Below are 54,791 nucleotides of genomic sequence, written 5' to 3' on the forward strand. Positions count from 1 at the left end.
CTTCCTCGGCCAGGCGCACGCCGAGGCCGGCAACTGGGACGCGGCGATCGACGCCTTCCAGCAGGCCCTCAAGGGCAAGGACCTGGACGACCCCGCCGGCATCCGCATGCAGCTGGGCACCGCGCAATTCAACGCCGGGCGCCTGAGCGAAGCCAGAAGGACCTTCATCGCCGCGTCCGAATCCGACCAGCACGGCGAGATCGCATCGAACTGGATCAAATTCGTCGGCGCCGAGATCGAGCGCAAGCGGGTCCTCGAGCAGGACCCGGCCACCGGACCGCAGGCCGCGCCCGTCGCAGACGATCCGGCCGACGTCGAGTCTGATAACGAATCGGCTGCACAGCCGGCAGAGATCGAGCAGGCCACGCCCGTGACCGAAGGGCGCGCGGCCGAGACGGCTCACGCATAGCTCGCCTACCGACTCTCCCCCGCGTCCAATGCCGATCCCAACCGGCTCGTGGCGCGTCCCTGGCGGGATGCCCCTGTTGCGGGCATCTCGCTTTTTTTCTGAAAACTGCGGATCGCTCGACAGACCCGAGCGGCAGCTGGGGACACGACGCGTGTCGACCGCACCCTCTCCTCAATTCCTGCTTGCTCCCATGCGCAAAGCAGAACGTACCGTGTCGAGGACTGCCTCCGGTCGCTCCATAGGCAAGAAATGCGTCGCTCCGGCGATGGTGTTGACTTCAGCAAGAGGCAGCAAAGCACTCAGGCGCTGGCGTGCCGCTGGCGAGAAGGTGGACGCACGCTCCGCGGCCAAGGCGATCACCGGACACTGCAAGCGACGGATACCGGGCCACGGGTTGTGTTCGGTGTGGGCAAAGGTGGTGCTCTCCCATTCCGGCGAACAGGCCAGGCGAACCTGATTCTCATGCGGCACCAGGCCATGGCGGACATAGGCCTCAAGCCACTCGTCCGGCCAGGTCCGGAATCCCCCGCGGCCGCGATAATTGCTGAGCGCCGTGGCCTGTGAGTCGAACACCCGGCGGCGGCGTGCCGCGCCCGCGGCCAGTGAGAACCGCTGCGACTGGCCCAGCCGCTTGGCCAGCCACAGCCGCCAGCCCTGCCAGCGATCCATGATCACGGGCTCCACCAAGATCAGGCCCAGCACCTTGTCGGGTCGTCGGGCCGCGGCCATGAGGCTGGTGGTGGCGCCGATGGAATGCCCGGCCAGCCAAACCGGCGCCTCTTGGGCCGCCAACCAGGCGGTGAGGTCCTGGTAGTAGGTTTCCCAGCCGCGGAAGGTCGCCATATCCGCGGCCCCGGCGCTGGCCCCATGGCCACGCATGTCCCAGGCCAGTACATTGCAATCGCTTGCCAGGGCGTCCAGCAAGGGCGCGTACAGCCGGCCATGGAAACCCGTCGCATGGGCCCAGTGCAGGGTGGGGCGCACCTCCGATCGCGGCCAGCGCCACAGGACGATCTCCCGGCCGTCGGGGGCCGTGAACCCGTCTTGCGCGATGGCGACGCGCGTGTCAATAGGATTTGGGCAGGCCAAGGACATGTTCGCCGATGTAGTTGAGCAGCATTTCGTTGTTGATGGGTGCGATCTCCATCAGCCGTACCGAAGGCCACAGGGTGATGATGTCGTAGTCCCGGTCGAAGCCGTAGCCGCCGTGGGTTTGCAGGGCGGCCTCGACGGCTTTGACCGCCGCGCGCGAGCCCAGCAGCTTCGCCATGTTGGCGTGCGCGCCGGCATTGCCGCCGGCGTCGAAGGTTGCGGCGGCCTGGATCATCATCAGTCGCGCCGCCTCCAGTTCGGCCTTGGCCTCGGCCAGCCGGTGCTGCAGGGCCTGGTAGCCGCCGATGGGGACGCCGAAGGGTTTGCGTTCGTTGGCGTAGGCCACGGCCTTCTTGAGCGCGTAGTTGCCCAAGCCCACGGACATGGCGGTCACCAGCAGGCGTTCCGAGTTCAGCGCCTCGAACATGCCGGCCAGTCCCTGGCCCGGCAGGCCGATGAGGCGATCCGCATCGAGCCGGACCTCGTCGAAGAACACGAGGTACTGCCGCTCGGGCCAACCGACATCGATGTTCAGCGGCTGCAGCTGCACGCCGGGCGCATCGGTATCCACCACGAACAGCGACATGCCCTCGGTGCGGCGCCCGACCTCGCCGACCTTCTGGGTGCGGGCCACGACCAGCATGCGGTCGGCGTCCGCCGCGCCGGAGATAAACACCTTGCGCCCGGTCAGCCGGTAGCCATCGCCCTCCCGTGTCGCCAGCGAGGACATCGCGAAGCTGTTGGTACCGGCATCCGGTTCGGTGATGGCAAAGCACAGTTTCTCGGTGCCGCTGATCGTCGGTTTGACGAAACGCTCGATCTGCTCGGGCGTGCCATGGCGGATGATCGGCACCCGCGCAAAGCCGGTGAGCAGCAACATCGGCAGCACCAGTCCTGCTTCGGCCAGTGCTTCCATCAGCGCCACCAGCTCCACCTGGCCGCCGCCGGAGCCGCCCAGATCCTCCGGGATGGAGATGCCGAGCAGTCCGTATTCGCCCAGCGTCTCCCAGATCTCCTGCGGGAAGCGGTGCTGGTCGATGCATTCGCGCATGTATGCACGGGAAAAGCCCTCGCTCACGACGCGGGCGGCCTCACGGATATCGTGCATGCGCTCGGCCACGCTGCCCGGGCCAAACGGCATATCGGATGCGTTGCTGATCATCGTCTTCTCCTCCCCGTCATCGTTGCGGGGTAAACCGATTGCGTCGGCCGTCGTGATGCACGCGGCCCGGCTGATCGAGAAACTCCTCGGTGGTCATGGCAGCCAGCAGGTCCTGATCGGCGGGTGTGTTGGCGACAAAGCGCCGACCGTCGCGCAGGCGGCCGAGGACGATGCCCTGAACCGGGCGGTCGGTGCGGTCGTGCATGACGGTATAGGTCTCGATGCGGCCCGTGCCTTCGGCCTGCTCCACGACGTCCACGCCAGGGCCGGCGTCGATTTCAGCCTGCAGCCCGGCCGTATCGACTGGCTGCCATCCGCCGCTGGGCGGGTGCCCGCCGTAGAGCCCCAGCGAGTGCTTGCTCATGTACCAGCCGACACCGCTGACCAGGCCGGTGGCGCTGCGGTCGGCGCGGATGCGGGCCATGACCTCGGCGATGGCGTGGGTGCAATATTTGTTGCCGGGCCCGCCGTGAAATGCCAGCCCGCCCGTGACGGTCAGCGGCCGGGGATCGTGTGCGGCAATGCCCAGTGCGTCGCGCGCGATCTGCACCGCGCTGGGGAAACAGCTGTACAGGTCAAGGTGATCGATCTCGTCGATGGCAAGTCCGGCGGCGGCGAGCAGCCGCCGGCCGCAGGCCGTGATCGCCGGGGAGCGGGACAGATCGGCCCGCTCGGAGACGAACCAGCGCTCGTGGGCGCTTGCCGCAGCCAGGGGGTATACCCAGCGCTCGGGGTCGATGCCCAGCTGCCGGGCCTTGGCCGCCGACATCATCACCAGTGCGGCGGCCTGATCCACCGCGATGAGAGCGTTCAGATGCTTGGTGTATGGCGCGCCGACCATGCGGTTCTTGGGCGTACGCTCGGCGATGTCGGCCGCCGACAGCGATTCGCGGCGCCAGGCCTGTGGATTGCTGGCAGCGACGGCGCTGAACCGCGCATACAGCTCGCCCAGCATCTGCCGGTGTGCAACCGGGTCGTGGCCGTAGCGGGCGCGCAAAGCCTGCTCGAACAGGGGATAGATCTGAATGGGCAGATCCAGTCCGTGGCCTTGTTCGGTCCTGTTCGTCGGCGCGCGCTCGTCCCCGAGCAAGCGCGGGCCTTCGCCGCTCGCGGTATCGATCACGCCGGACAGACCGGCACTCCGGCCGCGCATCTGCGTGGCCAGCGCCTCGCCGCCCGCGATCAAGGCGCAGTCGAGTTCGCCGCCGGCGATGCGCCCGGCGTAGTACCCGACCAGCCATTGGCCCATGTTCCCGCCGATGGGGGTGTAGAAGCGCTCGCCGGGATCGATACCCAGGCGTTGCGCCAGGCTGGCCGGGGCATCGGGATAGGCCGGTGCCAGGATGTTGAGACAGGTCAGTGACCGGACCTGTCCCAGCACGCCGGCCACGCCGCAGTCCGCAGCCGCAGCGCGGGCCGCCTCGGCGATCAGGTCGATCGGCGTGCGGGCATCATCCGGCTCGCGCGCGGTGATCTGACCGGCGCCGACCAGCACCGGTGTGCGTGCTTCCCCTGGAGTCATCTTGGCCCTCGTGTTGGCCCGGCAGCGCCGGGAAACAGCAGTTGCACCCGCCCGACGGCGATGGGCCTGCGGGGATCGTCCTGCCGGCAGATGACCCGGACCAGACCACTGCGGCGACCCAGGCGGATCATCTCGGCGCGGGCAAACGTGGATTGCGCCCGCGCGGAGCGCAGGTAGTCGATGTCACAGTTCAGCAGCTGCGGCCGCCGCCCGTCTGCGTCCGCGCTCTGCGCGGCCACCCGGGCGGTGATCTCGACCAGCGCCCCGAGCACGCCGCCGTGCAGGGCGGGCAGGAGGATGTTGCCGATCAGGGGCTCGCGATAGGGCAGGTGGAGTTCCCTGCCGCTGTCGTGCCGTCGGACCTCGAGCCCGAGATGGCGGGCGTAGGGGATGCGCGCCAGCAGGATCTGCCAGGCGGCCTCGGCATCGGCGCCAGGGATTCGCATCGGTGGCCCCGGGCGGACGTCGGTCATGCGCGCTGATCCCCTTCGTCGGCGGCCTGAAAGAGTTGGCCCGGGGTATTGCGCATGAAGGTGACCGTCCCCGTGGCCACCGGCTGCGTCTGGCCTTCGGACCGGATTTCACAGTGGACGAGCGCGACGTCCTCCGTGAAGCGAAGACAGCGGGCGAGGGCCACCACCGCGCGGTCGCCGGCGGCCGGTCGCAGATAATCCATGCGCAGGTCCAGGGTGGCGATGGGTGTCAGCGTCCGCGTCGCGGCGTACACCGCAAGCCCGGCGGCCGAGTCGGCCAGCGAATACAGAACGCTGCTGCAGAGGTCCGCCGCGTCATCGTCGTCGAGCAGCCAGGGTTGCGGGACCAGGCGCATGCGAACCTGGTCGTCTTCCATTGCAAGTACCTGCATGCCCAGGTCCCGGCTGTGCGGTACCTGCTCGCCGAACTGCCGGACCACCGCCACCGGATCGCCGCCCGGCAAGCCGCCTTCCCCTACCATCAGCGCGTCCTTTCCTGCTCGATCTCCATCCCCAGCTCGCCGCCGGCGGGGTGGTTTGCTGCCAGCAGGCGCGGGTAATGCTGGCGATAAACGGCTTCCAACTCCGCCAAAGGCAGGTCGGCGCGCGGGCCGTGATCGGCCAGGTACTGCATGTGGCGGCGCCCCGCCGCATCGAACTCATGCATCAGTGCGTGCGCGCGGCCGTCGAAGTCCAGCGCCTTGACGCCGAAACGTTCGCATAGCTCGATGTTGAATGCCGGGGTGGCCTTGATCCAGCGGCCGTCCAGCCACAGCTCGGTATAGCCGTGGCAGTAGAAAATATCGGTTTGCATCAAAGCCAGCAGGCGTTGACTGGCCAGGTGGTTTTTGACGTCCGCCAGGCCGATGCGCGCGGGAATGCCGGCGGCGCGGGCGCAGGCGGTGAGGAGACCGGCCTTGGGCACGCAATAGCCGCTGCCCGCGGCGAGGATGGCGCTGGCGCGCAGATGCACCGGATCCAGCGAGAACCGGTAGGGGTCGTACCGGATTTCGTCGCGCACCGCGTAGTAGAGCCGCACGGCACGTTGGCGGTCGTCGCCGGTCCCGGCGCGGCTGCGGGCAAAGGCCTGGATGTCGGGGTGATCGCTGTCGATGAACGCGCCGGGCGCGAGGGCGTCGTGGGGGGCAGCAGTCATCAGGGTCGTCGGTCGGTGGGGAGGGCGCCGGCGGTCAGGCGCGAACAACGCCTGCACGACTCGTTACGCCAACTCAGCGTCGCGCGGAGGTTGGAAGGCGCACAAGGTCATTTTGTGCCAGTACGGGGTCATTTGAAGACTGCGGGGGCGGCCCTCAGTGCGAGGCTGAAGGGCTCTAAGGGGATGGCGCGGGGGATGGCGCGCGCAAACCGCCGAGCTGCCGATAGCGCTCCGGGGGCTGGCCGAACCAGCGCTTGAAAGCGCGCCTGAAGTTGGCGGCGTCGTGGTAGTTCATCAGCGCCGCGATCGCCTCGACCGACAGCTGGCTGTCGCACAGGTAGCTCGTCGCCTGTTCAGACAGGATCTCGTCGCGAACGGCCCGGAAGCCACACCGTTCCTGCTTGAGTTTTCGCGCCAGCGTGCGTTTGCTCATGAACAGGGAGGCTGCGGCCTCGTCCTCGCCGAGGGTTCCGGGAGGATGCGACAGCAGCAGCTTCTTGAGTCGGTTCCGATAGCTCGGTCGCTGCGGCTGCAGCCGGGCCAACATCGATTCACACTGCTGCAGGGCCAGGCCATAGAACTCATGATTGGCGGAGGCATTCGGTTTACGGCACAACGCGATCGGAAACTTGAGGGTCAGTGCCTTGCAGCCAAAGCGAATCTGCCCGGTCAGGTAGTCTGAATAGACCGCCGCGTAGTCGGGCGCCGGGTGGGGAAAGCCGATCTCGGCTTCGTCGAGCGGGTGGCCGACGACGAACTCGCCAAAGTCCACCAGCACTTTCACCAACGTGTCGGCGAGGCAACGCTGGATGTCGTCGTCCAGCGATACATGGAAACTCAGTCCGCATTCCAGATAGCCCTTGGTTCGACGCAACTGCAGTTGGACGAAATTGGCGCGCGTGGGCAGGAAAGTGTGGATCGCCCGCAAGGCGCTCTGCAGATCCGGGCTGCTCAAGGCGGCGAAGCCCATCGCCCCGTGGGTCGCGGGGGTCAGGCGCTTGCCCAGCCGCAGGCCGAAGTCCGGCTGGCCGGACAGCATCATCGCGTTGCGCAGGATGCGCACCTGCTGGGGCGTGGTGAGCAGGCAGTCCTCGCTGAGGAACTTCGCAACGCTCAACCCCGTGCCTTTCAGCAAGCGGGGCAGTTGTCGTGCCGCCAGACCGAGCTCACGTGCAATCAGCCAGGAGTAGTTGACGGGGAGGTCGGCTTCCCGATGGGGTCGACCGTTCAGCTGCTGCATCGTCTTCATGAGGGTTTCGCTGGCCGCAACAGAGTGTCTTCAAATGACCCCAATATGTCAACAAATGACCTCGCTGGCGCCCTGCGGTTCACGGAACATCCTGAGACAAGGCCATCCGAAGGAGAGAGACATTGGGCAAGATCAGGTTTGTCACGCACGACCAAACGGAACACGTCGTCGAGTTCGATACCGGCACCTCGCTGATGCAGATCGCCGTAGACAACGCGATTCCCGGCGTCGATGGCGACTGCGGTGGAGAATGCGCCTGCGGGACCTGTCACCTCATCGTCGCTCCGGAGTGGTTTGAGATCACCGGCACGCCCGGCGATCACGAGGAGCAGATGCTCTCGATGACGCCGGAACGCGCACCCACCTCGCGTCTGGGCTGCCAGGTTCGAGCCACCGAGGCGATGGACGGCATGACCGTTCGGCTGCCCGAGTTCCAGATGTAAGCGTGGAGAACGCCATGTCAACACAATTGCAGGCAATCGATATTGCCCAGACGAAGCTGGTCAACGCCACGGCCAGAGTGGTGCCGATGCATTTGCAGATCCAGGCACTGAAGTTGTTGGTGAGGGCGAAGAAGAAGATCTTCGGCCCGCGCAGGCCCCCGCTCCAGTTCGTTGAAACGCCCGTTCCCGATGTCGACACGCTGGCGCTCGAGGACATCGACCTCAGCAACCCGTTCCTGTACCGGCAAGACCAGTGGCGCGCCTATTTCAAGCGGCTGCGTGATGAGGCGCCTGTGCACTACCAGAAGAACAGCCCCTTTGGGCCGTTCTGGTCGGTCACGCGCTACGAGGAAATCCTGCTCGTGGACAAGAACCACGAACTGTTTTCCTCCGAGCCGATGATCGTGCTGGGGGACTTCCCGGAAGGGATGCCCGTGGAGATGTTCATCGCCATGGACCCGCCCAAGCATGATGTGCAGCGGCGCTCGGTCCAGAATGTGGTGGCGCCGCAGAATCTCAAGGAAATGGAAGGTCTGATCCGTTCGCGCACCGCCGAGGTGCTCGACAGCCTGCCGCTGAACCAAGCCTTCAACTGGGTGCCGACGGTATCCAAGGAGCTGACAGGCCGCATGCTGGCGACCTTGCTGGACTTCCCCTACGAGGAACGGCACAAGCTGATCGACTGGTCCGATCGAATGGCCGGCACGACAGCGGCGTCGGGCGGCGAATTTGACGATGAAGAGAACATGTTCGAAGCCGCCGCCGACATGGCCTGGTCCTTCTCGAAGCTGTGGCGTGACAAGCAGGCGCGTCACCGGGCGGGCGAGGCCCGCAGTTTCGACCTGATCAGCCTGCTGCAGAGCAGCGACGACACGAAGGACATGATCAATCGACCGATGGAGTTCATCGGCAATCTGGCCCTGCTCATCGTCGGTGGCAATGACACCACGCGCAATTCCATGAGCGGCGGTGTGCTGGCTCTGAACCAGTTCCCGGAAGAGTTCGCCAAGCTGAAGGGGAACCCGTCGCTGATTCCGAACATGGTCTCGGAAATCATCCGCTGGCAGACGCCGCTGGCGCACATGCGCCGGGTCGCCACGCAGGATGTGACGCTCTGCGGCCAGACCATCAAGAAGGGCGACAAGGTCGTGATGTGGTTCGCATCCGGCAATCGCGACGAACGCAAGTTCGATGATCCTGATCGATTGATTATCGACCGCAAGGACGCGCGCAACCACCTGTCGTTTGGCTACGGCATCCACCGCTGCATGGGCAACCGACTGGCCGAGTTGCAGCTGCGCATCCTGTGGGAGGAGCTGCTCAAGCGTTTCGACCGTATCGACGTCGTCGGCGAGCCCGAACGGGTGCAGTCCAACTTCGTGCGCGGCTATGAAACGCTGATGGTCAAACTGACGGCGAAAGGCTGAGGCGCTATCGGGTCGATATGTCTGCGGAACCTTACGATTACGTGGTGGTTGGCGCCGGTCGGGCGGATGTGCTGTCGCCAACCGCCTGTCTGCAAGCGGCCGCCATTCGGCGCTGCTGCTTGAAGCCGGTCCCGAGAGCCGCCGTAACCCGTTTGTGACCATGCCGCTGGGCTTCCTGCAACTGATGTTCAGCCATCGCTACAACTGGCAGTCCACGACCGAACCGCAGCGCCTCATCCACGACCGTTTGCTGTTCCAGCGTAAGCGTCTACCCACGGCACTTGCACACGCGACGTGATCAGCTGGCGGTATTCTTCCAGCGATGCGGTAGCAGTCCGCCGATCTGCGAGTTGAGCGTGGTGGGCAGGCGCGTGAGCACCTCGAGCAGCCACGCATGCGGATCGTGGCCGTTGGCCTTGGCGGTGGCGAGCAGACTCATGACGGCGGCCGCGCGACGACCGGCACCTTCCGAGCCGACGAAGAGCCAGTTCTTGCGGTTGTGAGACACTTCTTATAGCCGCAAGAATTATCTGTTTGCCGGCGCTGACAGCGTCGGCGAACGCGCCGCCGCGATCTACAGCCTGATCGGCACGGCTACACTCAACGGCCTCAATCCCGAAGCCTATCTGCGCCATGTCCTCGAGCGCATCGCCGAGCATCCGATCAACCAGATCGACGCCCTGCTGCCGTGGCATGTCGCCGAGGCGCTGACCCCGTGTCCGCAGGAAAGCGCCGTCTGAAATCAGCACTGGCTCTTCCCGATCTCCAGTACATCGAGCATCTGCGGACGACGGGCTACGGCGACATCACGCTCGGTCGAGTCGAGGACCATCCGTGTGTCGCCACCGCCGCCGCCGAAGACCAGCATCTGGCAACGCTGGTCCGGCGCAAGGGTGAATCGCTCGCGCAGCTCTTGGTCCGCCTCGATCGCGCCATCGAGCGCGCGTACGAGCATCAGATCTACACCAACGAGGTCTACGACAAGCCTACGTGAGTCAAGCCGGTAGCGACCGGACGTTTACCCAACGCCTGTGGCGTCACCCGGCACGCGTGATCGGCGTCCGGCATGTCGACGCGATTCGTCAGCGTGTCGATGTTGCCGGGCAGCACGGCGTTTACCGTGATCTCACGCGCCTTGAGTTTGTCCGCCAGCGCCTCGGAGAGCCGCGCGACGCCTGCCTTGGATGCAGAGTAGGCGCCCATGCCTGCCGCAGCCTTCACCGCGCCGGCGGCGCCGATGTTCACGATGCGTCCGCCGGCTGCCAGATGCGGTAGAGATGCGCGAGGAGTAGCGGACCGGTTCCGAATGGAACAGGCGGCAAGAGCAACCGTCACTACGGTTTGGATCGTCGATGCAGCGTTGACGCCTTGCTCTTGAGCACATCGCCAACCTCCGAGTATCGAATCACACTCTTCACAAGGCGGTGCCCGGTCAGCGCCATCGTCTCGGCCAGCGGCACATCGTGCATGCTCGCCTCGGTGACGAACCCGCGGCGCAGGCTGTGGCCCGCGAAATTCCCCGGCAGTCCAGCGAGTAGGGCGCGCCGCTGCACAATCGCCGCAATGGCATGCGGGGAGAGCGCTTCGCCGACTTTCGTGGATCGCCAAAGCCGGCGAAACACCGCGCCCTCGGTGATCTCAGCTGCCTTCAGCCAGGACGTCAATGCGGCTGCCGTCTCATCGACGACGGGCTTTGGCGTGTGATCACCGGTCTTCGACTGCCGCATCCGGAAGACTGCTTGGCTAGGGCCAATCCACTCGAAGTCCCGTACCTCCGCCTTGGCAATCTCAGAACGGCGCCGGCCGCCGCTGGCCCAGCCAAAGAGGAGCAGGGCGCGATCGCGCAAACCCTCCAGCGACTCATCGCAGGTCGCCAGCATGAGATCCAGGGCGTCCAGCGTCGCGGCCGTCTTCGACTTGGGGCCTTCGCCGTATTCTAGTGCGAGCTTGCGGCAGGCCGACAACAGCCGGCGCACCGTGGGATCCTGGACCGGACTGTCGAGCTGCTTCTGCTGATGCGCCCAGGACAGGACCGCCAGACGCTGATCCACCGTCGTCATTCGATGACGACCGAGCTCGGTCTTGTAGCCGGCGGCCACCAGCGCCGCATCGACGTCCGACGGCATCGCATCGTGGATCACCAGCCGCAGGGTCCCGTCGACTTGGACACGTTCTGGGCGTCCAAAATGATCGATCACGAACGTCTGGACGCGCGCAATCGAGACTGGCAGCGTCAACTGCTCGCCGAAGCGCACCAGGCACCAAGCGCCGATATACCGGAGCGCTTTCTCATAGGCTTTCCAAGTGTTCGTCGGCTTCGCGATGAAGTGAATCGCGCGCACAGCGTCCTCGACGCCGCGCTGAATCTCCGCGGGATCGGCGGGGATGCGGGCTAGCTGGTCGGGAACGCTGCCAGTGTCGAAAAGGTCTAGGTCGTTGTTCATAAATTATGTATTCTGTATTATTCAATACGATATAAGTGCTATACCTACGTTAACGAACACTTAACGTAGGTATAGCAGATTCATCGGCATTTTGAAAATCGGGAGACGGAAACATGCGCACCGGAGTCACTTTGGCCGATATCACCCGGGCCGCCGACGAGCTGCTTGCCGGCGGCGAACGGCCGACCGTCGACGGCGTGCGCAAGATCCTCGGCACGGGTTCGCCGAACACGGTCAACACGCTGCTCAAGCAGTACTACCAGACACTGCCGGCGCGACTCCATTTGCCGGCGCCGATCGCAACCGCCGCTGCGGAGCTCTACGAGAAGGTCCGCGCAACCGCGGTTGAGGAGCTGACAGCAGAGCGTGCCTCGGCGCAGCAGCAGCTCACCGAGGACCGCGACAAGCTGGCCCAGGAGCGCCGGGATTTCGAGGCTGAACGATCGGCGATGCAGCAACGCGTCGCAGATCTGAACGGCGATCTGGATCGCCTTCGCGACCAGCACAAGGCCGCGTCCACAAAGCTGGCGGTTGCAGAGAAAGAATTGGCCAGCCAAACCACCCGCGCAACGGCCGCTGAAGCGCAACTCCGCGCGGCCGAAGAAGAGCGCGAACGCGCCTCACAGAAACAGACCGCCGAACTCAAGCGCCTGCGCGAACAAGCCGAAGGCAACGAACGGCATTTCCTCGGTCGACTCGAGGAACAGAAAACGCAGTTCCAGCGCTTGGTTCAGGACCGTGAGCGCGAAGCTGCAGCAGCCGAGAAGCATGCGGCGACGCTGGAGGCCAACCTCTCAGAGGCCCTGAAGCTCAACGCGTCCCTGCGCGCCGAGCTGACGTCGACGCAGCGCGATCTGGCCAAGGTCAAGGACAGCCTGACGGCCGCCGAGACCGCCACCGCCAGGGCGCAGGAGCTTGCCGCCAAGGACCTCGCCTCGCGCCAGGCGGATCTTGATCGCGCCCGGTCGGAGGTTGAGGCCCTGATCGCCTCGGCGGACCAGCACCGCCGCGACCGCGATGAGGCCATGCGCGAAGCGGCAAAGCTCGAAGGTCGCCTGTCAGCGCTGCAAAGCCAGCTCGATGAGGCCAAGACAGAAATCCGCCGGCTGCAGAAGGCGAAATAGCCACCAGAGACGGCGCTGCCCGAAGGATAGGGCGACGGCACCGCCGCCCTCGATCCCGATCCTCAGCTGATGTGCTTGCTGACCAGCTTGGTCATCTCGAACATGCTGACGCTCGACTTGCCGCCGAAGATGGCCTTCAGCTTGTCGTCGGCGTTGATCTGGCGCCTGTTGGTCTTGTCCTGGAGGCCGTTCTTCTTGATATACGCCCACAGGTTCTTCGTGATCTGGCCACGCGGAATCGGCTTGCTGCCGACCACCGCGGCCAACGTCGCGCTGGGCGTCATCGGTTTCATCAGCGCAGGGCTGGCCTTGCGCTTGGTCTTCCTTACGGACTTCTTCGCAGCTTTCTTCGGGGCTGCCTTCTTCACCGCCTTCTTGACCGGCGCCTTCTTCGCAGCTGCCTTCTTGGCCTTTACAAGCGCCTCTGAAATCAGTGACAACGCAAGTGCTCACGTGAATTCGTGACCACCTTCATCGTCGCCCTGCCTGCACAGAACGACCGCCGGCTAGCGAGCTGGCCGCAGCGCAACGTAACCGATCAGATCCGCCGCAGCAGCGTGCCGAAGCTCGCGGCGCTCATGACCAGTTTGGAACCGACGCGCCGGCGGCCGCGACCTTCCCTGCGAGGCGTTGCGTGACATTAGCCACTCGAACGGCTCAACGGCGGTCAAGTCACGCACCGAACTCGTCGTCTCCGTCCGGCTCATTCTGAGCGCCGTGCGAGACAGTCCAGCTTGTTCTCGGGCTTGGCTCCGAAGGCAGACAGGAAAGGTCAGTGGCCGCGAGGTGCCGCGTCAACGGCGAAGAGGTCCGCAGATGTGGGGGGGGCACCATAAGTTATTGTTATTTCTAATCTTTCGTGAATGCGCGATCTGCAAGCTATTGTTCTAAAAGAGAATATTTAACGTCACTTATGTCTCTTCGGCAAGCGGCCTTCCAGACCGAGACAATCTAAATGCCCCTTGCCGACCCATACCATAACTTATTGTTATTACTGACTATTTTGTCTTTTATCGGCGTATGTCGCTGTTTTTAAAAGAAAAAGAAAACGTCACTTTTTCCGCCGCTAACAAGGTAACCCCTGCTCAAGGGCATCGAAAGCGGTCACGCCGACGATGACGCCAGGATCGCGCTTTCTTCGCAGTGCTTCGATGCCATCTACTCGGCGTCTCGCAGCAGCGGCTGACGGTTATCCGGGACGACGCACGCTGGCTACGCCGACGGGCGGTTTGCACTCGCAGAGTAATTTCCTAGCCGTAGGTATCCCGCATCAGTTCTCTGAACGCGATCAGATCACTGCCTTCGGGGACACCGCCCCAGATCTGCCAGTGAATCAGATCGTCAAAGACCGCAAGGGCATCGTCGCTCAGCTTCCAGCCGCAGGTCTTGTATGAGTGATAGTGACGACCGATGGGCTGGATCTGGTCGAGCCTGAGAATCGAGGCTTGCGGGCCGCCTTCGAGCGGCAGCTGATCCCACATGAACTGTGGATACTCGCAACGTCGAATCCGATCGACGAAGCCGTCGTTGAATCCGGCACGCGAGCCGTCCTTGTCCGCGCCGTAGAACGGGGCCACGAGCATCGTCGGCGCCGTCGTCGCGTTGGGCATGCCCTTGGTGAGTCCGCGATCCACGGTCGGGCATTCATCCGAGATCACGATGCACGGCCGGCGCTTGGCGCGGTACGCCGCCCACACCTCGCCGGGGTTCAGCGGTAACGCGGCGACCGGTAGCGCCGTCACGCGCCTGAGCGGTTCGCCCACCTTCAGCGGAGTCACCTTGACGGTCGCGCTGTCGTGCTCGGTCGGCACCGTTCGGCCAACAGGTTCGAACTGATAGGGGATCTGATCCGTGTGCGCGACGAAGCAGTACAGCAAGGCCCCGCGGCACAGCGTATGGGCCTCATCCGGAACCCACCACCGCGACGGGTCCTGGATGATGGCCTGGACGCAGTCGTCAGGATAAGTCCGAACCCTTGCGGGTCGATGAGGTCCAGACGTCATCGGAGAACTCAGCCATCAGATTGCCTTCAGGAAGCACCGGCCCCGCCAGACCTTCCAGCCACGCCACGCCCTGGTCAAACACCTCGTCGTATCGAGGTTGATCCAGCTTCACGATCTTCTGGCGACCCGCCGAGCGGGCGCTCGACTGCTCGCGAAGCGTCTTGAGCCGTTCCCGCAGCTTCTTTTGCCTGTTCGCTGAAAGCGTCGACGCGGTGTCGGCGACGTCGGCCTTCCTGACCGGACGCGCGCGCGCCTCCAGGGCGAAATCAAGCGTTTGGCCGGGCGCGGCCTCAAGCATTGGCGCGGTCCGGTAGACAAAATCGAGCAGTGCTGGCGTGTCTTTGCCGAAGCGATGGACGAGCGGACGCAGTTCCCGTCGGATGCAGGACGGCAATGCGTTCTCCCTGGCCTCGAGAAGATGGTCATCCGTCTTCCACCACCGAACCCAGTCCTGACGGTCGCCATAGTCGCTGGCCATGACCTTCTCGTCGGCCTGCACCATTCTCAAGGCGGGCGCGATACGTGCGTGTACGTCCTGCGCCCAAGGCCCGAACTTGTAGAACGTCCAACTCGCCCCGGTAAACGTCCGACCGTCCTCGTAGCGCGCGTGGATCAGGTCCGCGAGATAGCAGTACTTCAGCAGATGGATGGGGCCCAGCTGCCGATCGAAGAAATCATCCTCCTGCCCGGCGAGCAGCAAGGCATATTGGAGGATCAGATCCGCTCTGGCGGAATCAAGTGGCATGCGGGGCTGCGCTGCGGGCACGGGCAAAGACGGCGCGCATTATTGTGATGTCCGCGGCAGACGCAAGTCGTGTGCGCTCACTCTGGCTCGTCTCCGACGTCATGGCCCGCAGCCGTGTTGCTCGATGCATCGTATCGCGATGAGCCGCTGCGGTGGCGTCCGTGAACCAGCAGTTTCGCCACCTTTCGTCCGACCATCGAGCCCGAGTCTGAGTATCGAACCAGGCTCTTTACGGTGCGATGTCCCGTCATCGCCATGGTATCGGACAGGGGCATGTCATTCATACCCGCCTCTGTCGCGAAGCCGCGTCGCAAGCTGTGCCCCGCGAAATCGCCACTGAGCCCCGCCAGAGACGCGCGTCGCTTGACGATCTGGCCGACCGAATGCGGCGTCAGCCCGGCGCCGAGCGACGCGCCGCCGCGATACAGTCGACGAAAGATCGGACCGGTCCGAATCTGGGCGCGGTCAAGCCATGCGCGCAGCGCGACCGCCGCCTCATCGACCACCGGCTTGGGCCCGACGTCACCGGTCTTGGACCGACGCATCCGGAACACGGCGCTCCGACCGTTCAGCCATTCGAGATCCTCGACCAGCGCGGCCGCGATCTCCGAGCGCCGGCGCCCCCCGCTGGCCCATCCGAAAAGCAGCAGGGCTCGATCCCGCAGACCCTCCAGTGAGTCATCACAGGTGGCCAGCATCGCGTCGAGCGCCTCCTGCGTGGCCGCCGCTTTGGGCTTTGGCGCTTGGCCGAGCTCGAGCGCCAGCTTGCGACAGTCGGTGAGCAGCCGTCGTACGGAAGCGTCCTCGGTCGGGCTGATCAACTGCTTTTCGTGATGCGCCCAGGACAGGATTGCCAGGCGGTGGTCGATCGTCGACATCTTCAGAGGGCCGAGGCGTGACTTGAAGCGTGCGTCGACGAGCGCCCGGTCGGCGGCGGGTGGCATCACCGTTTCGAGCGAGAGTCGGCCGGCCGCGTCGCGGTGTGGCAGCCCGAAATGATCGAGCACAAACTGGATCGCCACGGCGGGCGGTGTCGGCACTGGCAGCGGATGTCCGAAACGGGCCTGCGCCCACGCGCAGACGTAGCGCAGCGCCCTGGCATAGGTCTCCCATGTACCCGACGGCGTCGCTGCAAGCCGGAACGCCTTCAGGGCGACTTCAGCACCGGCTTCGAGATGACCCCGGTCGGTGACGATGGGCGACGCCGGCAACAGGGCGCTCGCGGATCGCGCCGCGGCGAGCAGTGTCTCGTCGGCAGTTGAATCTGTGTTTATCATACGTAGTACGTTATATTTATAACGATACTGGGGAATAGGTTTCGATAAATATCCATTATCGAAACTTATCCGAGTTTTCGGTGTTTTGAAAGTTGGGAGATCTATATGCGTCCTGGCGTCACCTTGGAAGATGTCACCCGAGCGGCCGACCTGCTGCTCGAAAAGGGCGATCGGCCGACCGTCGAAGGGGTGCGCAGCGTCCTCGGCACCGGATCGCCGGCCACCGTCAATGCCCATCTCCGGGCGTACTACCAGGCGCTGCCGGCGCGCCTCAACCTGCCGGCGCCGATCGCCACGGCCGCCGCCCAGCTCTACCAGAGCATCCGGGATGCGGCACAGGTCGAGGTCGACCAGATCGAGCACGAGCGGCGCGCCACCCTGGACGCCGATCGCGCCGCCCTCGAGGCTGAGCGCAGCGCCTTCGAGTCCGAGAAGAGCCGGTTGCAGGCGCAGGCCACTGCCCTGGCCACCGACCTGGCGGCAACACGCGAACAGCTTGCGGCCAGTCAACGGCAGCTGGCCGCGCTGCAGGTGCAGCTCGCCGACGCCTTGGGCGCCGTCAGCGCCGCCGAGGCGCGCGCGCAGGCGGCGACGGAGGAGCGCGACCGCGCAGCGCGCAAGCATCAGGAGGAGGTCGAGCAGTTGCGCGCCCGCGCCGACGGCAACGAGCGACACCTCCTCGGCCAGATCGAGGAGCAGCGGGCCCAGAATCGCCGCCTGATCGCCGAGCGCGAAAAAGAGCAGGCGGCAGCCGCGAAGCGGATCGCCGATCTGGATGCGGCGATCGCACAGCTGTCCAAGGATCTTGCGGAGCAGCGCAAGGACGCGATCCGCCTCTCGGCGGAGCTGTCACGAGAACTGCGCGCACGATCGGTGGCAGAAGCCTCTCTGGCCGCGGCGACGGACGCGCACGGGCGCGAGCTGGCGTCGCTTCAGCGGCAGCGGGACCAAGTCCAGGCCGACCGCGATCGCGAGCGCGCCAGAGCCGATCAGCTGGCGCAGGAGCGCGACACTGCTGCCCGCGATGCCGCCGGGCTGCGCGGGAAGCTCGAAGGCCTCGAAGCGCAGCTGGACCGCCTCGCCCAGGCATCCACCCAGCGCAAGCCGGACCGTCGTGAGGGTCGGTCCTGAACAAGGCCGCGTACGACCGCCGAGAGAGCGGCCGCGGCCCCCGTCACCGCTACAAATTCCTCGAACATTCACGGACGCCGGCACTGCGGCACGCGGGCATGTTATCGCGCAGATCGGTTTCAATGCGTTGATTGTCAAGGACTTTAGTGAGGGTTCTGGACGGCTGCCTGGGCGCGTCACCGCAACAAACTCCTCGAACATACAGCGCCGATCGTCGGCCGGCTGATGCCCGGTGCGGTTTGGCGACCGTCGCCTCTTGCAGGTAGGCTCGCCCGCGGCAGGCCGGTCGCGCGCCCAAGACATTCGAGCACCGCTCGGTCGTTGCCCTTTCGGACGGAGAGCAGGGATGACACGCCTTCGCGACGACTACCTGGGTTGGCAAGCCCTGCCGCGCGAGTTGCTGGATCGCGAGATCGAGTTCTTCCGTCTGTCGCCCGCCGATGTTGCTGCCATCAAGGCCGCCCCTTTCAACGAACGGTTCCACATCGCCATCGGCCTGCAGCTGGCGTTTACCCGGCTGACGGGGTGCAAGCTCGAGCGCCTGGACCCCGTTCCCAAAGCTGTCCTGGAGCTGCTCGCGGGGCAGTTCGGTGTGCGGCCGCCGCGCATCGCCTCACTCAGGTCCCTCTACCGACGTCGTCAAACCCAGTGGACCCACCAAGTCTGGACGATGAACCGGTTGGGGATCCGGCCCCACGAGCGACGAGAGGAACTTCTGCTGATGGAGTTCCTGCGGGAGGCCTGCCGCGGCACCTCGTCGATCGATCGTCTGCTGCATTCCGCGTTTGTCTGGTTCTACGACCGCAAGCTTCTCATCCCGGCCGAGAGCACCGTGCGCGACATCGCCGTGCGGGCGATGAAGGACATGGACCATTGGATCTACCTGGAGATCCACAAGGCTGTCCCCGAGAAAATGATCAAGGAGTGGTGTCGCCTTGTGATGGCGCCGCGGGACGGCGGGGAGACGACTCTTGGGTGGCTGCAGGAGCCCCCTGGCCGGAAGATCCAGGGGACTTTCATCGAGATCAACAACAAGATCGCCTACCTCAAGTCGATCGGGGTTGCCGATGTGGACCTCTCGCAAGTTCCACAAGAGCGCCAGGAGATCTGCTACCGGACCCTGCTGAACTATCGGCCGTCACAGGTTCGCGCGATGTCGGAGACCAACCGCGCGGTCCACGTCGTGTGTTTCCTGCGCACCGTCCTGGGCCGGTTGACCGACGTCGTCATCAAGCAGGTCGCGGACACGACGACCAGCATCTACTCCCAGGCCCTGAGTCATGTCCGCAAAAGCCAGCCCAGAACCATCGCCGAGTACCGGCACGTCATCAAGTCCTTCGTCGATCTGATCAAGCACGGCGACATCGCCGACCCGCGCGTGCAAATCCAGCTCAAGGAACTCGCCGACGCGCAGGACACGGGCGGCCCCAGGACGCGGGCCGAAGAGGTGCGCGTACAAATCACCTCGGGCAACGACCCGCGCCCCAGGAACCTTCTCCGCAAGCTGCTGGACCTCGATATCCGCGCCGCCCCCGGTGATCAGACCCTCGCTCATCTGCGCAAGCTCGGCGAGCTTTATGAGAAGAGCAAATACGATCTTCCAAAGCGGAAGTTGACGGTCCCCGGCGTCTGGGACAAGCACATCAACCAGGAGCCGGATCGCGAGAAGGCCCTGAAGGCCTTCGAGTTCCACACCCTCTCGGAGGTCAGACGAAAGCTACGGGCGGGCGCATGTTGGATCGACACGAGCAACGATCACCGCAATCCCGACCAGATGCTGATTTCGCCGGAACTGTGGGCCAAGACCAAGCGCGGTCACTACGATCGGTTGCGTTTGCCAGAAGATCCCGCAGCCTATCTGGAACCGATCCGCAAGCTCGCGGAGGAGCGCGTGTCGGAGGTCGCCGAGAAAGTCAGAAGCGGTGAAATTCAGATCAAGAACGGCAAGCTGGTGTATCCGCAGGTCAAGGCCGAGAATCTGATCGGCGGCAAGCACAAGATCGCACGGGATCATGTCATCAAGGCGCTTCCGGAAGCCGAGCTTCCCGAAGTGCTCCTCTTCGTCGACTCGCACACCCACTTCAGCGCCAAACTGCTTGGACGACCGGCGCGTTCAGAGCACGAACTCAAACTTTGCTACGCGGGGCTGCTTGCGCTCGGAACCGACATGGGGGCTGCTGGCGTCGCGAAAATGATTCCCGGCTTGACCGAGGAGCAGGTCGGGACGGTCATGCGCACGCTTCAGCGTGAAGCGGTGCTGGCCAAGGCGAACCAGTCAGTGCTCGCGCACTACAAGAAACTGCCGTTTGCAGCAGCCAGCGGAGACGGCTCGACGGCGGCGGCGGACATGATGTCGCTGCAGTCGTCCTGGACCCTGTGGAATTCGCGGGTCGACTACAAACGCCGCACGCCGTCGATCGGGATTTACGATCACGTTCTGGACAACCGCGCCTATGCCTACAGCCAGCCGCACGTGGTCAACAACCGCCAGGCTGGCGCTGCCATTCAGGGTGTCGTGATGCAGACCGACATCCAGATTCTTCGCCTTGCGGTCGACACGCACGGGTACACGGACGTCGGACTGGGGTTTGCGAAGGCTTTGGGATTCGACCTGTGCTCGCGCATTCGCGACATGAAGGACCTCGATCTGACGATGCCTCGCGGTTACGAGGTCCCTGAGGTGTTGAAGGGCGTCGTGAGTTGCGGCGTCAATGAAAGCGTCATCCACGAGCAGTGGGACGAGTTTGTTCGCGTGGTCGCCTCGATCGGCAACGCGACGTGTTCGGCGGTTACCGTGCTCGAACGATTTGGCAGCGCAGCCAAGGGCAATCGCACTTACCTGGCCGCCAAGCACCTTGGGAGGCTGCAACGCACGATCTTCCTGTGCGACTACCTGTTGAACGAGGAGTTCCGCAAGGAGATCAACCGGCTGCTGACGCAGGTCGAGAACTCCCACCGGCTCAAGCGCGCGATCTTCTATGGGCCGCTTGCTCACGACAAGGGCCGTGACAAGGACGAGATGATTGCGATCTCGAGTGCGCTGAACCTCATCGCCAATGTCGTCCAGTATTGGAACGCGCACTTCCTTCAAGAGGCGGTCGCCAACGTTGAGAAGCAAGGAATTGAGGTGAGCAGCGAGGCGCGCGCGTCGATCAGCCCATCGCGATACCGACACCTGAATCTCCGCGGGCGTTTTGAGTTCCCGATCTCCAAGTACGTGGGGCTGCTGAGGGAGGACACCGGCCGTGCCCGGGCATTTCGGTAGGGTCGAGATCGCGAAGCTCCGCTAGCGGATGAGGCCCACGACATCGACACTCACGCGACCTGTATCCGAGGAGACCGCAACAAATTCCGCCTCGTTATCGATCAGCCTGAGGGCGGCGAGGGCAGCAACCAGTGGTACCGCGTGCGTCTGCGCGAGGGGCGCAACCGCGTGGTGCGGCGCCTGTTCGAATCGCAAGGCCTTAAAGTCAGCCGTCTGATCCGGGTGTCCTACGGTCCGATCGAGCTCGGTCGCGGCATCAAGTCGGCCGGTTACCGAGAGGCCACGCCGGCCGAGGTCGAGGCTCTGATGGAGGCGGTGGGGCTGGAACCGGAGCGGCCGTCGGCGCGCAAGCGCCCTGCTGCCGCCCCCACCGGCAGAGGCGCGCCCCGGGGCAAGCCGACGCCGCGCAAGACGGCGCGCCGAGCGGCCAAACCTACAGCGCGCAGCCGCTGACGCCGCGGCTGTCGGCGCCGAGCAACCACAGCAGCCGGGGCACGACGCGCTCGGGCGGCGGCACCGATTCCGCCCGCTCGCCGGGGTAACCGCGCAGGCGTACGCCGCTGCGCATCGGGCCGGGGTCGAAGCTGTTGATGCGCAGCGACGAGCGCGTGCCGAGCTCGGCGGCCCAGATCCGCATCATCTGTTCGATCGCCGCCTTGGTGATGCCGTAGATGCCGTCAAAGGCATGGACCTCGCGACCGTGGCGATCGGAGACGAAGACCACCGAGGCGTCGGGCGAGGCCTTGAGCAGCGGCAGCAGGTTGCGCGTCAGTGCGTAGGCGGCGCTGAGGTTGACTTGCAGGCCCTCGACCCAGTCCTTGGGCTCGATGTCGCTCATCGGTGTGAAGGCCTTGAAGTGCGAGGCGCAGTGCACCAGGCCGTCGAGGCCGCCGATCTCGCGCTCGACGGTGCCGGCGAGATCGGCGTAGTCCTTCCAGCTCGCTCCGGCGAGGTGCATCGGGTAGATCGCCGGTTGCGGCGCGCCGCTCGCCTCGATCGCGTCGTAGACCGCTTCGAGCTTCTTGACCGTGCGCCCGAGCAGGATCACGGTGGCACCGTGCGCGGCACAGCCGATCGCCGCGGCGCGGCCGAGGCCATCGCCGGCGCCGGTGATCAGGATGCGGCGGCCGGCGAGCAGATCGACAGGCGGCACGTAGTCGGCGGGAATCGAAACGGACATTGACGGCGGGCAGGCCAGCGGCGCAGCTAGGGGCGCGTAGTGTAGCGGCCTTGCCCTTCGCTGCAGGGCCGTTCGGCGAGCCAGCGCTGCAACTCGCCGGGCGTGGCCGCCACCAGGTCGGCGCCCCAGCGTTCCAGTGGTGCTTCGCCGATGTAGCCCCAGGCGGCGGCGACGCTGAACATGCCGGCGGCGCGTGCGGCGTCGATGTCTCGCAGGTCATCGCCGACGTAGATGCAGTCGGACGTCGCGACGCCGGCGAGTGCGGCGGCGCGCAAAAGGCCGTCGGGTGCTGGCTTGGCGCGGGGCACTTCGTCGGCGCTGACGACGCAGCGCGCGCGTGCGGCCAGGCCCAAGGCTTCGAGCAGCGGCGCGGTGAGCCATGCCGGCTTGTTGGTCATCACACCCCAACTGCGGCCGGCGGCCTCGATCGCGGTCAGCAGATCGTTAACACCAGCGAACGGTCGCGACGCATCAGCCAGATGCGCGCGGTAATGGTCCAGGAACACCCGGCGATGCACATCGAAGTCCGCGTGCTCGGGGGTGATGCCCAGCGCCTTGCCGAGCAGGCCGCGCGCGCCGGCCGAGGCCACCACGCGGTAGTCGGCCAGCGGTAGCGGCGCAAGGCCCAGCGTGGCGCGGACGTGGTTGGCCGCACGACCGAGATCCGGCGCGGTGTCGACCAGCGTGCCGTCGAGATCGAACAGCACGCAGCGAATCGGCGCGTCGCTCACAGGTCCGGCCGCCGGCAGTGCATGAAGTAGTTGACGTCGACGTCGTCGGACAGCGTCGCCGCGCGCAGCAGCGGGTTGTAGCGCAGCCCCTGCATGCCCTGCAGTTCGAGCCCGGCCGCACGCGCCCAGGTCTCCAGTTCGGATGGTCGGATGAACTTCTCGTACTGATGCGTGCCGCGCGGCACCAGATTCAGCAGGTACTCGGCACCGATGATCATCAGCGCAAAGGACTTGGGGTTGCGGTGGATGGTCGAGAACACGACATCGCCACCGGGCCGCACCAGACGTGCGCAGGCCGCGACCACGGACGCCGGGTCGGGCACGTGTTCGAGCATCTCCAGGCAGCAGACCAGATCGAAGCGGCCGGGCTCGTCGTCGGCGAGTCGTTCGGCGGACGTCTGCCGGTACTCGAGCGCGACACCGGCCTGCCGCGCGTGCGCGCGCGCGACCTCGAGCACTTCGGCGGCCATGTCGATGCCGAGCACCTGAGCGCCTTCACGTGCCAGCGCTTCGGCGAGCAGGCCGCCGCCGCAGCCGACATCGACGGCCCGTTTGCCTTTCAGGCCCTCGGCACAACGTGCGATATAGCGGACCCGTGGCGGGTTGATGACGTGCAGCGCCTGCATCTCCCCATCGGGATCCCACCAGCGCGCGGCGAGGGCATCGAAATTGGCGATCTCGTTTTGATCGACATTGGCGCTGCGGGCGCCATCCGTGGAGTCCGCCCCGACCGAACCGCGCCCTGTTCCAGACGACTTGGTCACGGCCTGATCCTCGCACGCCACCGCGCCGCCTTGGCGAGGATCTCGGTTTCGTCGAGCGTGGTCAGCGCACCGTCACGCAGCAGCGCGCGGCCGGCGACGAAGCTGTGCGTGACCTGATCACGGCTGGACGCGTAGACGAGCTGCGACAGCACGTTGTAGACGGGCTGCGTGGCGAGACCGCCGAGATCCACGGCGATGAAGTCGGCCGACTTGCCGGCGGCGAGCGTACCGATCTCGCCGTCGAGACCGAGCGCCTGTGCGCCGGCGAGGGTGGCTGCGCGCAGGGCCTCGTGCGCCGGCAGCGCGCGTGCATCGCCGGATACGCCCTTGGCGAGTAGCGCGGCGCTGCGCATCTCGCCGAACAGGTCGAGATCGTTGTTGCTGGCGGCGCCGTCGGTGCCGAGCGCCACGTTCACGCCGGCGGTGCGCAGCTTGTGCACCGGACAGAAGCCGCTGGCGAGCTTGAGATTCGATTCCGGGCAGTGGGCGATGTGCACGCCCAGACCGGCGAGCAGCGTGATCTCCTCGTCGGTGAGCTGGGTCATGTGCACGGCGATGAAGTCCGGACCGAGCAGCGACAGCTCATCGAGACGCTGCAACGGACGCACGCCGCCGGCCCGCACCGCCGTGTCGACTTCGCCGGCGGTCTCGTGTACGTGCATGTGGATGCCGATGCCGAGCTCATCGGCGTACTGGCGCAGCTTGCGCAGCGGCTCGTCGGAGACGGTGTACGGTGCATGCGGCGCGAAGATCGTGCGCATCAGCGTTTCGCCCTTGAGCTCGTCGTGCAGGGCCAGGCCCTTGTGCAGATACTCGTCGGCGTTCTGCGCCCAGGCGCTCGGAAAGTCGAGCACGATCAGCCCCACGACCAGGCGCAGGCCCGCTTCGCGCGCGGCGCGGACCGTCGCCTCGGGGAAGAAGTACATGTCGTTCACGCAGGTGATGCCGCCGCGGATCATCTCGGCGAAGGCCAGCCGCGCGCCATCCTCGCAGAAGGCCGGCCCCGCGTGCATGGCTTCCGTGGGCCAGATGTGGTTCTGCAACCAGTCCATCAGCGGCAGGTCGTCGGCGATGCCGCGCAACAGGCTCATCGCCGCGTGCGAGTGCGTGTTCACGAGCCCCGGCAGGACGGCGTGGCGGCCGAGCGTCAAGGTCTCGCGGGCCTGGTAGCGCGCGGCAGCCTGATCGGCCGGCAGCAGCTCGACGATGCGGCCGCGATCGACCACCAGTGCATGGTCTTCGAGCACGACGCCGGCTGGTTCGATCGGCACGAGCCAGCGCGGCGCGACCAAGAGGTCGACGGTCATCATGGGATTTCCAGGGGCCGGTAGAATCAGCGCCGCATTCTATCCGAGCGATGCCGATGACCTGTGCCGTGCAGCCGATCCTGTGGACCCGCAAGCAACTGCGCCTGCTCGATCAGCGTGAGCTGCCGCACGAGGTGCGCTGGCTGGACTGCCGCAGCGCCGCCGACGTTGCCTCGGCGATCCACGAGATGGCCGTGCGCGGCGCGCCGGCGATCGGCATCGCCGCGGCCTATGGCCTGGTGCTCGCGCTGCGTGCGGACGCCGACGCCTTCGATCGCGCGTTCGCCGTGCTCGCCGCATCGCGGCCGACCGCGGTCAATCTGCGCTGGGCCTTAGAGCGCATGCGCGGTGTGTGGCTGGCGTCGCGCGACGTCGATGCGCTGGAGGCCGAGGCGGTACGCATCCACGACGAGGATCTGGCACAAAACCTCAAGATCGGTGACCACGGCGCGGCGCTGCTGGATTCCGGCGCACGCGTCATCACCCACTGCAACACCGGGGCGCTGGCCACCGGCGGTCACGGTACCGCGCTGGGCGTGATCCGCAGCGCCTGGGCGCTGAACCGCCTGGCGATGGTCTACCACACCGAGACGCGGCCGTGGCTGCAGGGCGCGCGTCTGACCGCCTGGGAACTACAGCAGGAAGGCATTCCGTCCAAGCTGATCGCCGATGGCGCGGCCGCGTACCTGATGGCGAGCGAAACCATCGACTGGGTCATCGTCGGCGCCGATCGCATCGCCGCCAACGGCGACACGGCGAACAAGATCGGCACCTATGCGCTCGCCGTCGCGGCTCGGCGCCATGGCGTGAAGTTCATGGTCGCGGCGCCCAGCGGCACCTTCGATCTGCGCTGTTCCTCGGGTCGGGAGATCCCCATCGAACAGCGTCCGGCGACGGAGTTGACCGAGTTTCGCGGCCGAGCGGTCGCCCCGGCCGGTGTCGATGCCTTCAATCCGGTGTTCGACGTGACACCGGCAGAGTTGATCGACGCCATCGTCTGCGAACACGGTGTCGTGGAAAAGCCGGATGCGACGCGAATCGCGCGAGTGCTCGGCCGGCCGGTGTCGCCGGGGCGGGATTGATCGAGGACTTGCCGGGGCTCGCGTGAGCACTCGGCGCGATGTGCCGCGGCGGCGATTGCCGCATAGAGGGCCGTCGATCTCAAGCGCCGGTCAAATCCCACGCGTAGCGCAGGATCAGCAGCACCACGACGGCGATGAACAGGCGCCGCACGAAGACACTGCCTTTGCGGATCGCCAGATGCGAACCGGCCAGGCTGCCGGCGACGTTGAACAGCGCCATCGGCAGCGCGATGTCGTAGCGAACGTGTCCGGCACCGACGAAGAACGCCAGCGCCGCGGCATTGGTGACGACATTGACCAGCTTGGCGGACGCCGAGGCCACGAGAAAGCTAAAGCCGAACAGGCCGACGAAGGCGATCACCAGAATGCTGCCGGTGCCGGGGCCGAAAATGCCATCGTAGAAGCCGATCGCCGCGCCGGTGAGCAGCGCCGTGCCGAAGGTGCGACGTGGCGACAGGCGCGGCGCATGCAGGGCGCCGATGTCCTTCTTCGTCAGCGTGTAGGCCAGAACGCCGATCGACAGCAGCAGGATCAGCGGGCGAAACGCATCGGCCGGAATCGACGCGGCGACGCCGGCACCCAGATAGCCGAACAGCAGTGCGGTGGCCGTCGTCGGCAAAATCGCGCGCCGCTCGACGGGCACGCGGCGCAGGTACTGGATCGCGGCGGACAAGGTGCCCCAGATGCTCGCGAACTTGTTGGTGCCGAGCAGGGTCGCCGGCTGCACGCCCGGTAGCAGCACGAACAGCGCCGGGATCTGGATCAGCCCACCGCCGCCGACCACGGCATCGATGAAGCCGGCGAGAAAGGCAAACCCGCACAGCAGCGCCAGCAGTTCGCCCGAGAGTTCCAATCAGAGGATCTTGCCGACGCTCGCCGGTAGCGCGAAGCGGCGCCCGTCGAGCAGGCGATTGAGCAGCCTGGTGATCCACTCGCGCGAGGTGGTCAGCTTGTCGATTCTCAGGTACAGCTTGCCGCCGTCCTCGATCAGCGCGTAGCGGTCGATCGTGACCGCGATCACCTCGCGTTCGCCGCGCATCATCACCTTGATGACGATGCGTGCCGCCTGGGTGTCGACTTCGACCTCGCGGATTTCGCCGTAGTCACCGTAGCGCTCGTTGGCCCAGGTCTTGATCGCGACACCGAGCGCTCCGTCCTTCATCGCCTTGCCGATTCGTCCCAGCACGGATTGCGGTCTCCTGTTCAGAGGATCTCGGAAGCGTACGCCGCCAGACGTGAACGCTCGCCGCGCGCGAGCGTCACGTGACCGCCGTGCGGCCAGCCCTGGAAGCGGTCGACGACATAGGTCAGGCCCGAGGTGGTCTCGGTCAGATACGGCGTGTCGATCTGGCCCAGATTGCCCAGGCAGACCATCTTCGAGCCGGGTCCGACGCGCGTGATCAGCGTTTTCATCTGCTTGGCGGTGAGGTTCTGCGCTTCGTCGATGATGATGAAGCGGTTGAGGAAGGTGCGGCCGCGCATGAAATTGAGCGAACGGATCTTGATGCGCTTGGCGAGCAGGTCGTTGGTCGCGGCGCGTTCCCAGTCGCCGGCGTTGCCGTTTTGTGTCAGCACTTCGAGATTGTCCATCAGCGCGCCCATCCACGGCGTCATCTTCTCCTCCTCGGTGCCCGGCAGAAAACCGATGTCCTCACCGACCGGCACGGTCACGCGCGTCATGATGATCTCGCGGTAGCGCTGCTCGTCCATGGTCTGCGCGAGCCCTGCGGCCAGCGTCAGCAGGGTCTTGCCGGTGCCGGCGGTGCCGAGAATGGTCACGAAGTCGATGTCCGGATCGAGCAGCAGGTTGAGGGCAAAGTTTTGCTCGCGATTCTTCGCGTGGATGCCCCAGACGCTGCTCTTGCCGTGACGGTAGTCGCGGATCACGCGCAGCTCGGCCGTGTTGCCGTCGATACGGCTGACGATTAGTTCGAGGCCGCCCTGGTCGTCGTCGGGAATGAACAGGAACTGATTGACGTGCCAGCCCTTGACCAAAGGCCCCTTGATCCGATAGGTCGCGCGACCATGCGCGTCCTGCCAGCTCTCCATCTTTTCGCCGTGCGTGGTCCAGAAGTCGGCCGGCAGTTCCTTGTAACCGGTGTAGAGCAGATCCAGATCGTCGAGGACCTGGTCGTTGTGATAGTCCTCGGTATGCACGCCGATGACGGCGGCCTTGATACGCAGATTGATGTCCTTGCTGACCAGCGTGACCTTGCGCGTCGGATGCTGGGTCTGCAGTTCGAGTGCGTTGACCAGGATGCTGTTGTCCGGCTTGTTGCCGGGGATCAGGCCGGGCAGCGAGGTGTCGGACGGCCGCGTCTGGAAGAACAGCCTACCGCTCGCCGGCTTGCCGTTGTGGCCGCGGCCGTGGCCGTTGCCACCGCGCAGCGTCGGCAAGGCCAGACCTTTCTCGATCTGCGTGTGGTCGCGGCCGCTCATCAGCTCGTCGAAGAAGCGGCTGACCTGGCGCGCATTGCGCGCGGTTTCGCTGGTGCCCTTCTTCGAACTGTCGAGCTCTTCGAGCACGACCATCGGCACGTAAAGATCGTGCTCTTCGAAGCGGAACAGGCTGGTGGGGTCGTGCAAAAGCACGTTAGTGTCGAGAACGAAGATCTTGCGCTTGCTCATGAGTGCCGGACGAGAGCGGGACCGCGCCGCCGGGGAGCGGATCTCGGGTGAAAAAAAGCCGCGACGCGTAACCTGGTTCTGCGCCGTGGTCGGAACTGCGCGATGGCGTGGTGTCTTGATTGCAGGTCTGTGAACGAAAGCGGACGGCGCCGTGCCCGGGCACGGCGCTTCGAGCGCAATCTAGCCCAGGCCGTGTGGCATCGAAAAGAGAGGTTCGCGCCGGCGCGAATGGCGCTCTCGTGATGCTTCTGCGCTCGTCATAGATCGGTGAGGGCGTCGAGCACCGCTTGCGCGTGATTCTTGACCTTCACCCCGCGCCAGACCCGACGCAGCACGCCCTTGGCATCGAACAGGAAGGTGCTGCGGTCCACGCCCAGATACTTGCGGCCGTACAGGGTTTTCTCGCGGATCACGTCAAACGCCCGGCACGCCGCCTCGTCGGGATCCGACAGCAGCGCGAACGGAAAGCCGAACTTGGCCGCGAAGTTCTCGTGCGAGCGCACGCTGTCGCGCGAGATGCCGACGATGTCGGCACCGGCCTGCTGGAACCGGGGGTACAGATCGCGGAAGTCCTGGCCTTGCTGGGTGCAGCCGGGTGTGTTGTCCTTGGGGTAGAAGTACACGACAAGCACCTTGCCCTTGAACGAGCGCAGGGCGATGTCGCGGCCGCCGGTCGCGGGCAGGGTGAGGTCAGGAATCTTGTCGCCGATGTCGAGGGCCATGGGGGTCTGCGCAAAGCGGCGTGAGCGGCGCTGCCTGCGCCTCGTGTCGCGCGGATGCGGGCGCGGTGCCGGCCACGTTCAGGTCTTGATCGGGTCGAGCATGCCGTCGGCGTTGAGGTCGTCGCACAAATCCATGAACGACTCGCGCAGTGCCTGCGGATGCTGGTTGACCGGCACGTGCAGCACCATCTGCACATTGGCCATTTCCGCGCCGGTGTAGGTGGACTGATACTTCTGCGTGGAGATCTCGACGACGACCACGTCCTGGTGCTGGAAGAACTCGAGGATGTTCACCAGCAGGTTGGGGTCCTGGGGCGCCACGACTTCGGCAGCGTAGGGCCGGTATTCCGGGTTCACCGAACGTGGCTCGCAGCGTTCGAAGCGCACCTGCAGTTCGAGCTTCTCGGCGATGCCCGGCAGCGCGGTTTCGAGCCGCCCCAGCGTGCTCCAGTTGCCGGAAACGAGCAGATTCGCGGTCAGCCGGTCACCGATCTGGGCGATGCGGCAGTCTTCGACCTCGCCGCCACGCTCGCGGATGGCCTTGAACAGCTCCAGGGGTACGTTGCCCTTGGGCTTGCCGATGGCGGAGACGGTGAGCAGATTATCGGTCTGGGACATGATGTAGCCGTGAAGGCGGGGCGCGAAGTTTAATCGATTCCGGCCGAGTCTCGCGGAGGGGTGCGAGCCGTGGCTATACTTGCCGCCCTTTTTCGGCCGTTCGCCGTATCGTCGACCCATGATCAAGGGCAGCATCGTCGCCATCGTCACGCCCATGCACGAGGATGGCGCTCTGGACTGGGCGCGGCTCGATGCACTCGTCGACTGGCACGTCGAAGAAGGCACGGACGCCGTCGTCGCGGTCGGCACCACCGGTGAGTCGGCGACACTCGACGTCGAGGAGCACGTCGCCGTCATCCGCCGCGTGGTCGAGCGCGCTGCCGGCCGCATCCCCGTGATCGCGGGCACCGGCTCCAACGCGACCACGGAAGCCATCGAACTGACGCTTGCCGCCAAGACCGTCGGCGCCGATGCGGCGCTGCTGGTCACGCCGTATTACAACAAGCCGCCGCAGGAAGGGCTTTACCGGCATTTCCGCAAGATCGCCGAGTCGGTCGAGCTGCCGCAGATCCTCTACAACGTGCCCGGTCGTACCGGTTGCGACTTACTGCCGGCCACCGTCGCGCGGCTGGCGCAGATCCCGAACATCGTCGGCATCAAGGAAGCCAAGGGCGAGCTGGCACGCATCCGCGAACTGCTCGCGCTGGAACTGGGCAGCGAGTTTGCGATCTACTCCGGAGACGACGCCACGGCCTGTGCGTCGATCCTCGCCGGCGCGCACGGCGATATCTCGGTGACCGCCAACGTCGCGCCGCGCAAGATGCACGAGATGTGCGCCGCGGCGCTCGCCGGCGACCGTGCCGCGGCCGAGCGCATCGACGCCGAACTGGCGGCGCTACACAAGGAGCTGTTCGTGGAACCCAATCCGATTCCCGTCAAGTGGGCCTTGAGCCAGATGCACAAGATCGAAAACGGCCTGCGCCTGCCGCTGGTGCCGATGAGCGAGGCGCACGCGCCGCGCGTGCGCGCTGCGCTGCAAGCGGCCGGGGTCATCGTATGAATGCGCGGATCGGGCTCGCTGCCGTGGCCGTTGCGCTGGCCGCTTGCGGCAGCAACCGCCACTGCATCGGCGACTTTCCGTATCAGCGCGCGGCAACGCTCGCGCCACCGGCACCGGTCGAGGGGCTGCGCACGCCGACGTCGGTATCGGCCATGGTCATCCCGCCACCGCCGGCCGAGTCGGTGCCGTTCGCGCGTGAAGTGGCCGATCCCGACGACCCGGGCCGCACGCGCGTGCAATGTCTCGACATCCCGCCGCCGCTCATCGAGACACCGCCGCCGGATGAGCCGGCTACGGACTCTTGAGCGCGGATCGGTAGCGCGCGCCGGTATAATGCCACCCTTCAAACGGAGAGATGTCCGAGTGGTTGAAGGAGCACGCCTGGAAAGCGTGTATACGGGTCAAACCGTATCGCGGGTTCGAATCCCGCTCTCTCCGCCAAATATGTAGCAATCAAGCGGCTTTCAGGCCGCTTTTTTGTTGTACCCCACCAAAGAATCCACGATAACGACACGCGGTAGGCGCCCACGATCTGCCGACTGGGATCGGAGGCATCCCGGTCAGAGATGCGGACTAGCCATTCGGCTAATTGGCGCTCCCGATCATCCTGCCTAAGCTGCCGCCGTTGACGCTGAATCAAAGGGGGGGAGCGTGCGTCAGACGGTCGCGGGCATGAGCGTGCTCGAACTGATGGTGGCGCTCGTCGTCACCTCGGCCCTGGCGATGATCGCGATTCCGGGGTGGCAGTCGATGATGGCGCGCAACCGCTTGTCGACGACCGCCAACGAATTGCTCGGCGGGCTGCTTGCCGCGCGCACGGTCGCGGTGAGCCGCCAGGCGCTGGTGAGCGTCTGCGCCGGCAACGCGCAGACGGGATGTCACGGAGACTGGAGTCGCGGCGAATGGATCAGCTTCATTGATCGCGTTCCGATCGGTGTGTTCGGTGAGGAGGACGAGCTGCAGGCGCAAGGCAGGCTTGCGGCGCCCGGGCGGGTCAGCCTCTCGGCCAATGGACCCTTCAACCGCGCGGTGGTGTTCAGGCCAAATGGCTCTGCGAGTTGGCCCAGTGGGGCGTTTGCCGCCGGGCGGCTGCGTGTTTGTGCCGCCGAGGCCGGCGTCGTGCCGAACGCCGTGGATCTGGTCTTGATCGGCAGTGGCCGGGCGGTGGCACAGCCCTGCCACCTCGAGGGCAGATGCGCGCCGCCCACTGAGGCAGCTGCGCGGTGCCAGTGACGCGGCTTCGCACGTTCATTGCCCGCACCGGCCGTACGCCCACGGCGCCACTCCTATACCTGCGAAACGCTAATCGTTGCGAGGGAGTTGGCTTGCCGCGGCTGCTCGCGAAGCTCACCAGCAGTGCGCTACGCCGGCGCTGCCCGAGACGCTGCGGGCGCCGGACTGATCGAGGCTCAGGCTGCCGCACTTGGCATCTTGCTGCGCCTGTGCGCCGATGGGGACGGCCTGCAGGGTGTAGCGGGTCGCAGTGGGCGGATTGCCTTGAGGAAAGCGGAACGTGTAGTGCTGACCGGCATTCTGTGCCGAGGCGCAGTCCAGCGCGGGCAGGCTCACCGGATTGCCGGCGAGGTCGGTGTTGTAGCGCAGGTTCGTCGTGTAGAAGCGCTCCATGAACGCTGCATATTCGGACAGGCAGGCTTGCGCGGCGCGTCGCTTGGATTTGACCACCGAATCCCGATACGAGGGGTAGGCGATCGCGGCCAGGATGCCGACGATGGCGACGACGATGACCAGCTCGATCAAGGAGAAGCCGCGATGCGCACAACGCCTCTGCACCGAGCGGGTCAGACCGAAATTCAGATGCACGTCCGTCATGGATTCACCCATTCGCGCCAGGAGATGCGGCGCAAGGCGCCCACGGTGCCCGCGGTGCGGATACTGCTCGTGGTCGCATTGTCGAAGCTCACCAGCATGGTGTTACCGACGAAGATCGGGTTGTTGGGAACCGAGGTGAACCCGACACCGGCGGCAATCTGATCGTTGACGCGATCGCCGTCGTTGAACTGCCCGTCGCCGTTCAGATCGAAGAAATTCGCATCGGGGGCCGTACCGTCGAAGGGATCGACGGCCATGATCCAGCCGCTACCGGACGGGTTGCACGGATCGGAGGAGACCGGGATGCGGGTGGTGCCCAACAGCAGCGAGCCCTGGAACTGGTTGGGTGTCACCATGCGCTCGCCCTGCGCCGTACCGCCCTGGACCAAGAGGTCGATGTACCAGCCCTGGCGGCCACTGAGGTCGCCGCTCGTGCCACTGGAGATGGTGCGGCCGCCGAGCCGGGGCGGGTTGCTGTCGGCGTTCGGCGCCGTCTCCGACAGGATCTGGCGTTGCCGCAGCGTGCCGCGCCCGCTGCCCGCCGCGTCACCGAAATCGCTGCCGGCGCCGTCGACGATGATGCCGTACCAGGTTTGTACCGTGGTGTCGGACAGGTCGCCTTGGGTCAGATACCGGCCGGTGCCGAAGAACAGCCACAGATTGGCAGTCGCCGGGTCACGGCCCACCAGCATGCCGCCGGTGATCGGCTGCGCCGCGCCGCCCGCGGTGGTCGCGGTGTAGATCAGCGTGGCGGTGCTTGCCGCATTGGTGAGATCGAACTTCCAGACACGGCCGCGCAGATCGCCGGCATAGGCGCGGGTGCCGATGCCATTGGTCGGATCGTCGATCCACACCGCGGCCTGGGCCAAGCCATTGTTGGTGCTGGCGTCGGTCGGATAGACGCTCAGCGCACCCGTGCCCAGATCGAACTGCAGCAGCGCCGCCTTGTTCTGCGCGCTGTTGTAGCCGTTGCCGACGAGCACGGCCCAGCTCGGCGCGCTCGCGGTGCCGACCAGGGCGATGACCGGCTTGCCGGTGTTCTGACCGATCCAGTCGCTGCCGGACAATCCGTCCGTGGCACTGCGCTCCCACAGCAGCGCGGGTGCGGCGGGGTCGGTGATGTCGAGCGCATAGACGGCCTTGGCCGACCCGCGCCCGGTGGTGCCGACCAGCACCGTGCGCCAGGCGCCGTTCAGATAGGCATCGGCGACGGTCAGCTCGCCATCGTTGAAGAACTGGTGCGGCTGGCTCACCGATCCGTAGCTGGGATCGGTGAGCGCCTTGATGCCGGCGCGGATCACGGCATCGGGCAAAAACGCAAAGGTCTCCTCACCCGGGGCCGGGTTGTTGCCGCTGTTCGCGGCGTGGAACGCGTGCACCATGCCATCGTTGGCGGCGACCCAGATCCGCGGAGCGCGCGTACTCTGCGCGGCGGCGAAGCTGGCGTAGCTCGCCGAGCCGGGGAAGCTGCGGTCACGGAACAGGTTGGGGTCGGGTGCGCCGACGAAGACCGGTTGCGAGCTGACGATGTCGCCGAGCGCCGTGTCACGGTCGCGGAAGGTGCCGCCATTGCGGCGTTCCAGACTGGTGTCCCCGCGCAGGTAGTCGATGACGGCCTGGCGCTCGGTGGCGTTGGCACCGAGCGCGCTCTGCTGGGCGGCGGACAGCACGGTGGGTGAGGTCAGGGCAGGGAAGCGCGCGCTGGCGCTCGCGCCCGCGGGATTGTAGGTGCGGATGTTGCGCGCCGATGCCGCCGGCAGTCGCGACGACGCCGTCCACATCGGCGAGCTAGAGATGGCGCCGCTGGCCGGATCGACGGCGAAGGCCTTCAGATCGCCGGTCCATTTGCCGCTGAAGTACATCGACTGGAAGGTCGTGGTGCCGGTGTCCAGGCGCGTGCTGTTGGCGGCCAGACTGGCGCCGGTGCCGACGCGTTCGCTGATGCGCTGGATCGCGGTGCGGATGCCGTTCTCGAACTGCTCCGGGCTGCCTGCGGAGAAGAAGCCGCCGCGACCGTTGATGCCGGCATGGACCAGGTCGGCGATGTTGTTGACCGAGTCCGCTGCCGGTGTGGGCCACGCGAAGTTGTTCGGTGCGCCGCCGACCGACGCCCACAAGGCAACGTCCTGGGCCGTGGTGCCGTTGGGGGTGACGTTGGGCAGACTGTCGTCGCGGCCGAACAGACCGACGGTGAACGTGCTCATGTGCTGCCAGAACGCCGGGTCGCTATTGCTGGCGGGCACATTGTTCGGCAAACCCGGCCGCAGATCGGTGAGCCAATACTGCATGGCGACGTCGGCGAGGGTATTGGACGCGCCGTCGACGAAAGGCTTGGGCGACACCGGCGCATCGCAGACCGAGGACGACGATGATTTGCGCGGGTACTCGAAGCACTGGCCATTGGGGCCGTCGATGCGCACCACCGCGCGGTTTTCAGGGCCGTCGACGTTGCCCACGGTGGGGATGGTGCCGTTCCAATAACCGTCGGTGGTGAGGATGGCGTAACTCTGCCGGCAGGAGAGTTGCTGGCTCGGGTTGTTCGGGTTCTCCGCGCTGCCGGACTGCCAGGGCTGGGCCTCGTCCTTGTAGTAATCGCCGACCGCTTTGAGCGCCGACTGCAAGGGCGTGCCCCCGTCCGCGACGGCACGCGCCAGCCAGTTCCAGAACGCGGCGCGCTGGGTGGACGCGCTGCCGTCACCGAAAGGCTTGACGCGAGCGATGGCCGGCCGGGTGTTGATCGAGCCGCTGACGCGATCCGCGGGCAGGTGGTTGGGATTGGGATTGGAGCTGCGGTAGCCGCCATTGATGGAGGCAAAGCCGAAGCGAACCGAGGGTTCCAGATTTGCCAGCGCGTTCATCAGGCCGGTTTTGGCCATGTACAGGCGCTTGCGGTAGTAGCTGAACCAGTTGGCGACGTTCTGCCCCACGGTGATGACGTTGCCTTCGGGGTCGCGCAGGCCGCTGTCGTCGTTGGTGCTGTGACAGCGAGCGGCGGGAAAGCCGCTGTTGTAGGTTTCGCCGGTCGTGAGGTTGCTGCTGGGGTTGCCGGTGAGCTCTGCACAAGTGCCGGCGATGGGCGCAGCCGAACTGCCCGCCGCCGTCGAGGGATTGCCGGAGACGCCGACGTAATGACGCTGACCGGTGCTGGGCTCGATGTACACGAAAAAGCCGCGATGTCGGCTGCCGCCGCTGTCGATCAAGCGACGGCAATCCTCGCCCGAGGGTCCGGCATCGAGGGCGAATTCGAAGCCATTCGGGCAGTTGGGCGGCACGCTGGGGTTGCGGCAGCGGTCATTCTGTAGGGTGAGTCCGGCGCTGTTGACGCGGCCGGAGCCACCGGGGGCGGGCGTATCGCCGCAGGCATCGGGGCGGAATTGCTGCTGGTTGCAGCGATCTCGGGCCGAGTCGTAACCGCCGTAGCCCTGGCAGCGCGGGGCTTCCGACGGGCGACCAGATGCGAGGCACTGATCGCCCGACAGACTCAGCCCCGGGGAATTGGCGGCACCGGGGGCACCCGGGGCCACGATGCTGCTGCAAGGGTCCGGCCGCGCGCGGACTTGGTTGCAGCGGTCGGCGCTGGTGGAGTAGTTGTCGTGACCCTGACAGTACGGCGGCTCGTCGAGGCTCGCACTACCGGCGGTGCATTGACCCTGCGCATTCGGACCCGAGGTGCCGGGGGGGCAGCCGGTGTGGTTGGCGAATTCATATCGCGGCGCGACGTCGATCCGGAAGGTGTGCGAGAAGCGCGGCGTCGCGTTACCGATTGCATTCGGGCCGTCGGCAAAACTGTTGCCGGGCTGATAGGTGGCGATGTTGATGCGATCACTGCCGTCGGGATCGAAGCCGTCGTACCAGGCCTCGGTGAAGGAGGCGTTGGGGTAACGCGTGGTCGTCGGCACCGCAGCGTTGGGTCTTGCGGTGGCGGTGTACGGCGGCAGGTAACGCACGTCCGGATGGTAGTAGACGCCGTTGATGTTGGCGTTGATCAGCTCGGTGTCGCGGCCGTCGTTGCCCGGCGGATCGTCCGGCATCACCGTCCATTGCATGGAGCCCGAGTCGTCGAGGATGAGGGTGACGTTGGGCGGCAGCGGGTTGCGCACCGTCAGCGGGCTTTGATCGATGGTCACCGCGGCCTGCGCGGTGGCCGCGCCGAGCAGCGCCGCGGCGAGCAGCGAAAACCCAAGCCTTCGGTACGGGGATGGGGAACGATGGGCGGACATGAATGGGCCTCCGCGCAAGGTCATTGTCGGTACATCGTCTGCAGGGTGACCACGGCGCGCTCGCCGACCACGGCAGGGTCGGCGCTGCGGGCCGTGATGCGGTAGTAGAGCGCCATGATGTTGGTGCCTTGTGCGCCGTACTGGGCCGCATTGGCGCTCTGGTTGAATCCGGTGTTCAAGTCCGGATTCGGAAACTCCCCCATGAACTCGATTACATACTGTGGTTGGCCGGCCGCGCCGATGCCGGCATAGAGCGATGCAGGAACGGTCTGAATCCGGCTGCTGTCCAGGGTCGGGTCGGTGAACGGGTTGGCGCGACAGGCCACGCCGCCGGCTGCGCAGTTGCGTGCGATCACCTGGGTGCCACTGACGAAACTGCGCGAGGCGGCGTTGAGCGCGGCCTCGGCGGCCTCGAAGGCGATGCTGCGATCCTGGAAGTTGGCCGTCATCTTCTGCTGCACGGTGGTGCCGCGGACCGCCGCCAGTCCGATCAAGGTGATGACGACGAGCAGGATCAAGGCCGTGGCTAGGGCGATCCCGGCTTGACGAAGCGGACGTGGGCAGCGGGGGGCGGCTTGGCCAGACATGTCAAGTCATCCGGTTGCGCAAAGTGACCGTGGTCGTGAACGCACGCCGAATCGGCTCCCCGTCGGTACCCGTTGCGGCTTGGTTGCCCTGCACGGTGAGCGTGATGCGCACGGCTACCACCCGTTGCCAGTCGGTGACGGCGGCGGCGGCGACATAGTTCACCGCTGCCTGAGCCAGATACTCGATCTGCATGTCGGTGACATCGCGCACCATTTCCATCGCCGTGGTGGCGGCGGCACCTGCGCTATTGCCCAGTGCACTGCGATACAAGGAGCGACCGCCGACCGGGTTGTTGCCGATGTACCAGTCGGACGCCACCATCCTGCTGATCTGCGAGTTGGCACCGAACGCATAGGGGTTGCCGTTGACGGTGCAGAGCGTCGGGAAGCCCAGGCCCTTGGAGCAGTTGCCCGGGGATGCGGTGCCGGTGTTATGGACCAGGGTGACGTTGCTGCTGTTGTAGTTGGTGATTTGCGTGATCGTCGCGTGATCCGGATCGCAGACGATGATGATGTCGCCGTCTCGCAGGTCCGCGCTGGGCTCGTTGAGTTTGAAGTTGGCAGCCGTCGGGTTATGGCTTTCGACGCTCAGTCCGATCTCCCCGGCACCGATCAGTTGGATCGAGTCGGTGCCGACCACGCGCTGCGCGACGGCCGTGCCTTCGACCACGGCGGGATCGTCCTGATTGCCGTCGTAGCCGCGTACCGCGTTGTTGAAGTTGGCCCACCAGGCGGTCGCCTGATTGTTCAGGGTATTGGCAATGCGCGTGGTGTTGCCGCAGCCGGTCAGCCCGGCTTGGCGCAGGTCGCGCGCGAGCAGCTCGAAGGCGATGCGCGAGGCTTCCTGGACCTGTCCCAGCGCATGGTTGGTGCGGTAGGACTGCTTGTTCGACAGGAACAGCCCCACCGTGGTGCCGATCACGGCGAGGCCGAGGACCAGCGCGATCATCAGCTCGACCACGCTAAAGCCGCGCGCCCGCGCGACCGCGGCCTTGATGCGCGTATGGCGCAGCGGCCCGGTCATAGCATGGCCCTCGTGACGACGGTCTGGGTGCCTACGCCGGGGATGCCCAGACGGCTGTCGTCGTAGGTGATGGTGACGGTGCAGTCGGAGCCGTTGCAGCGGATCTGACCGAGTGTGGTGCTGGCGGCGCCCAGGCGCGCGCCCAATTCGTTGCACCAGGCGTTGATCTGACGCGCCGCACGCGTGCTCCCGCCCGCGGGGCAACTGTCGGCGCTGACCGTCACGCTGCTGTAGGCGGCGAGATTGGCGCGGTCGGCACGCATCGCGTCGAGGATGGAGTAGCTCGCGACCACGGCCATGGACCGTGCCATCGAACTATTGTTGCTGCCGAGTGCACGCGTCTGCGTCATCGCGACGCCGAGCATGCCGACGGACAGCACCAGCAAGGCGACGAGCACCTCGATCAGGCCCACGCCACGGCCCAGCCTTGCACGGCTGAGCCCGGCCGGTTGGTTAGCGCGCACGGCAGGTCGGGGGTTCATTGCTGGGGCATCCGCTGCTGCTGGTGATCGCACAAGTGCTGAGCGCACTACCGGTCGTCAGGTAGATGCACCGCCGATTATCACGCGAAATCGCCGTGCTGCTGAGGTCGGCCACCAGTCCGGTGTACGGGACATTGCCGCCGGGTGTGCGCGCCAGCCCCTGACCGCCGTAGCGCAAGGCGGTGACGCTGCCGAGGGCGATGTTGGGGGGCAGAGCCGGCGCCGCGCGCAACAGCGTGGTGCTGCCATCGGCGTTGAGCACGTAGCTTGCGCCGCCGGCGGAACCGCAGGCCGTGGCCAGCGCGCCCGTGCCATTCTGAGAGCCGCTGCTGCTGCAAAACTGCGTGGTGGCGTTGCGCCGGATCGCTTCGAGCCTGGCCTGGTTCAGCGATTCGACCAGCGCGTTGGCCGCGGTCGACAGACGGTTGGACACCATGGTCTGCCGAAAGCTGGGAACGGCCACCGCGAGCAGAATGCCGGCAACGGCAAGGCCGATGATCAACTCGACGAGGGTCAGGCCGCTGGCATGGCGACGACCAAAGGCGCCCGAACTGCACATACCGCTAGCCCACCACGCGAGCGCCCGCGAAGGCGGCGTCCCAGGGCGGACGGTCTTGGCGTGCCGATCGATGGCGCCATGAGGCGTCGTCGACACCGTCGGACGCCCGCTCGCGTCATTCCCCATGCGTTCATGTCTCCCCCGGCCCGAATCGATGCCGCATTGCTGCACGGCGACATCTCGCGGCCTTTCCTTGGCCCGACGCCAGACTAGCACAGGCCTTGCATCCTTTGAACCGCCGAGCGTCGCGGCAGAGCCGACCCGCTGCGCCCGGGATCAGCGGCCGCGACACGGCCGCACTAGGCGCCCTGACCGCCGGCGTCGGGCGGGGCGGGCGCCTCGATGCCGGATTCGACGGCCATCACGAAGGAACGGATCTTGTCGGCGAGGTGCTGCGGATGACTCAGCGGCAGCCAGTGGCCGGCGTCGATCTCGCAGCGCCACAGTTTTGGCGCCCACTGCGGCAGATCGTCGAACAACTGCGGCATGACGAAGCGGTCGCGCCGCGGCACGATCAATTGCACCGGAAGCTCGGTGCGCCGCTGGCGCGGGCGGAGGATGCGCTCACGAACGTTGGCGCGGTAAAGCTTGATGCCGTGGATGCCGTTCTTGCGCTGCGCCGGATCGATGTGCGCATCGACGCCCTCCAGTCTGTGCAGCAGCGTGGGCCAGTAGCGGGCAAGGCCCAGCGCCCACGCCATCGGTGCGGCGAGTGGCAGATGGAACAAGCCGATGTACCAGGAGTGCAGCGCCTGTACGGCCACGCGGCGGAGCTGCGCGGCCCTGCCCGAGCCGAGTCGGCGCCGCATCCAGTGGCCGACGTGATCCAGGCAAGGGCCCGAGACGGTCGTATAGGAGGCGATGCGCCCGCGCATCGTCGCGGTGGTCACGGTTTCCCAGGACTGGATGGAGCCCCAGTCGTGGCCGACCAGATGCACCGGCTTGTCCGGACTGACGGCAGCGACGACCGCCGCTGTGTCGGCGACCAGATACGCCAGCGCGTAGTCCTCGACCGCGTGCGGCGCGCTCGATTGCCCCGCGCCGCGCACGTCGTAGGCGACGACGTGGAAGTCCTGCGCCAGCCGCGCAGCGGTTGCGTCCCAGATCTGGCTGCTGTCCGGATAGCCGTGTACCAGCAAGATCGTCGGCCGACCGCGCTCGCCCCATTCGCGTACGGCGAGCTGCACCCCGCCTGCGTTGATGTAGCGGCTTGGACCGCAGTGCTCGTGCATGCGGCGCGCGGTCAACCGGCGCTGGCCGCAGCCGCGTCGGCCGCGGTGGCGCGCACGAACTTCATGCCGCGGCCCTCGAGCGCACCGTACTTGAGCGTGAGCAGATCCTTGAGGTAGTTCTGGTGCAACTTCCACGGCGCCTTGGAGCCCTGCTTGGGGAAGTCGTGGATCGCACGCTGCACGTAACCCGACGAGAAGTCGATCAGCGGTTCCTCGCCGACGCTGGGGTCGTCGTTGTGCGGTACGGCGTAATCGAGGCCATTGCGGTCGAGATGATCGATCAGGCGGCAGACGTACTGCGAGGCGAGATCGGCCTTTAGCGTCCACGAGGCATTGGTGTAGCCGAGGCAGTAGGCGAAGTTGGGCACACCGCTGAGCATCATGCCCTTGTAGCTCATCGTCTTCGCCAGCTCGATGTCTTCACCGTCCACGCGGATCTGCATGCCGCCGAAGGCCAGCAATTGCAGGCCGGTGGCGCAGACCACGATGTCGGCGGCCAGTTCGCGGCCCGACTTCAGGCGGATGCCGGCCTTGGTGAAACATTCGATGTGATCGGTGACGATCTCCGCTTTGCCGCGGCGCAGGGCCTTGAACAGATCGGCGTCGGGTACGAAGCACAGGCGCTGGTCCCAGGGGTTGTAGCGGGGCTTGAAGTGTTCGTCGACCGGATACTCCGGCGGCAACTGCGCGGCCACGCCCTTGCGCAGCAACTTCTTGGCGAACGCTGGATAGCGCCGGCAGAGGGTGTAGAACGCCAGACTCATCAAGATGTTCTTGCCGCGCGCAAGGCCGTAGGCCGCGCGCGCGGGCAGCAGCTTGCGCAGCACGCCGGCGATGCGATCCTCGGCGGGCAGGGTCAGCACATAACTTGGCGAGCGCTGCAGCATCGTCACCTTGGCCGCGGTGTCGGCCATCGCCGGTACCAGCGTCACCGCGGTCGCGCCGCTGCCGATGACGACCACGCGCTTGCCGGCATAGTCCAGGCCCTCGGGCCAGTGCTGCGGGTGGATCAGCTGCCCGCGATAGTCCCCGATACCGGCAAACTCGGGCATGTAGCCGGCGTCGTAGCGGTAGTAGCCGCTGCACATGTACAGGAAACGGCAGCTATAGCGGCGCAGCTCGCGCGCCGCGCCGCATTCGGCCTGCACGGTCCAGCGCGCATGCTCGCTCGACCAGCTCGCGCGCACCACCTTGTGCTGAAACCGAACGTGACGATCGACGCCGTGCTCGCGTGCGGTTGCGCGCACGTAGTCGAGAATCGACGCACCGTCGGCAATCGACTTCGCCGCGGTCCACGGCTTGAACGCATAGCCGAGCGTGTACATGTCCGAATCCGAGCGGATGCCGGGATAGCGGAACAGATCCCAGGTGCCACCGATCGCCTCACGTGCTTCGAGAATCGCGTAAGTCTGGTCCGGGCAGCGGGTCTTCAGGTGCACGCCGGCGCCGATGCCGGACAGGCCGGCACCGACGACGATCACGTCGAAATGTTCGATCGACATCGTGGTCTCGTTGGCAGGATGAGGGTCTGCGCCGGAGTCTCGATGCGGACCTGCTCGCCGGCAAGGGCAGCGGCGCCGCGTGGCATCGTCTGCCGGGTCAGCCGCCGCTGCCGAGCGCCTTGCAGGTCTGCTCGTACTCGCGGACCAGGCGCGCGCACAGCTCGGCCGCGGGGGGGATGTCGCGGATCTCGGCCGTGCCCTGGCCAGCGGACCAGATGTCCCTCCAGGCTTTGGCGGCGTCGAGTTCCTCGCCCAGGTTGATCTCGCTCTTGGGCTTGAGGTTGTCCGGGTCGAGGCCGGCCTTGACGATGGATGCTCGCAGGAAGCTTGCCGGTATGCCGCTGATCGCGGCGGTGTAGACGATGTCGGCGCTGCCGGCGTCGATCAGCATCTGCTTGTAGGCATCGGCGGCATTCGCCTCTTGTGTGGCGATGAAGCGCGTGCCCATGTAGGCGAAGTCGGCGCCCAGCGCACGCGCCGCGGCGATGCCGCGTCCCGAGGAGATGCAGCCGGACAGCGCGATGTAGCCGTCGAAGATGCTACGGATCTCCGGCACCAGCGCAAACGGATTGACCACGCCGGCATGGCCGCCGGCGCCGGCCGCGACCGGAATCAGGCCATCGACACCGGCCTTGGCCGCCTTCTCGGCATGACGCTGGTTGACGATGTCGTGGAACACGACGCCGCCGTAGCTGTGCACGGCGTCGACGACCTCGCTCACCGCGCCGAGCGAAGTGATGACCAGCGGCACCTTGTGTTTCACCACCTGTTCGAGGTCCGCCTGCAGCCGCGGATTGGTCTTGTGCACGATCAGGTTCACGCCGTAGGGCGCATCCTTGTCGGTGAGCGTCGCGTTGAGCGTCTCCAGCCATTCGACGAGACCGGCGGTCGTGCGCTGGTTGAGCGCCGGGAAGGTGCCGACGACGCCGCTCTGACAGCAGGCGGTGACCAGCTTCGGATTGGAGACGAGAAACATCGGCGCGGCGATCGCGGGAATGCGAAGGCGGCCTTGCCAGCTTGCGGGCATGCGCATGGGAGAGGTCCTGTTGAAAGACTGATCGAATGCAGCCGCCGTGCCGGCTGCGACCGGCACGACGGCGACGGCGGATCGGCTGCGCGCCTTACTTCGGCGCCATGCGGATCGCGCCGTCCAGGCGGATGGTCTCGCCGTTGAGCATCACGTTGCCGATGATGCTCTCCACCATCTGCGCAAACTCCTCGGGCTTGCCCAGACGCGGCGGGAAGGGCACCTGAGCGCCCAGCGAATCCTGTGCCGGCTTGGGCAGGCTTTCCATCAGCGGCGTGAAGAAGAGCCCGGGCGCGATCGTGACCACGCGGATGCCAAAGCGCGCGAACTCGCGTGCCAGCGGCAGCGTCATGCCGACGACGCCGGCCTTGGACGCGGCGTAGGCGGGCTGGCCGATCTGGCCGTCGAAGGCCGCGACCGAGGCGGTGTTGACGATCACGCCGCGCTCGCCGTGCTCGTTGGGCTGCTGCGCCTGCATCGCCGCGGCGGCGACGCGGATCAAATTGAACGTGCCGGTCAGATTGACCTTGATGATCTTTTCGAACTGCGCGAGCGGCAGCGGGCCGTCCTTGCCGACCGCCTTGGCCGGCGTGCCGATGCCGGCGCAGTTGACGAGGATGTCGATGCGGCCATACGCGTCCTGCGCGGCCTTGACCACCGCGACCGCATCGCTGTCGACGCCGACGTCGCAGCGCACGAAGCGCACCGCATCGCCGAGTTCCTTGGCCAGCGTCTCGCCGCGTTCGACGTTCAGGTCCGCGATGACGGCCTTGCCGCCCTGCGCCACCAGACGGCGCACGGTGGCCTCACCCAAACCCGAGGCGCCGCCCGTGACGATGCCGACATGATTCTTGATCTGCACGTTGTTTCTCCGTGAAAAGAAATCCGAGTAACCGACACGAAAAGCGCCAAGAACGTTGGCGCCAAGGGGATCGCCAGGCATTATAGAGCCTGGAGCGACGATGTTTCGTCGCCGATTGGTAACAATCGTTACCCATTACGTTCCGGGCGCAGTGTACGCAATCACCGGCCGGTGCGGTCCACACCTTCGTATGACAGCCACGCCGGAGCCAGACCGGCACCGCTGGAGACAGGCAGATGCAACGCAGAGCGTTTGAGCCGGAGATGGAGCTGTTCCGTGACGCGGCCCGCAAGTTCTTCCAGGCCGAGATCCGTCCGCACCGCGAACGCTGGCGCGAGGCCGGTATCGTCGACCGCGAGGCGTATCTGAAGGCCGGCGCGGCGGGCCTACTGTGCATCTGGGCCGACGAGGCCTACGGCGGGCTGGGCCTCACCGACTTTCGCTACGAGCAGATCCTGATCGAGGAGAATGCCTTTCACGGCGACTCCGGCTACTTCATCACCCTGCACAGCCGCCTGGTCGCGCCGTACTTTCAGCACTTCGGCACCGAGGAACAGAGGCGGCGTTTCCTGCCGGCCTTCATTCGTGGCGAGAAGATTCTGGCGATCGCGATGACCGAGCCGGACGCCGGCTCCGATCTCGCCGGCATGAAGACGCGCGCGGTCGAGCACGGCGATCACTGGATACTCAACGGCGCCAAGACCTACATCTCCAACGGCATCAACGCCGACGTGGTCGTCGTCGCCGCCAAGACGCATCCGGACAATCCACACGGCATGACCTTGTTCATCGTCGAGCGCGGCATGCCAGGTTTCGAACGCGGCCGCCTGCTCAAGAAGATGGGCATGAAGTCGCAGGACACCGCCGAGCTGTTCTTCCGCGACGTCAAGGTGCCCAAGGCCAACGTGCTCGGCCAGGTCCACGCCGGCTTCTATCACCTGATGCAGGGACTCGCCGAGGAGCGCTTGATCGCCGCCTGCGGCAATATCGCCGCGGCGCGCGTGGCCATGGCCGTCACCTGCGAGTTCGTGCGCAACCGCAAGGTCTTCGGCAAGCCGCTGTCGAAGATGCAAAACACGCGCTTCAAGCTCGCCGCGCTCGATGCCGAGATCGACATCGCCCAGGTCTACGTCGACCGCTGCGTCGAGCAGCACAACCTCGGCAAGCTCGATCCGGTCGACGCCGCGCGTGCCAAGCTCTACACCAGCGAACTCGCCGGGCGCATGGTCGACGAGGGTGTGCAGCAGCACGGCGGCGCCGGCTACATGGAAGAGTACGAGATTTGCCGGCTCTACCAGGACGAGCGCATCCACCGCATCCTCGCCGGCACCTCCGAGATCATGAAGGAAATCATCGCGCGCGCGACCTTGGATTGAACATGAACTACCAGGACATCCTCTACGGCGTCGACGACGGCGTCGCCACCATCCGCTTCAACCGGCCGCAGGCGCTCAATGCGATGACGCTGCGCATGCTCGACGAGACCCGCGACGCCTTCGCACAGTGCGCGCGGGACGCTAAGGTGCGCGCCGTCGTGCTCACCGGCGAGGGCCGTGCGTTCTCATCCGGCGCGGACCTGGTCGCCAACGTCAAGACGCCGCCGCTCGACGCCGAGGGCAAGCTCGATCTCGGTCTGCCGCTTGAAACGCACTACAACCCGCTGATCGCGCAGATGCGCAGTCTGCCCAAGCCGATCATCTGTGCGGTGAACGGCGCCGCCGCCGGTGCGGCGGCCAACGTCGCGCTGTTCGCCGACCTGACCATCGCCGCGCGCAGCGCCTATTTCCTGCAGGCCTTCGTCAACATCGCGCTGATCCCGGACGCCGGCGGCACCTGGCTGCTGCCGCGCCTGGTCGGGCCGCAGCGCGCGATGCAACTGGCGCTGCTCGGCGAGCGCCTGCCGGCCGAGACCGCGCAGCAGTGGGGCATGATCGCCGAGGTCGTCGACGACGACGCGCTGATGGCGCGCGCACTCGAACTCGCGCGCCGGCTCGCACGGGGTCCGACGGCGGCGATCGCGCGCATCAAGCAAGCCATTCACGCCGCATCCGGCAACGATCTCGACACGCAGTTGCAGCTCGAGCGCACGCTGCAGCGTGACTGCGGACGCGGCGCCGACTTCATGGAAGGCGTGATGGCGTTCACGCAGAAGCGCAAACCCAACTTCAAGGGAAGCTGAAAAGTCATGTCGGGAAACAGCCTGCTCGCGGGCATCCGCGTGCTCGACCTCTCGCGCCTGCTGCCGGGGCCGTTCTGCTCGCTGTACCTCGCGCAGATGGGCGCCGAGGTGATCAAGATCGAAGAGCCGGACGGCGGCGATTACGCACGCGGCATGCGCGAGCTGTTCGCCCAGGTCAATCGCGGCAAGAAGTCGGTGACTCTGGATCTGCGCGTGGATGCCGACCGCGAGGCCTTCCTCGAACTGGTCGACGACGCGGATGTCGTGCTCGAATCGTTCCGCCCCGGCGTGATGGACAAGCTCGGCTGCGGCTATGCGACGTTGCGCGCGCGCAACCCGAAACTGGTTTACGCCGCGCTGACCGGCTACGGCCAGACCGGACCCTACCGCGACTGGGCCGGGCATGACCTGAACTACCTTGCGCTGGCCGGCGTGCTCGAGCAGATCGGCCCGGCCGGCGGTGCGCCGGTGCAGTCCAATCTGCAGATCGCGGATCTTGCCGGTGGCGCGCTGACCTGCGCGCTCGGCATCCTCGCCGCCGTCATCGGCGCGCGCAGCAGCGGGCAAGGCACGATGGTCGACGTATCGATGATGGACGGCGCGCTGGCGATGATGCCGGTCGCGCTCGCATCGCTGCGCCAGGACGGCAGCCTGCCGCCGCGCGGCGCCGGCCTCTTGACCGGGCTTTTGCCGAACTACCGCATCTACCGCTGTCGCGACGGCCGCTATCTCGCCGTCGGCGCGCTGGAGCCGAAATTCTTCCTGCGCCTGCTCGGTGTGCTCGGTGATCAGTTGCCAGCGTCCCTGCGCAGGCTGCTGCCGGGCGCGCGCCGCAAGCGCGGCACTTCCGGCGCCAAGACCAGCGGCACGAACAAGGATCCGTTCGCCAGCCTCGACAAACTGCTCGGCGATCCGCGGCGCGCGCGCCTGATCACCGCGCCGATCCGCGCCGCTCTCGCCGGCGTGTTCATGACGCGCACGCGCGACCAGTGGACCGCGCTGCTCGCCGATCAGGACTGCTGCGTCACGCCGGTGCTGAGTCTCGACGAGGTGCTCGACAACGAACAGGTGCGCGCACGCGGCATGATCGAGGACGACGGCGGCAAGCCGGCGTTCGCACTGCCGATCCGCTTCGATGTGCCGCTGCCCCGGTGCGCGCCGGCGCCGGCGCTGGGCGCCGACAACGACGAGGTGCTTGCGCGACGCAACCAGTCCGCGCGCCGGCGCTCGTGAGGCTCTGAAGCGGCGCCGATCAGCCCAGCCGGCTGCGCGAACGCTCGCGTCCGATCAGCATCGGGGCGGCGATGGTGGTCGATGGCGACGCTTTCACCGCCCGTGGATAGACGCTGAACTGCATGAGGCGCAGGCGCAGGCGCTCGTTCGTGACAAAGCGCGGCACGTCGTGATGCAGATGGGGCAGCTCGATACTGAGGATCTGGCCGGTGCCGGCGAGCGCTGCGGCGGCGCGGACCAGCGGTCCGGTGCGCTGCACGCCGGTCACGACGACGTCAATGCCGGCTTGATGGGCTTCGGCGATGCGTAGATCGCCCGGCCGCACGTAGACGTCGACCGCACCGCTCGCCTGAGAGCCGTCGGGGAGTCTGGCGATCTCGGTCTCACCGTGCATGACGCAACGCTCGCGCACTTGCGCCTCGATGACGTTGGCGCCGCCGAGGAAATCGAACACGAATGGCGTCGCCGGGTGCTGGTACACCTGATCGACGCTGCCGACCTGCTCGATCGCGCCCCGATTCATGATGACGACGCGATCCGCCAGTTCCAGCGCCTCTTCCTGATCGTGGGTGACGAAGATCGTCGTGTAGCCGGTCCTGGTGTGCAGTTCGCGTAGCCAGCGGCGCAGTTCTTTGCGGACCTTGGCGTCCAGTGCGCCGAAGGGTTCGTCGAGCAACAGCACGCGTGGATCGATCGCCAGCGCGCGGGCCAGCGCGACGCGCTGACGCTGGCCGCCGGACAGCTGGCTCGGATAGCGCGACTCTAGTCCCGAGAGCTGCACCAGCTCGATCAGTTCGAGCACCTTGCGGCGGATCTCGTGTTCGCTCGGGCGCTGCTTGCGTCCGCGCACGCGCAGGCCAAAGGCAACGTTCTCGAACACCGTCATGTGCTTGAACAGCGCGTAGTGCTGGAACACGAAACCGACGCGTCGCTCGCGGATCGGACGCAGGGCGATGTCCTGATCACCGAACAGGATGCGCCCGTGATCCGGAAACTCCAGCCCGGCGATCATGCGCAACAGGGTGGTCTTGCCCGAACCCGAGGGACCGAGCAGCGCGATCAGCTCGCCGGAGGCGATGTCGAGATCGATGCGATCGAGCGCGCGAAAGCTGCCGAACTGTTTACTGATGTCACGGATCTGGATGTTCATCGTCGTTCCCACGTGGATCGGATTTATGGTCGGTGCCCGCGACGCGAGGCGCGGTATGCCGCGTCTGACCCCTCAATGTCTGCGGATGGCGGAGAGCTCGTCGCCATGGCGCCACTCGAGATAGCTCTTCAAGGCGAGTGTGATCAGTGCAAACAGCGCGAGCAGCGAGGCCACCGCGAACGCGCCAGCGAACTGGTACTCGTTGTAGAGAATCTCCACATGTAGCGGCATCGTGTTGGTCTGACCGCGGATGTGACCAGAGACGACACTCACGGCGCCAAACTCGCCCATCGCCCGCGCGGTACACAGCAGTACGCCGTACAGCAATCCCCATTTGATGCTCGGCAGGGTCACGCGCCAGAAGGTTTGCCAGCCGTTGGCCCCCAGAGACAGTGAAGCCTGCTCGTAATCCATTCCTTGCTCCTGCATCAGCGGGATCAGCTCGCGCGCAATGAACGGAAAGGTCACGAACACGGTCGCCAGCACGATTCCCGGCAAGGCGAACACGATCTTGATGTCATGCTCGTCCAGCCAAGGTCCGGCCCATCCGTGACGACCGAAGATGAGGATGTAGATCACGCCGGCAACCACCGGCGAGACCGAGAACGGCAGGTCGATCAGCGAGACCAGCAGCGACTTTCCGCGAAACTCGAACTTGGTGATGGCCCAGGCTGCGGCGAGGCCGAAGACCAGGTTCAGCGGCACGGCAATGCCGGCGGCGAGCAGCGTCAGGCGAATCGCCGCGAGCGCGTCGGGATCGAGCAGCGCCTGCCTGTAGGTCTCCCAGCCATTGCGCAAGGCTTCGGCGAACACCGCGATCAGCGGCAGTAGCAGGAAGCCGAGCAGGTACAACAGCGCCACACCGATCAAGATGCGCTGGGTCCACGTTCCTTCGCTGATCGCCGAGTTCGGCCGCGCGAGTGGATTCTCGGAGTGAAACGCCGGCGCAAGGCCATGGCGCGCCGGTTGTGTCGTCGAATGGGTCATCGATCGAGTCCTCAGCGATTCCGGCCGCGACGGCTGCGGGTCCAGATATGCAGGCCGTTGATGATCAGCAGCAACACGAGCGAGAGCGTGAGCATCGCCACGGCGACCGCGCTCGCACCGGCGTAGTCGAACTCCTCGAGCTTGATGATGATCAGCAGTGGCGCGATCTCACTGATCATCGGCATGTTGCCGGCGATGAAGATGATCGAACCGTACTCCCCGGCGGCACGCGCGAACGCCAGCGTGAAACCGGTGATGATGCCGGGCAGGATGGTCGGCAGGATGACTCTGGTGATGGCCTGTAGCCGCGTGGCACCCAGCGACGCGGCGGCCTCTTCGAGTTCGCGCTCGGCTTCTTCGAGCAGAGGCTGCACGGTGCGAACGACGAAGGGCAGGCCGATGAACGTGCAGGCCACGATCACCCCCACAGGGGTGTAAGCGACCTTGATCCCGAGCGGTTCGAGGAACTGACCGATCCAGCCGTTAGCCGCATACAAGGCCGTCAGTGCGATGCCGGCGACTGCAGTCGGCAACGCGAACGGCAGATCGATGATCGCGTCGAAAAAGCGCTTTGCGAAGAAGCGGTACCGCACGAACACCCATGCGATCAAGGTCCCGAAGACGGCGTTGATCGAGGCGCCGATCAGCGCGGCACCGAAGCTGAGCTTGAGCGCGGCGAGTACGCGCGGCGCGCTGACCACATTCCAGAACCCGGACCAGCCGAGTTCCGCAGACTTGAAGAACACGCCGGCGAGCGGGATCAGCACGATCAGGCTCAGATACAGCACGGTGAAGCCGAGCGTGAGCCCCCTGCCCGGGATGATGGACTTGCCGCGGGGCGTGCGAATGCGCGCCGGCGTTCCGGTAGCGTCGTTCGAAGCCGTCATGAGTGCTTGTCTTGCTCAGAGAATGTAGGTCCGTGGTCGACCTTGACCGCTCCTGCGGCCGCGCCGTGACTTCCAACGGTCAGGTCGCCGAACGTCCCGGAATGCCATGACACTGCGCGAAGGGTCCGAGCGCCTCGACCGACGAGTGCCACTCATCCGAGCGTGGGCAGGGGTCGTGAGGAATTCCGATGCGGCGGCGCAAGCGCGTTGCGCCGCCGCTGACTGAGGTCACTGCTTGAGATAGATTTGGTCGAAGTGTCCGCCGTCGGCGAAGTGTTCCCGCTGGGCGCGGGTCCAGCCGCCGAATGCCTCGTCGATCGTGAACAGTTCGACGTCGACGAACTGGCTCGCATACTTGGCTTTGGCCGCCGCGCCGGTCGGGCGATAGTAGTGCTTGCCGGCGAGATCCTGTCCCTCCTCGGAGTACAGATACTGCAGGTAAGCCTCGGCGACGGCGCGAGTCTTCTTCTTGTCGACGACCTTGTCGACGACGGTCACGGTCGGTTCGGCGAGGATGCTCAGCGACGGAACCACGATCTCGAACTCGCCCTCGCCGAACTCCTTGAGCGCGAGGAAGGCCTCGTTCTCCCAGGACAGGAGCACGTCGCCGATCCCTCGCTGCACGAAGGTCGTCGTCGAACCGCGGGCGCCGGTGTCCAGAACGGGCACGTTCTTGAACAGTTTGCGCACGAAGTCCTTGGCCGCGGCTTCGCTGCCGTACTTGCGCTTGCCGTACTCCCAGGCGGCGAGATAGTTCCAGCGCGCACCTCCGGAGGTTTTCGGGTTCGGTGTGATCACCGCAACGCCCGGCCTGACGAGATCGTCCCAATCCTTGATGCCCTTTGGATTGCCCGCACGCACCAGGAACACGATCGTGCTCGTGTAAGGCGCCGAGTTCAGCGGCAGACGCTTCTGCCAGTCTTTCGGAATCAGCTTGCCGTTGTCGTGAAGGGCGTCCACATCGGCCGCCAGCGCCAGCGTGACGACGTCGGCCGCAAGGCCGTCGATGACCGCGCGCGCCTGCTTGCCGGAGCCGCCGTGCGACTGCGCGACGGTGACCACGTCGCCGGTCTTCGCTTTGTAGTACTTGGCGAAAGCGACGTTGAACTCCTTGTAAAACTCGCGCGTCGGATCGTAGGAAACGTTGAGCAACTCGTAATTCGCCGCCTGGGCGAAAAACGGCGCGGACAAAGCGGCGGCGACGATCAGGGATTTCAGTTTCATGTTTGCTGTCCAGGGGTTTTTCGTGCGATGAAATAACCAAACGCCAAAGTGCCGAGTGCGGATCAGAACGACAGTTGAAGGCGGGTGAACACCGACTTCTCGTCATCGCGATCCGGATCAGAGAAGTTGGAGAAGGACGTCCGATTGAAGTTGAGGACGGCCTTGACGTTGCCGTTGAGGATCCAGTTGAGTCCGATCGCCGCGTTTTGGATCGACTCGACGCCGCTGGCCTCGAACACGCCGATGTCGACTCCTTCATCGTCAGCCTGCAGCGCGCCGATGCGCGCGGTGATTTCGAATGCGCCCCAGCCGGGCTTTCCCACCCGGAAAGGCGTCTGCGGCTTTACGCCGCCGAAGCTCGCGGCCTCGCCGGTGAGCACGTAGCTCGCCACGAGTTGCCACGCTTCGTTGCTGATCTCCCCGCGATCGCTCGCGCTGGTCAGCTCTTGAGTCGAGACGATGTACTCCGCGAGCAGGCCGAACGGCCCGCGATACAGATAGCCTTGCGGCGAGAATCGGGTGGCGTCGCCGTCGTAGTTCGTGCCGGCGGCGTAGCTGATCCCGGTGCGACGGTCAGGGGTCGAGTAATTGCGCGGGCTCTCGGGAACACCGCGCTTGCTGCCGTGCGAGCCGGCGATGCCAAAGCCGATGCCGGGCGTCGGCTCGTAGAACAGCCGCGCCTCGACTTCCTTGCGCCCGTTGTTGTCGGTCGCACCGCCGTCCTCGCCGTCGCGCGTGCCGTTGTAGACGCCAACGACGTACTGCAGTTGGTTGCCGGCGAGCGCACCCTGCAGTTGCACGCCGATCTCGCGGTTCGGCGCGAGCTCCGTCGGCAGACCGCGTTCGATGAAGGCGATCGCCGAGGCGCTCTGCAGGCGCTCCAGGCCGACCGGTCCCTTGACTTTGCCGGCACGCAGCGTCACCGCCGGAGCGAACTTGAGGTCGATGTAGGCGTCGACGAAGGTCGCGTTATTGCCGGCAAACTCGGGCGTCAGGCGGTAGCCGACGAGGCTGCCGAGCGTGCCTTGGAAGGTCGGGCGCAGGCGGCGGAAGGTGAAGGTGTCGGCGGACTGCGGCACGCTGTCGCCGGTGAACCAGCGTCCGTCGAGCTGGATCAGTCCGTTGACGCGGAACTCATAGTCACCGGACTTGAGCGAGAACCCTTTGTCGGATGCGGCGGCGACGGTCGCGGTTGCGGCCTTTGCGGTGGCTTCCTCCTTTTCCAGTTCGAGCTTGCGCTCGAGGATGCGGATGCGTTGGTCGAGCTCCTGAGTCGTCGTGGCGGCCGCGGGAGTGGCCGCGGCAGCGAGCACAGTGCCGGCGAGCAGCGATAGGTGGAGCGCCCGTGCGTGGGCGATGGGGTGTTGCATGGCGGTGTATTCCCGGTGTCGTGAGGCGAGCTTCCGGTAGGCCGGTCAGCTCACGTGCTGTTCTGTGGGTCGTGCATGGCGCTCGGATTCGAGTCGCACTTTTTCGCGCCGCTCGATCTGTACGATGCGGCCTTGGTGTACGGTGATTTCGACGGCCCCGAATTCGAGTCCGGCCAGCGCCTGGGCGATCTGGTCGAGCACCGCGCTACGTGGGCCGCGTGGGGAGAGTGGCGCAGTGCTCATATCCGCGTTTAATAATCACTTGTGGGCTTTGCGGACATGTCTGATCACATACCGTGCCAATCCCAAGAAGTGCTCCTAAATGTCTGTTATTGATGCTTATATTCAACGATCATGACGATATCTTTAGGCGTGTTCGTCATTTAAGACGGAAAATACGTCATATATGAACACAACATCCGTCAAATATGACTGATGGACTGCCCCCTTCGTCCCTGGACGCGTTAAGACTCCATCTCTGGACCGAGGTCGGTCGGCACCTCGATCTCGTCGAGTCCTTGCCGGTCTTTGTCCGGGCCCTCGAACACCGCATGCCGGTCCGGTTTCTGCGCATCGACGAACTGGTGCCTGCCGGCGGTCTACTGACGCTCGCCGAGTGGTCGCGACACGCGGGTATGCGTGCGCGCCACGAGCTACAGCCACAGACCTTGCCGAGCTTGCAAGCGCTGGATGCCTGGGCCGGCCGCGGCCAACTCGCGGTCTGCGAGCCCGGCGGGCAATGGAGTCTGCCCTTCGCACTGATCGACGGATTCGAAGCGGGCGAGGCGGGGCTGGTCGGTGCGCTGCGCGCCGAGGGCCGACTCGTGGGGCTGGCGTTGGTGCGTGGTGGCGACCGCCCCTTCGATGCCGACGAGCAAGCGTTGTTCACGGCGCTGCTCGAGCCTCTGACGGCCGCGGTCGTCAACGACCGGCGCCTGCGCGAGATCCGTCGGCTCGGCGCTGCGGCGGAGGCGGACCGCCAGTCCTTGCTCACACGGTTGGGCCGCGACAGCGTCTTTGAGCACATCGTCGGCGCCGAGCGCGGACTACGGCACGTCATGGAGCGCGTGGATCAGGTCGCGCCGACCGACGCCTCCGTGCTGATCCTCGGGGAGACCGGGGCCGGCAAGGAGGTCATCGCGCGCGCCATCCACGAGCGATCGGCGCGTCGCGACGGCCCGTTCGTGCGTGTGAACTGCGGTGCGCTGCCCCCCGAGCTGATCGATTCGGAGCTGTTCGGTCACGAGAAGGGCAGCTTCACCGGGGCGCTGGCGGCGCGCCGCGGCTGGTTCGAGCGTGCCGACGGCGGCACCTTGTTTCTGGACGAAGTCGGCGAGCTGTCGCTTGCGGCACAGGTGCGTTTGCTGCGCGTGTTGCAGGACGGCGTGGTCCAGCGGGTCGGCGGCGAGAAGGACCTTGCCGTCGATGTGCGCGTGATCGCGGCGACCCACCGCGACCTGCCGTCGATGGTGCAGGAGCGCA

General features: G+C 66.0%; 54 protein-coding genes, 1 tRNA gene and 4 pseudogenes (2 of these 59 running past the window's edge). 20 read left to right on the forward strand and 39 right to left on the reverse strand.

What is annotated here, in order from left to right; genetic code table 11:
* Positions 1–409, forward strand: partial view of a tetratricopeptide repeat protein gene (locus ABSH63_RS04750; RefSeq protein WP_352887896.1) — the 3' end only. 1,007 nt of this gene lie to the left of the window's left edge; only the last 409 of its 1,416 coding nucleotides appear in the window; its start codon lies off the left edge, out of view; the stop codon is at positions 407–409.
* Between the two features lie 171 nt (positions 410–580).
* Here the strand turns inward: ABSH63_RS04750 and ABSH63_RS04755 are convergent, their stop codons facing one another.
* From ABSH63_RS04755 to cypR, 7 genes are all read right to left on the reverse strand, one after another.
* A complete protein-coding gene (locus tag ABSH63_RS04755; RefSeq protein WP_352887897.1) occupies positions 581–1,504 on the reverse strand; it encodes an alpha/beta fold hydrolase in 924 nt (307 codons plus the stop codon).
* The gene (locus ABSH63_RS04760; RefSeq protein ID WP_352887898.1) at positions 1,476–2,663 is read right to left on the reverse strand and encodes an acyl-CoA dehydrogenase family protein; all 1,188 of its coding nucleotides are present in this window, start codon (positions 2,661–2,663) and stop codon (positions 1,476–1,478) included. The genes ABSH63_RS04755 and ABSH63_RS04760 overlap by 29 nt, the downstream gene beginning before the upstream one ends.
* A 16-nt stretch (positions 2,664–2,679) precedes the next feature.
* Entirely contained in the window at positions 2,680–4,158 is a 1,479-nt protein-coding gene (locus tag ABSH63_RS04765; protein ID WP_352887899.1) for an acetyl-CoA acetyltransferase, read from the reverse strand.
* Positions 4,159–4,181: 23 nt separating this feature from the next.
* A complete protein-coding gene (locus ABSH63_RS04770; RefSeq protein ID WP_352887900.1) occupies positions 4,182–4,658 on the reverse strand; it encodes a PaaI family thioesterase in 477 nt (158 codons plus the stop codon).
* Positions 4,655–5,140 (reverse strand): PaaI family thioesterase, encoded by a 486-nt coding sequence (locus ABSH63_RS04775; RefSeq protein ID WP_352887901.1) that lies wholly within the window; start codon positions 5,138–5,140, stop codon positions 4,655–4,657. Before ABSH63_RS04775 ends, ABSH63_RS04770 begins: the two co-directional genes overlap by 4 nt.
* Entirely contained in the window at positions 5,140–5,814 is a 675-nt protein-coding gene (locus tag ABSH63_RS04780; protein WP_352887902.1) for a transglutaminase-like domain-containing protein, read from the reverse strand. Before ABSH63_RS04780 ends, ABSH63_RS04775 begins: the two co-directional genes overlap by 1 nt.
* A gap of 175 nt (positions 5,815–5,989) precedes the next feature.
* Positions 5,990–7,063, reverse strand: coding sequence for a transcriptional regulator CypR (gene cypR, locus ABSH63_RS04785; RefSeq protein ID WP_352887904.1), 1,074 nt, complete (start codon positions 7,061–7,063; stop codon positions 5,990–5,992).
* A 122-nt stretch (positions 7,064–7,185) separates the two neighbouring features.
* Between cypR and ABSH63_RS04790 the strand changes: the two genes are divergently transcribed.
* The 3 genes and pseudogenes from ABSH63_RS04790 to ABSH63_RS15770 all read left to right on the forward strand — a co-directional run.
* The gene (locus tag ABSH63_RS04790) at positions 7,186–7,506 is read left to right on the forward strand and encodes a 2Fe-2S iron-sulfur cluster-binding protein (protein WP_110263783.1); all 321 of its coding nucleotides are present in this window, start codon (positions 7,186–7,188) and stop codon (positions 7,504–7,506) included.
* Positions 7,507–7,520: 14 nt separating this feature from the next.
* Positions 7,521–8,933, forward strand: coding sequence for a cytochrome P450 (locus ABSH63_RS04795; protein WP_352887906.1), 1,413 nt, complete (start codon positions 7,521–7,523; stop codon positions 8,931–8,933).
* A 17-nt stretch (positions 8,934–8,950) separates the two neighbouring features.
* Positions 8,951–9,192: pseudogene (locus ABSH63_RS15770) on the forward strand (GMC family oxidoreductase); the annotation flags it as partial.
* Between the two features lie 39 nt (positions 9,193–9,231).
* Here the strand turns inward: ABSH63_RS15770 and ABSH63_RS04805 are convergent.
* A pseudogene (locus ABSH63_RS04805) lies at positions 9,232–9,429 on the reverse strand (transposase domain-containing protein); the annotation flags it as partial.
* A 22-nt stretch (positions 9,430–9,451) separates the two neighbouring features.
* Between ABSH63_RS04805 and ABSH63_RS04810 the strand changes: the two are divergent.
* Together ABSH63_RS04810 and ABSH63_RS04815 are read left to right on the forward strand one after the other, a co-directional pair.
* Positions 9,452–9,673: pseudogene (locus ABSH63_RS04810) on the forward strand (transposase domain-containing protein); the annotation flags it as partial.
* Complete coding sequence (locus tag ABSH63_RS04815) at positions 9,649–9,927, forward strand: hypothetical protein (protein WP_110263784.1); 279 nt, start codon at positions 9,649–9,651, stop codon at positions 9,925–9,927. The pseudogene ABSH63_RS04810 and the gene ABSH63_RS04815, both read left to right, overlap by 25 nt.
* Before the next feature lie 29 nt (positions 9,928–9,956).
* On the opposite strand, the pseudogene ABSH63_RS04820 reads toward ABSH63_RS04815, so the two are convergent.
* Both ABSH63_RS04820 and ABSH63_RS04825 read right to left on the reverse strand, forming a co-directional pair.
* A pseudogene (locus ABSH63_RS04820) lies at positions 9,957–10,214 on the reverse strand (SDR family NAD(P)-dependent oxidoreductase); the annotation flags it as partial.
* Between the two features lie 53 nt (positions 10,215–10,267).
* A complete protein-coding gene (locus tag ABSH63_RS04825; protein WP_110263785.1) occupies positions 10,268–11,377 on the reverse strand; it encodes a site-specific integrase in 1,110 nt (369 codons plus the stop codon).
* A 113-nt stretch (positions 11,378–11,490) separates the two neighbouring features.
* On the opposite strand from ABSH63_RS04825, the gene ABSH63_RS04830 reads away from it, so the two are divergent.
* Complete coding sequence (locus tag ABSH63_RS04830; RefSeq protein ID WP_110263786.1) at positions 11,491–12,501, forward strand: DNA-binding protein; 1,011 nt, start codon at positions 11,491–11,493, stop codon at positions 12,499–12,501.
* 62 nt (positions 12,502–12,563) lie between these two features.
* Here ABSH63_RS04830 and ABSH63_RS04835 read toward each other — a convergent pair whose 3' ends face one another.
* Positions 12,564–12,935 carry an SWIB/MDM2 domain-containing protein gene (locus tag ABSH63_RS04835; RefSeq protein ID WP_434223249.1) on the reverse strand — a complete coding sequence of 124 codons (372 nt, stop codon included), beginning with the start codon at positions 12,933–12,935 and terminating at the stop codon, positions 12,564–12,566.
* Positions 12,936–12,962: 27 nt separating this feature from the next.
* On the opposite strand from ABSH63_RS04835, the gene ABSH63_RS04840 reads away from it, so the two are divergent.
* The gene (locus tag ABSH63_RS04840; protein ID WP_170124134.1) at positions 12,963–13,139 is read left to right on the forward strand and encodes a hypothetical protein; all 177 of its coding nucleotides are present in this window, start codon (positions 12,963–12,965) and stop codon (positions 13,137–13,139) included.
* A gap of 612 nt (positions 13,140–13,751) precedes the next feature.
* Here ABSH63_RS04840 and ABSH63_RS04845 read toward each other — a convergent pair.
* From ABSH63_RS04845 to ABSH63_RS04855, 3 genes are all read right to left on the reverse strand, one after another.
* Positions 13,752–14,312 carry a hypothetical protein gene (locus tag ABSH63_RS04845; RefSeq protein WP_352887909.1) on the reverse strand — a complete coding sequence of 187 codons (561 nt, stop codon included), beginning with the start codon at positions 14,310–14,312 and terminating at the stop codon, positions 13,752–13,754.
* A 145-nt stretch (positions 14,313–14,457) separates the two neighbouring features.
* Complete coding sequence (locus tag ABSH63_RS04850; RefSeq protein WP_352887910.1) at positions 14,458–15,249, reverse strand: Panacea domain-containing protein; 792 nt, start codon at positions 15,247–15,249, stop codon at positions 14,458–14,460.
* A gap of 77 nt (positions 15,250–15,326) precedes the next feature.
* The gene (locus ABSH63_RS04855) at positions 15,327–16,526 is read right to left on the reverse strand and encodes a site-specific integrase (RefSeq protein ID WP_352887911.1); all 1,200 of its coding nucleotides are present in this window, start codon (positions 16,524–16,526) and stop codon (positions 15,327–15,329) included.
* A 105-nt stretch (positions 16,527–16,631) separates the two neighbouring features.
* On the opposite strand from ABSH63_RS04855, the gene ABSH63_RS04860 reads away from it, so the two are divergent.
* The 3 genes from ABSH63_RS04860 to ABSH63_RS04870 all read left to right on the forward strand — a co-directional run bounded on the left by ABSH63_RS04860 (position 16,632) and on the right by ABSH63_RS04870 (position 21,375).
* Entirely contained in the window at positions 16,632–17,657 is a 1,026-nt protein-coding gene (locus tag ABSH63_RS04860) for a DNA-binding protein (protein WP_352887912.1), read from the forward strand.
* A gap of 346 nt (positions 17,658–18,003) precedes the next feature.
* Complete coding sequence (locus tag ABSH63_RS04865; protein WP_352887914.1) at positions 18,004–20,922, forward strand: Tn3 family transposase; 2,919 nt, start codon at positions 18,004–18,006, stop codon at positions 20,920–20,922.
* Between the two features lie 141 nt (positions 20,923–21,063).
* On the forward strand, positions 21,064–21,375 hold the full coding sequence (locus tag ABSH63_RS04870; RefSeq protein ID WP_352887916.1) for a pseudouridine synthase family protein: 312 nt from the start codon (positions 21,064–21,066) through the stop codon (positions 21,373–21,375).
* Here ABSH63_RS04870 and ABSH63_RS04875 read toward each other — a convergent pair.
* From ABSH63_RS04875 to ABSH63_RS04890, 4 genes are read right to left on the reverse strand one after another with little or no spacing between them, the layout of a single operon-like run.
* Positions 21,356–22,102 (reverse strand): SDR family NAD(P)-dependent oxidoreductase, encoded by a 747-nt coding sequence (locus ABSH63_RS04875; RefSeq protein WP_352887919.1) that lies wholly within the window; start codon positions 22,100–22,102, stop codon positions 21,356–21,358. The genes ABSH63_RS04870 and ABSH63_RS04875 overlap by 20 nt on opposite strands.
* Positions 22,103–22,128: 26 nt before the next feature.
* Positions 22,129–22,833: an HAD family hydrolase gene (locus ABSH63_RS04880; protein ID WP_352887921.1), complete on the reverse strand. Its 705-nt coding sequence runs from the start codon at positions 22,831–22,833 to the stop codon at positions 22,129–22,131.
* On the reverse strand, positions 22,830–23,597 hold the full coding sequence (ubiG, locus tag ABSH63_RS04885) for a bifunctional 2-polyprenyl-6-hydroxyphenol methylase/3-demethylubiquinol 3-O-methyltransferase UbiG (protein WP_434223246.1): 768 nt from the start codon (positions 23,595–23,597) through the stop codon (positions 22,830–22,832). Before ubiG ends, ABSH63_RS04880 begins: the two co-directional genes overlap by 4 nt.
* Complete coding sequence (locus ABSH63_RS04890; RefSeq protein WP_352887923.1) at positions 23,594–24,907, reverse strand: TRZ/ATZ family hydrolase; 1,314 nt, start codon at positions 24,905–24,907, stop codon at positions 23,594–23,596. The genes ubiG and ABSH63_RS04890 overlap by 4 nt, the downstream gene beginning before the upstream one ends.
* Before the next feature lie 47 nt (positions 24,908–24,954).
* Here ABSH63_RS04890 and mtnA point away from each other — a divergent pair, with 47 nt between their 5' ends.
* The gene (gene mtnA, locus ABSH63_RS04895) at positions 24,955–25,986 is read left to right on the forward strand and encodes an S-methyl-5-thioribose-1-phosphate isomerase (RefSeq protein WP_352887925.1); all 1,032 of its coding nucleotides are present in this window, start codon (positions 24,955–24,957) and stop codon (positions 25,984–25,986) included.
* Between the two features lie 79 nt (positions 25,987–26,065).
* Here the strand turns inward: mtnA and ABSH63_RS04900 are convergent, their stop codons facing one another.
* From ABSH63_RS04900 to ABSH63_RS04920, 5 genes are all read right to left on the reverse strand, one after another.
* The gene (locus ABSH63_RS04900) at positions 26,066–26,839 is read right to left on the reverse strand and encodes a sulfite exporter TauE/SafE family protein (protein ID WP_352887927.1); all 774 of its coding nucleotides are present in this window, start codon (positions 26,837–26,839) and stop codon (positions 26,066–26,068) included.
* On the reverse strand, positions 26,840–27,172 hold the full coding sequence (locus ABSH63_RS04905; protein WP_352887929.1) for a hypothetical protein: 333 nt from the start codon (positions 27,170–27,172) through the stop codon (positions 26,840–26,842).
* A gap of 17 nt (positions 27,173–27,189) precedes the next feature.
* Positions 27,190–28,614 (reverse strand): PhoH family protein, encoded by a 1,425-nt coding sequence (locus ABSH63_RS04910; RefSeq protein ID WP_352887931.1) that lies wholly within the window; start codon positions 28,612–28,614, stop codon positions 27,190–27,192.
* A 257-nt stretch (positions 28,615–28,871) separates the two neighbouring features.
* Entirely contained in the window at positions 28,872–29,336 is a 465-nt protein-coding gene (locus ABSH63_RS04915; protein WP_352887934.1) for a peroxiredoxin, read from the reverse strand.
* 78 nt (positions 29,337–29,414) lie between these two features.
* Positions 29,415–29,954 carry a glycine cleavage system transcriptional repressor gene (locus tag ABSH63_RS04920; protein WP_352887936.1) on the reverse strand — a complete coding sequence of 180 codons (540 nt, stop codon included), beginning with the start codon at positions 29,952–29,954 and terminating at the stop codon, positions 29,415–29,417.
* Positions 29,955–30,072: 118 nt separating this feature from the next.
* Between ABSH63_RS04920 and dapA the strand changes: the two genes are divergently transcribed.
* The 4 genes from dapA (at position 30,073) to ABSH63_RS04940 (ending at position 32,187) form a co-directional block, all read left to right on the forward strand.
* Positions 30,073–30,954 (forward strand): 4-hydroxy-tetrahydrodipicolinate synthase, encoded by an 882-nt coding sequence (dapA, locus tag ABSH63_RS04925; RefSeq protein WP_352887938.1) that lies wholly within the window; start codon positions 30,073–30,075, stop codon positions 30,952–30,954.
* On the forward strand, positions 30,951–31,259 hold the full coding sequence (locus tag ABSH63_RS04930; RefSeq protein ID WP_352887941.1) for a hypothetical protein: 309 nt from the start codon (positions 30,951–30,953) through the stop codon (positions 31,257–31,259). Before dapA ends, ABSH63_RS04930 begins: the two co-directional genes overlap by 4 nt.
* A gap of 44 nt (positions 31,260–31,303) precedes the next feature.
* Positions 31,304–31,395, forward strand: a tRNA-Ser gene (locus ABSH63_RS04935).
* Positions 31,396–31,626: 231 nt separating this feature from the next.
* Positions 31,627–32,187, forward strand: coding sequence for a GspH/FimT family pseudopilin (locus ABSH63_RS04940; RefSeq protein ID WP_352887943.1), 561 nt, complete (start codon positions 31,627–31,629; stop codon positions 32,185–32,187).
* Positions 32,188–32,301: 114 nt separating this feature from the next.
* Here the strand turns inward: ABSH63_RS04940 and ABSH63_RS04945 are convergent, their stop codons facing one another.
* The 10 genes from ABSH63_RS04945 to ABSH63_RS04990 all read right to left on the reverse strand — a co-directional run bounded on the left by ABSH63_RS04945 (position 32,302) and on the right by ABSH63_RS04990 (position 44,279).
* Positions 32,302–32,784 (reverse strand): type IV pilin protein, encoded by a 483-nt coding sequence (locus tag ABSH63_RS04945; protein WP_352887945.1) that lies wholly within the window; start codon positions 32,782–32,784, stop codon positions 32,302–32,304.
* Positions 32,781–37,004: a pilus assembly protein gene (locus ABSH63_RS04950; RefSeq protein WP_352887947.1), complete on the reverse strand. Its 4,224-nt coding sequence runs from the start codon at positions 37,002–37,004 to the stop codon at positions 32,781–32,783. Before ABSH63_RS04950 ends, ABSH63_RS04945 begins: the two co-directional genes overlap by 4 nt.
* A 20-nt stretch (positions 37,005–37,024) precedes the next feature.
* Positions 37,025–37,591 carry a pilus assembly PilX family protein gene (locus tag ABSH63_RS04955; RefSeq protein WP_352887949.1) on the reverse strand — a complete coding sequence of 189 codons (567 nt, stop codon included), beginning with the start codon at positions 37,589–37,591 and terminating at the stop codon, positions 37,025–37,027.
* Between the two features lies 1 nt (position 37,592).
* Entirely contained in the window at positions 37,593–38,615 is a 1,023-nt protein-coding gene (locus ABSH63_RS04960; RefSeq protein WP_352887951.1) for a PilW family protein, read from the reverse strand.
* On the reverse strand, positions 38,612–39,097 hold the full coding sequence (gene pilV / locus ABSH63_RS04965) for a type IV pilus modification protein PilV (RefSeq protein WP_352887953.1): 486 nt from the start codon (positions 39,095–39,097) through the stop codon (positions 38,612–38,614). Before pilV ends, ABSH63_RS04960 begins: the two co-directional genes overlap by 4 nt.
* Positions 39,069–39,827 carry a GspH/FimT family pseudopilin gene (locus ABSH63_RS04970; RefSeq protein ID WP_352887954.1) on the reverse strand — a complete coding sequence of 253 codons (759 nt, stop codon included), beginning with the start codon at positions 39,825–39,827 and terminating at the stop codon, positions 39,069–39,071. Before ABSH63_RS04970 ends, pilV begins: the two co-directional genes overlap by 29 nt.
* A gap of 128 nt (positions 39,828–39,955) precedes the next feature.
* Positions 39,956–40,888, reverse strand: coding sequence for an alpha/beta fold hydrolase (locus ABSH63_RS04975; protein WP_352887955.1), 933 nt, complete (start codon positions 40,886–40,888; stop codon positions 39,956–39,958).
* 11 nt (positions 40,889–40,899) lie between these two features.
* On the reverse strand, positions 40,900–42,390 hold the full coding sequence (locus tag ABSH63_RS04980) for a flavin-containing monooxygenase (protein ID WP_352887957.1): 1,491 nt from the start codon (positions 42,388–42,390) through the stop codon (positions 40,900–40,902).
* Positions 42,391–42,487: 97 nt separating this feature from the next.
* Entirely contained in the window at positions 42,488–43,423 is a 936-nt protein-coding gene (locus ABSH63_RS04985) for an NAD(P)H-dependent flavin oxidoreductase (RefSeq protein WP_352887959.1), read from the reverse strand.
* Positions 43,424–43,511: 88 nt separating this feature from the next.
* Positions 43,512–44,279, reverse strand: coding sequence for a 3-hydroxyacyl-CoA dehydrogenase (locus tag ABSH63_RS04990; RefSeq protein WP_352887960.1), 768 nt, complete (start codon positions 44,277–44,279; stop codon positions 43,512–43,514).
* 236 nt (positions 44,280–44,515) lie between these two features.
* On the opposite strand from ABSH63_RS04990, the gene ABSH63_RS04995 reads away from it, so the two are divergent.
* From ABSH63_RS04995 to ABSH63_RS05005, 3 genes are read left to right on the forward strand one after another with little or no spacing between them, the layout of a single operon-like run.
* On the forward strand, positions 44,516–45,655 hold the full coding sequence (locus ABSH63_RS04995; protein WP_352887961.1) for an acyl-CoA dehydrogenase family protein: 1,140 nt from the start codon (positions 44,516–44,518) through the stop codon (positions 45,653–45,655).
* 2 nt (positions 45,656–45,657) lie between these two features.
* Positions 45,658–46,458 (forward strand): enoyl-CoA hydratase-related protein, encoded by an 801-nt coding sequence (locus tag ABSH63_RS05000; RefSeq protein WP_352887962.1) that lies wholly within the window; start codon positions 45,658–45,660, stop codon positions 46,456–46,458.
* A 6-nt stretch (positions 46,459–46,464) separates the two neighbouring features.
* The gene (locus ABSH63_RS05005) at positions 46,465–47,691 is read left to right on the forward strand and encodes a CaiB/BaiF CoA transferase family protein (RefSeq protein WP_352887964.1); all 1,227 of its coding nucleotides are present in this window, start codon (positions 46,465–46,467) and stop codon (positions 47,689–47,691) included.
* A 19-nt stretch (positions 47,692–47,710) separates the two neighbouring features.
* Here the strand turns inward: ABSH63_RS05005 and ABSH63_RS05010 are convergent, their stop codons facing one another.
* From ABSH63_RS05010 to ABSH63_RS05035, 6 genes are all read right to left on the reverse strand, one after another.
* Positions 47,711–48,841 carry a sulfate/molybdate ABC transporter ATP-binding protein gene (locus tag ABSH63_RS05010; RefSeq protein WP_352887965.1) on the reverse strand — a complete coding sequence of 377 codons (1,131 nt, stop codon included), beginning with the start codon at positions 48,839–48,841 and terminating at the stop codon, positions 47,711–47,713.
* 72 nt (positions 48,842–48,913) lie between these two features.
* Complete coding sequence (gene cysW, locus ABSH63_RS05015; protein ID WP_352887968.1) at positions 48,914–49,828, reverse strand: sulfate ABC transporter permease subunit CysW; 915 nt, start codon at positions 49,826–49,828, stop codon at positions 48,914–48,916.
* Between the two features lie 11 nt (positions 49,829–49,839).
* Positions 49,840–50,715, reverse strand: coding sequence for a sulfate ABC transporter permease subunit CysT (cysT, locus tag ABSH63_RS05020; RefSeq protein WP_352887970.1), 876 nt, complete (start codon positions 50,713–50,715; stop codon positions 49,840–49,842).
* 228 nt (positions 50,716–50,943) lie between these two features.
* Positions 50,944–51,939: a sulfate ABC transporter substrate-binding protein gene (locus tag ABSH63_RS05025; protein WP_352887972.1), complete on the reverse strand. Its 996-nt coding sequence runs from the start codon at positions 51,937–51,939 to the stop codon at positions 50,944–50,946.
* Positions 51,940–52,001: 62 nt separating this feature from the next.
* Positions 52,002–53,309, reverse strand: coding sequence for an OprO/OprP family phosphate-selective porin (locus ABSH63_RS05030; RefSeq protein ID WP_352887974.1), 1,308 nt, complete (start codon positions 53,307–53,309; stop codon positions 52,002–52,004).
* A gap of 45 nt (positions 53,310–53,354) precedes the next feature.
* Positions 53,355–53,552, reverse strand: coding sequence for a YezD family protein (locus ABSH63_RS05035; protein ID WP_352887975.1), 198 nt, complete (start codon positions 53,550–53,552; stop codon positions 53,355–53,357).
* A gap of 308 nt (positions 53,553–53,860) precedes the next feature.
* Here ABSH63_RS05035 and ABSH63_RS05040 point away from each other — a divergent pair, with 308 nt between their 5' ends.
* Positions 53,861–54,791, forward strand: partial view of a sigma-54 interaction domain-containing protein gene (locus ABSH63_RS05040; protein ID WP_352887976.1) — the 5' portion only. Its footprint extends 539 nt past the window's final position; 931 of the gene's 1,470 nt are visible here — the first part of the coding sequence; its start codon is at positions 53,861–53,863; the stop codon falls past the right edge of the window.

Source organism: Sinimarinibacterium thermocellulolyticum (assembly GCF_040327995.1).
In the GTDB taxonomy this organism is placed as follows: domain Bacteria; phylum Pseudomonadota; class Gammaproteobacteria; order Nevskiales; family Nevskiaceae; genus Solimonas; species Solimonas thermocellulolyticum.

What these genes read in the sequence shown, in the direction of transcription:
- ABSH63_RS05005 (WP_352887964.1), top strand. Translation starts at nt 46,465, where the DNA reads ATGTCGGGAAACAGCCTGCTCGCGGGCATCCGCGTGCTCGACCTCTCG.
- ABSH63_RS05030 (WP_352887974.1), bottom strand. Translation starts at nt 53,309, where the DNA reads ATGCAACACCCCATCGCCCACGCACGGGCGCTCCACCTATCGCTGCTC.
- cypR (WP_352887904.1), bottom strand. Translation starts at nt 7,063, where the DNA reads ATGAAGACGATGCAGCAGCTGAACGGTCGACCCCATCGGGAAGCCGAC.
- ABSH63_RS04915 (WP_352887934.1), bottom strand. Translation starts at nt 29,336, where the DNA reads ATGGCCCTCGACATCGGCGACAAGATTCCTGACCTCACCCTGCCCGCG.
- ABSH63_RS04830 (WP_110263786.1), top strand. Translation starts at nt 11,491, where the DNA reads ATGCGCACCGGAGTCACTTTGGCCGATATCACCCGGGCCGCCGACGAG.
- ABSH63_RS04980 (WP_352887957.1), bottom strand. Translation starts at nt 42,390, where the DNA reads ATGTCGATCGAACATTTCGACGTGATCGTCGTCGGTGCCGGCCTGTCC.
- ABSH63_RS04865 (WP_352887914.1), top strand. Translation starts at nt 18,004, where the DNA reads ATGACACGCCTTCGCGACGACTACCTGGGTTGGCAAGCCCTGCCGCGC.
- ABSH63_RS04985 (WP_352887959.1), bottom strand. Translation starts at nt 43,423, where the DNA reads ATGCGCATGCCCGCAAGCTGGCAAGGCCGCCTTCGCATTCCCGCGATC.
- dapA (WP_352887938.1), top strand. Translation starts at nt 30,073, where the DNA reads ATGATCAAGGGCAGCATCGTCGCCATCGTCACGCCCATGCACGAGGAT.
- ABSH63_RS05025 (WP_352887972.1), bottom strand. Translation starts at nt 51,939, where the DNA reads ATGAAACTGAAATCCCTGATCGTCGCCGCCGCTTTGTCCGCGCCGTTT.
- ABSH63_RS04995 (WP_352887961.1), top strand. Translation starts at nt 44,516, where the DNA reads ATGCAACGCAGAGCGTTTGAGCCGGAGATGGAGCTGTTCCGTGACGCG.
- mtnA (WP_352887925.1), top strand. Translation starts at nt 24,955, where the DNA reads ATGCCGATGACCTGTGCCGTGCAGCCGATCCTGTGGACCCGCAAGCAA.
- ABSH63_RS04850 (WP_352887910.1), bottom strand. Translation starts at nt 15,249, where the DNA reads ATGCCACTTGATTCCGCCAGAGCGGATCTGATCCTCCAATATGCCTTG.
- ABSH63_RS04775 (WP_352887901.1), bottom strand. Translation starts at nt 5,140, where the DNA reads ATGGTAGGGGAAGGCGGCTTGCCGGGCGGCGATCCGGTGGCGGTGGTC.
- ABSH63_RS04920 (WP_352887936.1), bottom strand. Translation starts at nt 29,954, where the DNA reads ATGTCCCAGACCGATAATCTGCTCACCGTCTCCGCCATCGGCAAGCCC.
- ABSH63_RS04955 (WP_352887949.1), bottom strand. Translation starts at nt 37,591, where the DNA reads ATGTCTGGCCAAGCCGCCCCCCGCTGCCCACGTCCGCTTCGTCAAGCC.
- ABSH63_RS04890 (WP_352887923.1), bottom strand. Translation starts at nt 24,907, where the DNA reads ATGATGACCGTCGACCTCTTGGTCGCGCCGCGCTGGCTCGTGCCGATC.
- ABSH63_RS04795 (WP_352887906.1), top strand. Translation starts at nt 7,521, where the DNA reads ATGTCAACACAATTGCAGGCAATCGATATTGCCCAGACGAAGCTGGTC.
- ABSH63_RS05010 (WP_352887965.1), bottom strand. Translation starts at nt 48,841, where the DNA reads ATGAACATCCAGATCCGTGACATCAGTAAACAGTTCGGCAGCTTTCGC.
- ABSH63_RS04950 (WP_352887947.1), bottom strand. Translation starts at nt 37,004, where the DNA reads ATGTCCGCCCATCGTTCCCCATCCCCGTACCGAAGGCTTGGGTTTTCG.
- ABSH63_RS04760 (WP_352887898.1), bottom strand. Translation starts at nt 2,663, where the DNA reads ATGATCAGCAACGCATCCGATATGCCGTTTGGCCCGGGCAGCGTGGCC.
- ABSH63_RS04780 (WP_352887902.1), bottom strand. Translation starts at nt 5,814, where the DNA reads ATGACTGCTGCCCCCCACGACGCCCTCGCGCCCGGCGCGTTCATCGAC.
- ABSH63_RS04770 (WP_352887900.1), bottom strand. Translation starts at nt 4,658, where the DNA reads ATGACCGACGTCCGCCCGGGGCCACCGATGCGAATCCCTGGCGCCGAT.
- pilV (WP_352887953.1), bottom strand. Translation starts at nt 39,097, where the DNA reads ATGAACCCCCGACCTGCCGTGCGCGCTAACCAACCGGCCGGGCTCAGC.
- ABSH63_RS04755 (WP_352887897.1), bottom strand. Translation starts at nt 1,504, where the DNA reads ATGTCCTTGGCCTGCCCAAATCCTATTGACACGCGCGTCGCCATCGCG.
- ABSH63_RS05000 (WP_352887962.1), top strand. Translation starts at nt 45,658, where the DNA reads ATGAACTACCAGGACATCCTCTACGGCGTCGACGACGGCGTCGCCACC.
- ABSH63_RS04945 (WP_352887945.1), bottom strand. Translation starts at nt 32,784, where the DNA reads ATGACGGACGTGCATCTGAATTTCGGTCTGACCCGCTCGGTGCAGAGG.
- ABSH63_RS04930 (WP_352887941.1), top strand. Translation starts at nt 30,951, where the DNA reads ATGAATGCGCGGATCGGGCTCGCTGCCGTGGCCGTTGCGCTGGCCGCT.
- ABSH63_RS05035 (WP_352887975.1), bottom strand. Translation starts at nt 53,552, where the DNA reads ATGAGCACTGCGCCACTCTCCCCACGCGGCCCACGTAGCGCGGTGCTC.
- ABSH63_RS04860 (WP_352887912.1), top strand. Translation starts at nt 16,632, where the DNA reads ATGCGTCCTGGCGTCACCTTGGAAGATGTCACCCGAGCGGCCGACCTG.
- ABSH63_RS04875 (WP_352887919.1), bottom strand. Translation starts at nt 22,102, where the DNA reads ATGTCCGTTTCGATTCCCGCCGACTACGTGCCGCCTGTCGATCTGCTC.
- ABSH63_RS04940 (WP_352887943.1), top strand. Translation starts at nt 31,627, where the DNA reads ATGAGCGTGCTCGAACTGATGGTGGCGCTCGTCGTCACCTCGGCCCTG.
- ABSH63_RS04855 (WP_352887911.1), bottom strand. Translation starts at nt 16,526, where the DNA reads ATGATAAACACAGATTCAACTGCCGACGAGACACTGCTCGCCGCGGCG.
- ABSH63_RS04910 (WP_352887931.1), bottom strand. Translation starts at nt 28,614, where the DNA reads ATGAGCAAGCGCAAGATCTTCGTTCTCGACACTAACGTGCTTTTGCAC.
- ABSH63_RS04975 (WP_352887955.1), bottom strand. Translation starts at nt 40,888, where the DNA reads ATGCACGAGCACTGCGGTCCAAGCCGCTACATCAACGCAGGCGGGGTG.
- ABSH63_RS04960 (WP_352887951.1), bottom strand. Translation starts at nt 38,615, where the DNA reads ATGACCGGGCCGCTGCGCCATACGCGCATCAAGGCCGCGGTCGCGCGG.
- ABSH63_RS04825 (WP_110263785.1), bottom strand. Translation starts at nt 11,377, where the DNA reads ATGAACAACGACCTAGACCTTTTCGACACTGGCAGCGTTCCCGACCAG.
- cysW (WP_352887968.1), bottom strand. Translation starts at nt 49,828, where the DNA reads ATGACCCATTCGACGACACAACCGGCGCGCCATGGCCTTGCGCCGGCG.
- cysT (WP_352887970.1), bottom strand. Translation starts at nt 50,715, where the DNA reads ATGACGGCTTCGAACGACGCTACCGGAACGCCGGCGCGCATTCGCACG.